Annotated in this window: 43 protein-coding genes (1 of these 43 running past the window's edge); 16 read left to right on the forward strand and 27 right to left on the reverse strand. The window is 33.9% G+C overall.

The genetic code is table 11. The features are described from left to right. Positions 1-352 precede the first annotated feature (352 nt). The 8 genes from AAC024_RS04445 to AAC024_RS04480 all read right to left on the reverse strand — a co-directional run bounded on the left by AAC024_RS04445 (position 353) and on the right by AAC024_RS04480 (position 9835). Positions 353-1054 (reverse strand): sulfite exporter TauE/SafE family protein, encoded by a 702-nt coding sequence (locus AAC024_RS04445; protein ID WP_339894009.1) that lies wholly within the window; start codon positions 1052-1054, stop codon positions 353-355. A gap of 1 nt (position 1055) precedes the next feature. Beyond that, positions 1056-1502 carry a FixH family protein gene (locus tag AAC024_RS04450; protein ID WP_339894010.1) on the reverse strand — a complete coding sequence of 149 codons (447 nt, stop codon included), beginning with the start codon at positions 1500-1502 and terminating at the stop codon, positions 1056-1058. 298 nt (positions 1503-1800) lie between these two features. Further along, positions 1801-3225 (reverse strand): cytochrome c oxidase accessory protein CcoG, encoded by a 1425-nt coding sequence (gene ccoG, locus AAC024_RS04455; protein ID WP_339894011.1) that lies wholly within the window; start codon positions 3223-3225, stop codon positions 1801-1803. Positions 3226-3378: 153 nt separating this feature from the next. Further along, positions 3379-4263 carry a cbb3-type cytochrome c oxidase N-terminal domain-containing protein gene (locus AAC024_RS04460; RefSeq protein WP_339894012.1) on the reverse strand — a complete coding sequence of 295 codons (885 nt, stop codon included), beginning with the start codon at positions 4261-4263 and terminating at the stop codon, positions 3379-3381. A gap of 85 nt (positions 4264-4348) precedes the next feature. Further along, positions 4349-4534, reverse strand: coding sequence for a CcoQ/FixQ family Cbb3-type cytochrome c oxidase assembly chaperone (locus tag AAC024_RS04465; RefSeq protein WP_339894013.1), 186 nt, complete (start codon positions 4532-4534; stop codon positions 4349-4351). Positions 4535-4556: 22 nt separating this feature from the next. Then, a complete protein-coding gene (ccoN, locus tag AAC024_RS04470; protein WP_339894014.1) occupies positions 4557-6740 on the reverse strand; it encodes a cytochrome-c oxidase, cbb3-type subunit I in 2184 nt (727 codons plus the stop codon). Between the two features lie 90 nt (positions 6741-6830). Then, positions 6831-7022 carry a cbb3-type cytochrome oxidase assembly protein CcoS gene (gene ccoS, locus AAC024_RS04475; protein ID WP_339894015.1) on the reverse strand — a complete coding sequence of 64 codons (192 nt, stop codon included), beginning with the start codon at positions 7020-7022 and terminating at the stop codon, positions 6831-6833. A gap of 437 nt (positions 7023-7459) precedes the next feature. Beyond that, the gene (locus tag AAC024_RS04480; protein WP_339894016.1) at positions 7460-9835 is read right to left on the reverse strand and encodes a heavy metal translocating P-type ATPase metal-binding domain-containing protein; all 2376 of its coding nucleotides are present in this window, start codon (positions 9833-9835) and stop codon (positions 7460-7462) included. Between the two features lie 172 nt (positions 9836-10007). On the opposite strand from AAC024_RS04480, the gene AAC024_RS04485 reads away from it, so the two are divergent. From AAC024_RS04485 to AAC024_RS04495, 3 genes are all read left to right on the forward strand, one after another. Continuing rightward, positions 10008-10685, forward strand: coding sequence for a Crp/Fnr family transcriptional regulator (locus tag AAC024_RS04485; protein ID WP_339894065.1), 678 nt, complete (start codon positions 10008-10010; stop codon positions 10683-10685). 88 nt (positions 10686-10773) lie between these two features. Then, entirely contained in the window at positions 10774-11901 is a 1128-nt protein-coding gene (locus AAC024_RS04490) for a VWA domain-containing protein (RefSeq protein WP_339894017.1), read from the forward strand. A 64-nt stretch (positions 11902-11965) separates the two neighbouring features. After that, a complete protein-coding gene (locus AAC024_RS04495; protein WP_339894018.1) occupies positions 11966-13471 on the forward strand; it encodes a magnesium chelatase in 1506 nt (501 codons plus the stop codon). A gap of 110 nt (positions 13472-13581) precedes the next feature. Here AAC024_RS04495 and AAC024_RS04500 read toward each other — a convergent pair whose 3' ends face one another. The 11 genes from AAC024_RS04500 to AAC024_RS04550 form a co-directional block, all read right to left on the reverse strand. Beyond that, positions 13582-14157, reverse strand: coding sequence for a YdeI/OmpD-associated family protein (locus AAC024_RS04500; protein ID WP_339894019.1), 576 nt, complete (start codon positions 14155-14157; stop codon positions 13582-13584). Between the two features lie 3 nt (positions 14158-14160). Then, positions 14161-15807 carry a M1 family metallopeptidase gene (locus tag AAC024_RS04505; RefSeq protein ID WP_339894020.1) on the reverse strand — a complete coding sequence of 549 codons (1647 nt, stop codon included), beginning with the start codon at positions 15805-15807 and terminating at the stop codon, positions 14161-14163. Positions 15808-15860: 53 nt separating this feature from the next. Beyond that, the gene (locus AAC024_RS04510) at positions 15861-17195 is read right to left on the reverse strand and encodes a M28 family peptidase (protein ID WP_339894021.1); all 1335 of its coding nucleotides are present in this window, start codon (positions 17193-17195) and stop codon (positions 15861-15863) included. A 576-nt stretch (positions 17196-17771) separates the two neighbouring features. Further along, entirely contained in the window at positions 17772-19577 is a 1806-nt protein-coding gene (locus AAC024_RS04515; RefSeq protein WP_339894022.1) for an acyl-CoA dehydrogenase family protein, read from the reverse strand. A 41-nt stretch (positions 19578-19618) separates the two neighbouring features. After that, complete coding sequence (locus AAC024_RS04520) at positions 19619-19981, reverse strand: four helix bundle protein (protein ID WP_339894023.1); 363 nt, start codon at positions 19979-19981, stop codon at positions 19619-19621. Between the two features lie 36 nt (positions 19982-20017). After that, a complete protein-coding gene (locus AAC024_RS04525) occupies positions 20018-21214 on the reverse strand; it encodes an acetyl-CoA C-acyltransferase (protein ID WP_339894024.1) in 1197 nt (398 codons plus the stop codon). 28 nt (positions 21215-21242) lie between these two features. Further along, the gene (locus AAC024_RS04530; protein WP_339894025.1) at positions 21243-21599 is read right to left on the reverse strand and encodes a four helix bundle protein; all 357 of its coding nucleotides are present in this window, start codon (positions 21597-21599) and stop codon (positions 21243-21245) included. A gap of 115 nt (positions 21600-21714) precedes the next feature. Beyond that, positions 21715-24123: a 3-hydroxyacyl-CoA dehydrogenase/enoyl-CoA hydratase family protein gene (locus AAC024_RS04535; RefSeq protein WP_339894026.1), complete on the reverse strand. Its 2409-nt coding sequence runs from the start codon at positions 24121-24123 to the stop codon at positions 21715-21717. Further along, positions 24120-24578 (reverse strand): MarR family transcriptional regulator, encoded by a 459-nt coding sequence (locus AAC024_RS04540; protein ID WP_339894027.1) that lies wholly within the window; start codon positions 24576-24578, stop codon positions 24120-24122. Before AAC024_RS04540 ends, AAC024_RS04535 begins: the two co-directional genes overlap by 4 nt. A gap of 131 nt (positions 24579-24709) precedes the next feature. Next, complete coding sequence (locus AAC024_RS04545) at positions 24710-25102, reverse strand: hypothetical protein (RefSeq protein ID WP_339894028.1); 393 nt, start codon at positions 25100-25102, stop codon at positions 24710-24712. Between the two features lie 165 nt (positions 25103-25267). Beyond that, positions 25268-27037, reverse strand: coding sequence for an AMP-dependent synthetase/ligase (locus AAC024_RS04550; protein ID WP_339894029.1), 1770 nt, complete (start codon positions 27035-27037; stop codon positions 25268-25270). A gap of 418 nt (positions 27038-27455) precedes the next feature. Between AAC024_RS04550 and pflB the strand changes: the two genes are divergently transcribed. From pflB to ppdK, 4 genes are all read left to right on the forward strand, one after another. Then, positions 27456-29681, forward strand: a complete 2226-nt coding sequence (gene pflB, locus AAC024_RS04555) for a formate C-acetyltransferase (protein ID WP_339894030.1) — start codon at positions 27456-27458, stop codon at positions 29679-29681. A gap of 54 nt (positions 29682-29735) precedes the next feature. Continuing rightward, positions 29736-30509, forward strand: coding sequence for a pyruvate formate-lyase-activating protein (gene pflA / locus AAC024_RS04560; protein WP_339894031.1), 774 nt, complete (start codon positions 29736-29738; stop codon positions 30507-30509). Positions 30510-30640: 131 nt separating this feature from the next. Next, positions 30641-31909, forward strand: coding sequence for an OFA family MFS transporter (locus AAC024_RS04565; protein WP_339894032.1), 1269 nt, complete (start codon positions 30641-30643; stop codon positions 31907-31909). A gap of 267 nt (positions 31910-32176) precedes the next feature. Then, positions 32177-34906, forward strand: coding sequence for a pyruvate, phosphate dikinase (ppdK, locus tag AAC024_RS04570; RefSeq protein ID WP_339894033.1), 2730 nt, complete (start codon positions 32177-32179; stop codon positions 34904-34906). A gap of 86 nt (positions 34907-34992) precedes the next feature. Here the strand turns inward: ppdK and purL are convergent, their stop codons facing one another. Further along, positions 34993-38709 carry a phosphoribosylformylglycinamidine synthase gene (purL, locus tag AAC024_RS04575; protein ID WP_339894034.1) on the reverse strand — a complete coding sequence of 1239 codons (3717 nt, stop codon included), beginning with the start codon at positions 38707-38709 and terminating at the stop codon, positions 34993-34995. Between the two features lie 963 nt (positions 38710-39672). Next, entirely contained in the window at positions 39673-41301 is a 1629-nt protein-coding gene (gene pruA / locus AAC024_RS04580; RefSeq protein ID WP_339894035.1) for an L-glutamate gamma-semialdehyde dehydrogenase, read from the reverse strand. Between the two features lie 151 nt (positions 41302-41452). On the opposite strand from pruA, the gene AAC024_RS04585 reads away from it, so the two are divergent. Further along, entirely contained in the window at positions 41453-42175 is a 723-nt protein-coding gene (locus AAC024_RS04585) for an NRDE family protein (protein ID WP_339894036.1), read from the forward strand. Continuing rightward, complete coding sequence (locus AAC024_RS04590) at positions 42168-43163, forward strand: DUF6695 family protein (RefSeq protein WP_339894037.1); 996 nt, start codon at positions 42168-42170, stop codon at positions 43161-43163. Before AAC024_RS04585 ends, AAC024_RS04590 begins: the two co-directional genes overlap by 8 nt. 40 nt (positions 43164-43203) lie before the next feature. Here AAC024_RS04590 and AAC024_RS04595 read toward each other — a convergent pair whose 3' ends face one another. From AAC024_RS04595 to AAC024_RS04610, 4 genes are all read right to left on the reverse strand, one after another. Further along, positions 43204-43629: a hypothetical protein gene (locus AAC024_RS04595; RefSeq protein WP_339894038.1), complete on the reverse strand. Its 426-nt coding sequence runs from the start codon at positions 43627-43629 to the stop codon at positions 43204-43206. A gap of 51 nt (positions 43630-43680) precedes the next feature. Then, a complete protein-coding gene (ggt, locus tag AAC024_RS04600; RefSeq protein WP_339894039.1) occupies positions 43681-45303 on the reverse strand; it encodes a gamma-glutamyltransferase in 1623 nt (540 codons plus the stop codon). Positions 45304-46182: 879 nt separating this feature from the next. Next, positions 46183-46569, reverse strand: a complete 387-nt coding sequence (gene apaG / locus AAC024_RS04605) for a Co2+/Mg2+ efflux protein ApaG (protein ID WP_339894040.1) — start codon at positions 46567-46569, stop codon at positions 46183-46185. A gap of 169 nt (positions 46570-46738) precedes the next feature. Next, complete coding sequence (locus tag AAC024_RS04610) at positions 46739-47989, reverse strand: type IX secretion system plug protein domain-containing protein (protein WP_339894041.1); 1251 nt, start codon at positions 47987-47989, stop codon at positions 46739-46741. Between the two features lie 161 nt (positions 47990-48150). Between AAC024_RS04610 and AAC024_RS04615 the strand changes: the two genes are divergently transcribed. From AAC024_RS04615 to nqrF, 6 genes are all read left to right on the forward strand, one after another. Continuing rightward, positions 48151-49506, forward strand: coding sequence for a Na(+)-translocating NADH-quinone reductase subunit A (locus AAC024_RS04615; RefSeq protein WP_339894042.1), 1356 nt, complete (start codon positions 48151-48153; stop codon positions 49504-49506). A gap of 77 nt (positions 49507-49583) precedes the next feature. Further along, on the forward strand, positions 49584-50810 hold the full coding sequence (locus AAC024_RS04620) for an NADH:ubiquinone reductase (Na(+)-transporting) subunit B (protein ID WP_339754487.1): 1227 nt from the start codon (positions 49584-49586) through the stop codon (positions 50808-50810). Between the two features lie 5 nt (positions 50811-50815). Continuing rightward, positions 50816-51565, forward strand: a complete 750-nt coding sequence (locus tag AAC024_RS04625) for a Na(+)-translocating NADH-quinone reductase subunit C (protein WP_339754484.1) — start codon at positions 50816-50818, stop codon at positions 51563-51565. 3 nt (positions 51566-51568) lie between these two features. After that, positions 51569-52237 (forward strand): NADH:ubiquinone reductase (Na(+)-transporting) subunit D, encoded by a 669-nt coding sequence (locus tag AAC024_RS04630; protein WP_339894043.1) that lies wholly within the window; start codon positions 51569-51571, stop codon positions 52235-52237. A gap of 56 nt (positions 52238-52293) precedes the next feature. Further along, positions 52294-53040 (forward strand): NADH:ubiquinone reductase (Na(+)-transporting) subunit E, encoded by a 747-nt coding sequence (nqrE, locus tag AAC024_RS04635; protein ID WP_339894044.1) that lies wholly within the window; start codon positions 52294-52296, stop codon positions 53038-53040. Between the two features lies 1 nt (position 53041). Further along, complete coding sequence (gene nqrF / locus AAC024_RS04640; protein WP_339894045.1) at positions 53042-54349, forward strand: NADH:ubiquinone reductase (Na(+)-transporting) subunit F; 1308 nt, start codon at positions 53042-53044, stop codon at positions 54347-54349. A 153-nt stretch (positions 54350-54502) separates the two neighbouring features. Here the strand turns inward: nqrF and AAC024_RS04645 are convergent, their stop codons facing one another. After that, positions 54503-54955 carry a Na(+)-translocating NADH-quinone reductase subunit F gene (locus AAC024_RS04645; RefSeq protein ID WP_339894046.1) on the reverse strand — a complete coding sequence of 151 codons (453 nt, stop codon included), beginning with the start codon at positions 54953-54955 and terminating at the stop codon, positions 54503-54505. A gap of 111 nt (positions 54956-55066) precedes the next feature. On the opposite strand from AAC024_RS04645, the gene AAC024_RS04650 reads away from it, so the two are divergent. Continuing rightward, the gene (locus tag AAC024_RS04650) at positions 55067-55936 is read left to right on the forward strand and encodes a DUF4846 domain-containing protein (protein WP_339894047.1); all 870 of its coding nucleotides are present in this window, start codon (positions 55067-55069) and stop codon (positions 55934-55936) included. A 9-nt stretch (positions 55937-55945) separates the two neighbouring features. Here the strand turns inward: AAC024_RS04650 and AAC024_RS04655 are convergent, their stop codons facing one another. Further along, on the reverse strand, positions 55946-57671 hold the 3' portion of the coding sequence (locus AAC024_RS04655) for a CHAT domain-containing protein (RefSeq protein WP_339894048.1). It continues 1469 nt past the right edge of the window; the window shows 1726 of its 3195 coding nt (coding positions 1470-3195); its start codon lies off the right edge, out of view — the gene reads right to left on this strand; it ends in the stop codon at positions 55946-55948.

Genomic DNA, 57671 nt, shown 5'->3' on the forward strand with positions numbered 1-57671 from the left:
ACTTTTTTATCCAAAAATAATATTATTCCCCAACTTTTACGTGTGACCCAAAATATCTCCTTGTTGAGGGGATTATAGGGCTGTCTGAGCTGGGGTAAACACCCCTAAAGTCCCCTCAAGGGGACAAAAAAACGGCAAATAAGTACTTAAATTTATGGTTTAAAATTGCCTTGGCGAACAAACGGGTTAGGGATTGAGGCATCTGTTGGAGCTCCTCGCAGAGAGCGACTGCCGAAAGCCCGACCTTTTGCGATCCTACAAGTCCCGATAGTTATCGGGACTTGTAGGTATGAGTAAAAGGGAACCCAAAAAAAACACCCCTAAAGTCCCCTCAATGGGACACAATTTGTAATTAATGACAATCTACCCCATTAGAAACCAAGTCATAAACAGGAGCAGGAGAGAGGTAAGGAATTCCAAGGCCTAAACCACGGAGAATAAATAAAGCGCCAATAAGAATAACAAAAACAGGAATTGCTTTTTGAATACGCTGTCTTGCTTTGCCTTTTAAAAACTGACTAAAATAAATAGCCGTAGTCATTAAAGGAATAGTACCCAAACCAAAAACAGCCATGTATAAACTTCCGTTTATGGCATTTCCGCCAGCAATAGCGGCAAATAGTGCCATATAAACTAAGCCACAAGGTAGAAAACCATTTAAAAATCCAATGGTTAAAAACGTATCCATAGTTTTTTTCTTCATGGCAGAGCCTAAAGCAGTTTTAACTTTAGAAATCAATCTGTAAATAGGTTTCGAGAAATTATATTTATTAAAAGTTTGTTGCGGAATTAATACTACTAAAATCATTAAAACCCCAATTATTATAGAAAGTTGCTGCTGAAATCCAAAAATATAAAGGCTCTTACCTATCAATCCAAAAATGAGCCCTATAATGCTGTAAGCTAATAATCTACCAAAATGGTAAACAGCAATTTGTGTAATTTTTTTAATCGTATTAGAGCGGTCAACCGGCAACATAAACGCTATAGGTCCACACATGCCAACACAGTGAAAACTCCCTAATAGCCCTAATATAAATGCCGAAACAAGCATGCTAATAATTTATAGATTCTTTAAATAAATAAGATTTTCCCTTATATTGCCAATCGATCTTAATGTTCCAACGACCATCTACCAAACGATTGTCAGGTATGAGCAAATTTGAATTAGACAATGAAATATCAGTTTCAAAGTCTAGTTGTTTGTTAGATGGTCTATATAGGAACATATTTCCTGTAATGTCTTTGTAATTAAAAGCCTCTGGGAATTTTATTAGTAACCCGTCAGCTGTTTTTTCGTAATTAATATTGGTGTCTAATGTCTTAGCGTTTTCCAGTTTATCAATATCATTTTGGTATTTTAATTCATCGGCATAATAATCCTCACTCACCAAATCATGATTGTATTTATCGTCCACATTCATGGTAATAATAAAGTACATGATAAACGAGATAAACCCAATAAATGCTAATACAATTCCGGTTCCCCAATTAAATTTCATATCTGTCATTCCTGCGAAGGCAAGAATCTATTTTTAATTAATATTATTTTTTCAATTTATACCTACAAGGTTCTTAATCCCGATAACTATTGGGACTCGCAGGATATTGCCAACGGCGTACTAAAATACTGCTGACTTTTATTTTTTGGCATTCCCCTTACGGGTCGGGCTTTCCGTTATATCTTTTTCTCGTGCCTCAAAAAAGGATGCCACTTCAATCCCTAATGCACCCATCCGCCATAGTCATTTATTACTCGCAAGAGTAAGTACTTCCAACTGAAGACTGATTACGGCCAACTTATTTATAACTCCTAGGTCCTAAAAAATTAGCAGTAGTCGTTTCAATTAACTTGTCGCCTTTATAAACGCCAATTTTTATCTTATTTCTATCACCAGACAATGCCGAATTATTAATTTCAATAAACAACGTTCCTTCAGCAATCCCCTGACTCGGTACTACAAAATCAGTACCAGTAGAAACCAATTTTAATTCCCCTTTATGAGACATGAGTTTAAAACTCACATCATCAATATCTTTACTGGTTTTGTTAACCAATTTATAAGTAAATACATTGCTAATAATGTTATTGTCTTTGTGCTCATATAACTGCCCTGGTAACCTTAACACATTGGCTTCAACATCATTTCGTAAAAACAGCATGCCAATTAAAAGCCCAATCATTATGGCTAAAACCGCAATGTAGCCTTTAATTCTAGGAGTAAATTTAAAAGGTGCTTTCTTTTCAATTTCCTCTTCGCTTGCATAACGTATCAATCCTTTTGGAAGATTAATGCTTTCCATAATATGGTCGCATTCATCAATACAAGCTGTACAATTAACACATTCTAATTGTGTACCATTTCTAATATCAATTCCAGTTGGGCAAACATGAACACACTGTAAACAATCTATACAATCACCATGACCTAAAGCTTCTCTGTCTTCATTTTTTCTAAACTTTTTTCTACCGTTTTCAGCTTCACCACGTTTATGGTCGTAAGCAACAACAATAGATTTGGTATCTAATAAAACCCCTTGTAATCTTCCGTACGGGCAAGCAATAATACAAACCTGTTCTCTAAACCATGCAAAAACAAAGTAAAATACCGCTGTAAAAATTAATAGCGAGATTAAAGTACTAACATTTTTTAGAGGGCCTTCAGTAATATGCTCAATTAGCTTGTCGCTTCCTATTAAATACGCTAAAAATACATTTGCAATAATGAACGAAATAATAAGAAATATGAATTGTTTTAACCCTTTTTTTCTAATTTTTTCGGCATCCCATTTTTGTCTGTCCAGTTTCCGTTGTTTATTTCTATCACCTTCAATCCAGTATTCAATGCGACGAAAAACCATTTCCATAAAAATGGTTTGTGGACATATCCATCCACAAAAAATACGACCAAAAGCCACAGTAAATAGCGTAATAAAAACCACACCAATCAGCATAGAAATCACAAACAGATGAAAATCTTGTGGCCAAAACGGAAAACCGAAAATATTAAATCGGCGCTCCAAAATATTAAACATTAAAAACTGATTCCCGTTAATTTTTATAAAAGGCGATAGTAATAAAAACGCCAATAAAAAATAACTTACATATTTTCTATACTTATAAAACTTACCATTAGGTTTTTTAGGGAACACCCACGCACGTTTTCCTTCTTCGGTAATGGTACCAATAGAGTCTCTAAAATTTTCGTTATCTGGGGTTTCCACTTGTCTTTAACTTGTCCTGCGAGGTTTTTAAAGAACCTTGTAGGTATGATTGAAACTATTTTTAAGACCTACAAGGTGTTTAAACCTTGTAGGTCAAAAGTGTTTAGCTTAGTTTGATATAGTTTCAGTTTAATCCGTAACTGTTTCGGGAGCTTATTCCGCATTTTCATCTACCCAAATATCACCTTCAGGCGCTTTTGGGTTAGCTGCAGTTGTTCCTTCAAACGTTAAGAGATAACTGGAAACCTGTGCCATTTCTAATGGTTTAAGTAGCGCTTTCCATGCAATCATTCCTTTTCCTGAACGACCACCTTCAGATACCGTTTTAAATACGTTTTTAATACCGCCACCTGAAATCCAATTTTTATCAGTTAAGTTTGGTCCAATTCCACCACCACCATCGGCCATATGGCAAGCCACACAATTGGTTTCAAAAATAATTTTACCAGCACTTAAGTCTGCCGCTTCAGTAAGTTGTGTTACTGTATTGATATCTACTAAATCTTTAGCAGTTTTTTTATAGGCGTCAATAGCAATTCTAGCATCGGCTAATTCGGTTTCCAATTCATCAATTTGAGTAGGCCCATTAAATACATGGTATCTTAATAGATAAACAGCAGCAAAAACAATACTAGCGTAAAAACCGTAAATCCACCATGGTGGTAAATTGTTATCAAGCTCTTTAATACCATCATAATTATGGTCTAAGATAATTTCACCTTCTTCCTCCATAGGTTTTTGCCCAAGAAGCTTTTGATAGGTTTCTTTTAACCAAGTAAACTTAAATGATTTTTTATTTTGGGCTAAGAATTTTGCTTTGGCTTCATCATCTAATTTATGAAGCATCACGTTTTCTAAAGCTCCTAATATAGCTTCAATAGCTATGAGAATTAAAAGGACTAACAGTAAAAAGAGCATGACTGCAGGGTATTCTATAAATGCTGGTTTCTCTCCAGAATCAATAAAGAATTCTACGGTTCCGAAAATGATAAAAAATACTATTGGAACACGAATCCAAGATGGAATTAAATTTTTCATTTGATGGTTGTTTTATTGTTTTTTAATTGACAAATGTAACCTCCGATTCTATTCAGATGTAAATTCAATCTTTGAATAGATGGTTTCATAATATATCGTCGTTTTGATTGTCTAATGGAATATTACTAACCCTTTTTATGTGATCTTTTTTAGCGGTAATTACCCACCAAAAGAGCACTACAAAAAAGATAAAAAAGATGAGCAAAGAAATGATTGGGTATATTTCAATCCCCGCAATGCTATCCATATGATTTTTTACAAATTTTAACATAATGTTTTCTTTTGATGATTAATTAATCTTCAACATGAATATCGGTTCCCAATCGCTGTAAGTAAGCAATCATGGCGACAATCTCGCGATTTTTCATTTCAATAAAGTCTTCACTGTTTTCAGCAGCATATTTTTTGTCTGCTTCATAGGTTTTAGCGAAATCTGGATCGTTGTACAAGTTTTGTTCAATTTGAGCACCTTGGTCTAACATATTTTGTTGCGCATTGGCAATATCTTCTTCAGAATAAGGAACACCTAAGGTAACCATAGCTTCCATTTTTGCCTCTGTTTGTGATTTATCAAGTTCACTAGATGAACCTGTAATTAACCAAGGATAACGAGGCATGATAGAACCTGATGATGTACTCTGTGGGTCATACATGTGATTAAAGTGCCAGTTATCTGAATACTTCGCACCAATTCTGTGTAAATCTGGACCAGTACGTTTACTTCCCCACAGGAATGGATGATCGTAAACAAATTCACCAGCTTTTGAGTATTCACCATAACGTTCCACTTCATCCCTAAATGGACGTATCATTTGTGAATGGCAACCCACACAGCCTTCTCGGATATAAATATCTCTACCTTCTAACTCAAGAGGTGTATAAGGTTTAACACTAGCAATTGTTGGGATATTTGATTTTACCATAATTGTTGGTACAATCTGGAGAATCCCTCCAATTAAAATAGCTACAGTGGCTAATATGGTTAATTGTATTGGTCTTCTTTCTAACCATGTATGCCAACCTTCACTAGACGTTCGTTTTTTAGTCACAGTTTCTAAAGCAGGGGCTTCGGCCAATTCATCTTCAACTTTACTTCCTTGTCTTATAGTTGCTATAATGTTAAACACTAAAACAAACATTCCAACAATATAAAGCGTACCACCAATAGCACGCATCCAATATAGAGGCATAAGTTCTGTGACGGTTTCTAAGAAGTTTCCGTAAACTAATGTGCCGTCTGGGTTAAATTGCTTCCACATAGCCCATTGCGTAAAACCAGCAACATACATAGGTAGCGCATATAAAATGATACCCAAAGTGCCTAACCAAAAGTGTAAATTAGCTAACCCTAAAGAGAATAATTTAGTTTTAAATAATCTTGGAATTAAGTAATAAATAATACCAAAAGCCATAAAACCATTCCAAGCTAATGCGCCAACGTGCACGTGCGCTATAATCCAATCGGTATAGTGCGCCATAGCATTTACCGTTTTAAGTGATAACATAGGGCCTTCAAAAGTTGCCATACCATAACCGGTGATAGCTACGACCATAAATTTTAAAACAGGGTCGGTTCGTACTTTATCCCACGCACCACGAAGCGTTAATAAACCGTTTATCATACCACCCCAAGAAGGCATCAATAACATTACTGAGAATGCTACCCCTAAGTTTTGCGCCCATTCTGGTAAAGCGGTATATAATAAGTGATGCGGACCTGCCCAAATATATATAAAGATTAACGACCAGAAATGCACAATAGATAATCTATAAGAATACACAGGTCGGTTTGCAGCCTTAGGAACAAAATAATACATCAAACCTAAAAACGGTGTGGTTAAAAAGAATGCCACCGCATTATGTCCGTACCACCATTGCACAAGTGCATCTTGCACACCTGCATAAACAGAGTAGCTTTTCATAGCACTTACAGGCAATTCTAAACTATTAAAAATATGAAGTACAGCAACAGTTACAAATGTGGCAATGTAAAACCAAATGGCAACGTATAAATGACGTTGGCGACGTTTTAAAATCGTCCATATCATATTCACACCAAAAACCACCCAAATAAGTGCAATAGCAATATCAATGGGCCATTCTAGTTCTGCATATTCTTTTGATGTTGTATATCCTAAAGGCAGTGATATCGCGGCAGCAACAATAATAAGTTGCCAACCCCAAAAGTTAATATTACTTAAAAGGTCGCTCGCCATACGGGCTTTTAGTAAACGCTGAAGCGAATAGTAAATACCAGCAAACATGGCATTACCCACAAAGGCAAAAATTATGGCATTCGTGTGTAAAGGTCTTAAACGACCAAAACTAAGCCACGAAATCCCATCCGTAAGGTTTGGGAATAAAAACATAAAGGCAAGTAGTAAACCTACGGCCATTCCAACAACTCCAAAAATTATTGTAGCATAAAGGAACTTGGTAACGATTTTATTATCGTAATGAAATTGTTGCATTTTCATAAGTAAATATTTATTTTATTGGAAGGTCTTATGCAATCGCTAAAAGCAAATCGGTTTTTATAGAAGTTTTGTGCTAGCGATTTCATAGTACTAATTATTATTCTTTTTGGTTAGTATCGTTTTCTTTGGTTTATCTTTTATCAATTCATCCTCAAAAAGCATGCGTACAGATGGCGTATAACTATCGTCATACTGTCCGCTTTTCACAGCAACAATAAATGCAATAAAAAAGCCAATAGCAACAAATATGCTAATAGCAAGTAAAATATATATAACACTCATACCTAATAGAAGTTACGGTTCAAAAATACTTTCAAACTTTTTTTTAAAAGATGATATTTGTCATGTTTCATTTTCATTTTTATTTTCTTTGGCGTTCCTTTTTGTTCATACCTACAAGGCGCAGTACCAAACTTGGTTTGTGTATCTAAAACCTTGCAGGATCACAAAAAGACGGGCTTTACGTTCCAAGTCCTCGTACCTCCTTCGTGGGGCTGTGGGCTTTTATTCATGCATTTCTATTTTTTATTAAAGAATTCATGAACATAAATGTTTCACTGCAATCCCTACCAGTCTGCTAAATTCATTTCTCATTTTCCTTTCCCTAGTTCTCTCCGAAGGGGAGAGAACAATTATGTATTTACTCATGTTTCTAAATTTTTTTTCAAGAGTTTCATTCGTTCGAGTTTCCTCCCCTTCGGGGAGGTTAGGTGGGGCTTTTATTTCAGTTTTCTACCTACAATATTAGTACAAATTGTTGTAAATACCACAATACTTATTGAACTTAAAGGCATTAATATAGCAGCAACAACAGGGGATAGCTGTCCCGTAACCGCAAAATAAAGCCCAATAATATTGTATATTAAAGACAAAGCAAAACTCCATTTAATGATCTTTATGGCTGATTTTGAAGCTTTTATAAAATGATATAACTGGTTAAACTTTGTAGCATCTAATATAACATCACAAGCCGGGGAGAACACATTCACATTTTCAGAAATAGCAATCCCAACATTACTTTGTGCTAAGGCACCAGCGTCATTTAATCCATCACCAATCATTAATACTTTTGCTCCAGAATTTTGATGATGTTTGATATATTCCAACTTATCTTCAGGTTTCTGATTAAAAAACAACTTTGTTTTTGCTGGAAGTAATTTGGTTAAATTTTCTTTTTCACCAGCATTATCCCCAGATAGAATTACCAAATCATAATGTTTTTTAAGTTGATTAAATAACGTAGAAAGTCCTTGTCTATATTGGTTGTAAAACGTGAATTTTCCTTTGTATTGGTTGTTAGCACTCACATGAACCGCCGTGTTTAAGGTAGCCGTTTCCGAAGTATAACCCACAAAAGGCGCAGATCCAATTTTTATAGAATCTTCGTTGTGTTTAGCGGCAATACCTTCACCAATATGTTCTTGGAAGTTATCTAAAGTTACAATGTCGTTTTCTTCTAAAAGCGAGTATAAGGATCTACTTAAAGGATGATTAGAGTTTCGTAACGTGCTTTTTAATAAAGACTCTTCATCATCTGAAAGTTTCAATCCATCATAAGCAATCGCCGTTTCTTTGTTTGCCGTAATCGTTCCAGTTTTATCAAAAATAATGGTGTCAATGGCCGCTAATTGTTCAATCACAGATGCGTTTTTAGCATAAAATTTAAGTTTGCCAAAAATGCGTAACATATTTCCAAAAGTAAAAGGCGCAGCCAATGCAATAGCACACGGACAAGCAATAATTAGCACTGATGTAAATACATTTAAAGCTTTTGATGAATCGATAAATAGCCAATATAGTGTTGATATCATTGCAATACTAAGAACAGCAATTGTAAACCGCTTACTAATGGCATTGGTTAGCGTAGTAAAACCATCTTCTTTGTTTTTACTAAACACATCATTACTCCAAAGTTGGGTTAAGTAACTTTGTTCAACAGTTTTTAAAACATCAACTTCAATACTGCCATTTAATTGTTTTCCTCCGGCAAATAATTTATCACCAGATTGTTTTGAAACGGCTTCAGATTCACCAGTCACAAAACTGTAATCAATACGCGCATTTCCTTTTATCAAAATACAATCCACAGGAATAAGTTCTTCATTTCTTATCAAAAGTCTATCTCCCTTTTCAATATCATACACTTGAATGGAGGCTTCAGAAGTATCAGAAAAAATTTTAGTAATTCCAATTGGGAAGTAGGATTTGTAATCCCGTTCAAACGATAAAAAAGTATAGGTTTTTTGTTGAAAAAACTTCCCAAGCAATAAAAAGAAAATAAGCCCAGATAAACTATCAAAAAAGCCAGTTCCAATATCTAAAACAATTTCAGTAGTACTTCTTAGAAATAGTACAGCAGCTCCCAACGCAATAGGAACATCCATATTTAAAATTTTGGAGCGTAATCCTTTATAGGCAGAAATAAAATAATCTTGGGCAGAATAAAAAACTACGGGCAATGAAAAAGTGAACATCACCCACCTAAAAACTGGGGCGTATTTTTCAATCCAAAATCCGTTAACCTGAAAATACTCAGGAAACGACAAAAACATAATGTTTCCAAAGGCAAAACCTGCTACGCCTAATTTATAAATTAGCGATCTGTCTATATTTTTTTTACCAACACTATAATCATCTAAGCTTATAAAGGGCTCGTAGCCAACACTGCTCAAAAGTTTAACCAATGCTTTTATTGAAAAATCTTCAATGTTATAGGTGACTCTTACCGTTTTCTTCCCAAAATTGACTATTGATGCGCTTATGGAAGTATGTAATTTATTTAGGTTTTCAAGAATCCAAATACAAGAACTACAATGAATATGGGGGATGTAAAGTGTTACAATCTGGGTTTTTTCATCGTCAAATTCTAAAAGATTTTCAACAATTTTAGCATTGTCTAAAAAATTGTACTTGCCTTCAATTTCTTTTGGAGTTGCACCTGGAGCTTGTTGTAAATCGTAGTAACACGTTAAATCGTTTGCAGAGAATATCTCGTACACTGTTTTACAACCGTTACAACAAAATGATTTGTCATCATATATAATTTCAGAAGATGACGAATCTAACCCGCAGTGGAAACATGTTTTATGTTTCATCTGACGGTTGTATTTCGTTAATAGAATGCTGTAATGGAATCAAAATTATTAATTGATTCATTTCGTAATATTTGCTCATTTATACCTTTTGCAAAATTAAAAAATTAGATGTGGTTAATATATGATATTTATCATGAGTTTTATACTTTTACAAAGCGATAAAGTAATTGGTATGGGAAAGTGTGAACAATGTATAATCAAACAATTTAATTCACTTAAGTCACTGACTAAAGATGAGTTAGTGCGAATTTCCTCTTGTAAGACTTCTAGAATCATTAAAAAGGGTGAGGTTATTTTTGAAGAAGGTGAAATGTTAAATGGTGTGTATTGTGTAAAAGATGGTATTTGTAAACTATCTAAACTTAGTGAAAACGGAAAAGATCAGATTGTAAAAATGGTTGTTAAAGGGCAATTATTAGGCCAGCGTTCTTTGATTAGTGAAGAGGCCTCTAATTTGCAGGCAACCGCTTTAAATGATATGGAGGTTTGTTTCATTCCAAAGTCTGAAATAATTGCTGATCTTCAAAAAAACCCAAAATTTTCGTTTGATGTATTAAAAGATATGGCTCACGATTTAAAAGAAGCTGATGATGTTATTGTAAATATGGCTCAAAAATCAGTGCGCCAGCGTTTAGCAGAAACATTAATTTATATCCATGATAGTTTTGGTGTAAATCCAGATGGTACTTTAAGTGTTCTTTTGTCTCGCGAAGATTATGCCAGCATAGTAGGTACTGCAACAGAATCTGCAATTCGCGTACTTTCTCAATTTAAAAAGGAAGGCTTAATTTCTACCTTAGGTAAGTTTATAAAGATTGAAGACCTTAATGGTTTAAAACGGGTAGAATAACGCTTATTCGAAATTCATGTTAAAGTATAGATAAATCTGATTATAGGGGTTGTCGTTTTCTATAAAATTATAGTATTTTTATGCTGCTATGAAAAACGACAAAACTTTTAAAAAAGGCTTTATTTTTAAAAAATACGAAGCGCCTTATCAATCGCCTTTTGATAAACTCTTCGAGGTTTTTAAGGAATTAATTACACATACTTCAGGAGATTTTGACGAAGCGATAGATTGGTTGCGAGAATTAGATAAAGAATACCAACTTACCACAGCCGAATATACCATTGAAGATTTTATTGAAGACCTAAAAAAGAAAGGGTATTTGCGAGAAGAAATTGATCCTGAGGGAAATGGTTCATTAGCTATAACTGCAAAAACGGAGCGTGCCATTCGTCAACAAGCACTAGACCATATTTTTGGAAAAATTAAACGTAGCGGACAAGGCAATCATAAAAGCAAAAGCCCCGGATTGGGTGATGAACATACAGGTGATTTTAGAAACTATCAATTTGGTGATGCTTTAGATAAAGTGTCTATGACTGAAAGTTTGAAGAATGCACAAATTAATCACGGTATTTCAGATTTTATACTTTCGGAAGACGATTTAGTAGTTGAAGAAACACTTCATAAGTCGCAAATGAGTACGGTGCTTATGATCGACATTAGCCATAGTATGATTTTGTATGGAGAAGATAGAATTACGCCTGCAAAGAAAGTAGCCATGGCACTAGCCGAATTAATTACCACCAGATATCCTAAAGACACCTTGGATATTTTAGTATTTGGTAATGATGCTTGGCAAATTGAAATTAAAGATTTGCCATACTTAAAAGTTGGTCCGTATCACACCAATACCGTTGCTGGTTTGCAATTGGCAATGGACTTATTAAGACGTAAACGAAATACGAATAAGCAAATTTTTATGATTACCGATGGAAAACCAAGTTGTTTGCGTTTACCCGACGGACAGTACTATAAAAACAGTAACGGATTAGATACGCATATTGTAAATAAGTGTTATGCTATGGCACAACAAGCAAGGCGTTTGCATATACCAATCACAACATTTATGATAGCTCAAGACTCCTATTTAATGCAGTTTGTTAGAGAGTTTACTTATGCAAATCAAGGAAAAGCATTTTATACAGGACTTAAAGGTTTGGGCGAAATGATTTTTGAGGATTATGAAACAAATAGAAAGAAGAGGATAAAGGGATAGAAACAAGCCCCTCCTAACCTCCCCAAAGGGAGGGATACTCAAATAGGAAAAATATAAGCATATTATGAAAATTACACAGAAAAGTAAGAACGCAACAGTTCCCTCTCCTTCGAAGAGGCCTATAACACTAGGCGAGCTAAAACTAGCAGGTTATCAATCAAAATCTATAAAAGATGAACTTCGCGATAACCTTATTAATAAAATAAAAAATAAAGAAACCACTTTTGAGGGTGTTCACGGTTATGAAAACACAGTAATTCCGGAATTAGAGCGTGCTATTTTATCAAGGCACAATATCAACTTATTAGGTTTACGTGGGCAAGCAAAAACACGATTAGCACGTTTAATGCTGAATTTATTAGATGAGTATATTCCTGTAGTAGAAGGTTCTGAAATTAACGATGATCCTTTTTATCCAATCTCAAGATTTGCTGTGGAATTGATAAAAGAGAAAGGCGATGATACTCCCATCTCTTGGTTGCATAGAAGTGAACGTTTTGCTGAAAAACTAGCAACCCCAGATGTTACTGTAGCTGATATTATTGGTGATGTAGATCCGATAAAGGCGGCAAATTTAAAATTGAGTTATGCGGATGATAGAGTAATTCATTACGGGATGATACCTCGAGCAAATCGTTGCATTTTTGTAATCAACGAATTACCAGATTTGCAAGCTAGAATTCAAGTCGCATTATTTAATATTTTACAAGAAGGCGATATTCAAATTAGAGGCTTTAAGTTGAGGTTGCCCTTAGATATTCAATTTTTATTTACGGCTAATCCAGAAGATTACACCAATAGAGGAAGTATTGTAACACCCTTAAAAGATAGAATAGGTTCTCAAATTTTGACACATTATCCTACTGATATTGAAACAGCTAGACAAATTACTGAGCAAGAAGCTAAATTAGTAGAAAGTCAAAAAACATCTGTAATTGTGCCAGATTTAGCAAGAGATTTATTAGAACAAATTGTTTTTGAAGCTCGTGAAAGTGAGTTTGTTGATGCTAAAAGTGGCGTAAGTGCACGTTTAAGTATCACTGCATTAGAAAACTTATTTAGCACTGCAGAACGAAGAGCATTGATGAATGGTGACGGTCAAACAACCTTGAGGTTATCAGATTTTGTTGGAATAATCCCAGCTATTACAGGTAAGGTTGAATTGGTTTATGAAGGAGAGCAAGAGGGTGCTGCTGTGGTTGCATATAATCTTATTGGTGAAGCGGTCAAAAGGCTGTTTGCGGAGTTTTTTCCAAAGATTGGTAAACTACAAAAACAAGAAGAAGAAAGTCCTTATGATGACGTAGTGTCTTGGTTTTTCAATCAGAAAGATGGTTTTGAGTTATTAGATGATTTAAGAGATAAAGAATATAAGAACTTACTATATGCTATTTCTCCGTTAGATGATTTATTAGGAAAATATCAACCTAACTTATCAAAACAAGATAGTTATTTTGTAAAAGAGTTTGTGCTTTGGGCTTTGGTTGAAAACAAACAATTAAGTAAACACAGATTTACTGAAGGTATTCAATTTAAAGACCCTTATGGGAGCTTTATAGGCGGAATTTAGTCAAAAAAAACTCCAGGACGAATACGTCCTGGTTTCTTATAAAATTGTCATTCTCGCAAAAGCGGGAATCTAAATAATGATTTTCGATTTTTTATCGAAAATCTAATTATTTACCAATTATCTCTACTTTTAATATTATTAGCGCATAATTCAATAATTTGATTGATGCGCTTTTTTCTTGTTGCTTCACGTTTTGCACTATGCAGCCATGACAAGTAGCTTTTTCTATAGCCTGGTGCAAAATTTCGGTAGTTATCAAAAGCTATTTTGTTCTTATCAAAAGCTTGTTGTAATCCGTTAGGAATAACACCGTTTTCAACATCATCCATGGCAGTCCAAGTTCCTGTGTTTTTTGCAAGCGATATCATTTTATGACCAGATTCATGAATTAAACAAGCTTCTGTTAACTCCTCAACATATTTTTTATTAAGGGCACTCCACGTACTTTTTGGGTTTCTAGGGCAGAAATATTGGCGTCTTTTTCCGTTACCTAAACTTTTAACTGTAGAATCAATCCAGCCGAAACAAATAGCAACCTTAACAGCGTCTTCCCATCTCATAGTAGGGATATTCATTTCTAGTTTATAAAAAATCAGGTATACACTTTTTACTTGGTTATGATTTTGCAATAACCAATCATACCAATCCCTATCGCGCTCAAAATAAAGTTCGGGTAAATCTTCCAAAACTTATTGCTGTTTTGATTCTACATAAAAATCAATGTCAATTTCAAAAGTATCGATTTTTGAATCTAATGAAATTGTGTTCCATTCAGCTTTAGGAAACAACCATTTTTCATCATTATTAATTTTAATTTGAATTGGCATATCGAAGTTCTCGACAATATTAGTCCAGCGGTATTTCAAAGTCTTCTTTTTAAAAGAATATTCTAAAGTTGGAATTTTAATGGTTCTTAAATATTGATTAAAAAACGCTGTTAAGTCAATACCAGTTTCTTTGGATAGAAAACTTTCTATTTGTTGAGTGGTCACCGTTTGATGATAAAATTCTACATTCATTTTACGCAATATCCTTCGCCATTTTTCATCATCTTCAATAAGTTGTCTAAGCGTGTGAAGCATATTAGCACCTTTATAGTACATGTCTGAAGAGCCTTCTTTATTTACGTTGTAAAATCCAATTAGTGGTCTGTCGTTTTGAATGTTTTTTCGAGTTCCTATTACATATTCAGCTGAAGCTTCTTTTCCAAAGTAATAATCTAAATACAAATTTTCAGAATAGGCAGTAAACCCTTCGTGAATCCACATATCGGCAGAATCTTTATAAGTAATATTATTGGCAAACCATTCATGGCCGGACTCATGGATGATTATAAAGTCAAATTTTAATCCCCAACCTGTTCCAGATAAATCATTTCCTAAATATCCATTTTGATAACCATTACCATAAGTCACAGAACTTTGATGTTCCATACCCAAGTATGGGACTTCAACAAGTTTAAAACTATCAACATAAAATGGATATTGCCCAAACCAATGTTCAAAAGCTTTCATCATCATTGGAGCCTGTTTAAACTGTTCTTTGGCTTTTTTAAGATTGTAACTTAAAACATAATAATCCATATCTAAATTACCAGCTTGTCCATCGTATACTTCAGAAAAATTAACATAATCTCCAATATTTATATTAACACCATAGTTATTTATAGGGCTTTTAACTATCCAACTGAATGTTTTTGTATCTCCAATTTGCTCAACACCTCGTAATCTTCCATTGGAAACATTTGTTAATTTACTGGGCACGTTTACACTAATTTGCATACTATCTACTTCGTCGTACATATGGTCTTTGTTTGGCCACCAAACACTAGCTCCTAAACCTTGACAAGATGATGCAATAAAATGATTTCCGTTTTTGTCTTTCTTCCATGAAATACCACCATCCCAAGGTGCTCTAACGGCTTCCTTAGGGTGTCCTTCATAATGGACTACTAAATTATTTATTTCATCAATTTTTTGATTATCAATTAGTGATATGAAATGTGCATTTCCATCATGTCTTATTTTTAATTCTTTACCATTTTGAACAGCTTTTAAAAGTTCCATGGGCGATTGTAAGTCAATTTGCATGACCGAATCTTGCTTTAAAACTTTATATTGAATGGTGTTTTTACCAGATATAAATTTGTTTTCAGGATCAACTTTTATATCCAAGTGATAATAAGTTAAATCCCACCATTCGCGCTCAGGCGTAATACTTCCTCTTAATGTGTCTTGTCTTGTAAAACTGGTTTTTTCTGATAGTAATCCTTGAGCTTCTATGGATACAAATGGAAATATTAAGAAAATTATTAGTATGCGAAAGCTGTAATTCATTAGTTTAAAATTTTGCTTAAAATTAATTAAAAAGATGCTTAAGTATGTGTTAATTAATCTCTAAATATTTTATCTGGAAAAGTGATAAGGCTTTCAAAGTCATTTTCTCCAACGGATGCGATACCAAAAAAGTAATTATCAATAACAATACCATTTAAAGTAAATTCGGAAACATTACCAACATATCTACTGTTATCCCAAGTGGGTGATGTTGTATCTCTCCAATAAATTTTATAACCTTTAGCACCATCAACTTTATCCCATTTAAATTTAACTGATGGTTGTACAATACCACCAATGGCCACATTTTTTGGTTGCGGAGGGGCAGAGGCTAAACTTGCCATATTTATAGTATTTACTGCGGTTAATTTTTTTGCATAATTAAAATTAACATGCTCAATGACATCACCATATTTTATACCATTTTCTTCACGAATATCTTGATGCTGTTGCGTGTAATTTTCATGTGCTTCCATAATTCGGATTCCAGCATAACCTAAATCGTTAAAAGGTCTGTGATGACCACCACGACCAAATCTATCTAATCTATAAACCATCATGGGATTCATTTCTGGCATATATGTTTTAGTAGTTTTATATACATATCTGGCCAATTGACGAGAAATTCCATCAACTTCGCCACCGTAAAACCTGCGTAATGTTCGTTCTCGTTCTGTTTCATTAGGAGGAACGGGTTCAGAAAAAATTCTAAACGTTCTATTGTCAATTACACCATCAACACCTTTAATATTTCCAATCATATCATTGTTAAAAATTCCAATAATATTCCAGCCTTTGTCTTGAGCGTATTTTGCTAGTCCTGCACCACCAAACAATCCTTGTTCTTCGCCAGATAAACCAACGTAAACAATACTGCTTTCAAATTCATATTTTGATAATACACGAGCTGCTTCTATAGTTCCTGCCATACCAGAAGCATTATCATTAGCTCCAGGTGCATCAGTAGTGAAATCCATAGTATCGCTTCCGCGAGAATCAATATCTCCACTCATGATAATATAACGATTTGGATATTTTGTGCCTTTTTGAACGGCTACAACATTAACCACCCAAGCATCATGAGGGACACGATTATTTCCTTCTTTAGAAACAAAATCTTTTTGATAAAAAACCTCTAAACAATTTTTGCAATCTTTTGAAATAATTTCAAATTCAGACTTTATCCAGCGTCTAGCGGCACCTATGCCTTTTGTGTTAGAAATAGTATCGCTAAAAGTATTTCTTGTGCCAAAATCAACTAGGGTTTGTATGTTTTTTTCAATATGTTTTGAAGATACGGCTTCAATAATATCATAAATTTGCTGATTTGTTTGTGCTACTAAAATAGATGAGAATATGAATGGGAATAGAACTAAAAAGTATTTCATGTGATTTGGTTTATTTCTTATAGTTAAATTTTATGGTTTCCATAGAACCATCTTTTTGATGAATATCTACATAAACGTTCATTTCGTTATCATTTACTTTCTAGAATGTCATACCTTCAAAAACCGCTTTAGGAGGTGTGATTTCTTTTAAAGGAAAATCAACTGTTTCATCTTTAGTCCCCCAACCTTTCAATTTATTATTGAAGTGTTTTAATTGAAGTATTAAAGTGTTTTCTACTTCTCTTATAATTTCTATTTCATAAAACGAAACTTTTCCATGGTTAATTAATTTTAAAAGGAACCATTATGAAACCACTAGATGGTTCACTCCAATTTTCTTCTGTTAGTCCACTAAAAGCTTCACCTTTCCAGTTACCAGAAATCCAAGCTATAGTTTTTTAGTTTAGATTCTAATGTTTTCTTTTCTTGAGCAATCAAGATTGAAGTTGTAAATATCAGATAAACAATCGTTAAAGTTTTTATATTTATGATTTTCCTCTAAATTAATAAAAATAAAAAAGCGCCTCGAATTTATTTTCGAGGCGCTTTAAGAATTGAGTTAGTCACTGATTAAATTTAAAAACAATATTTATTTTCTGCTTTTACCTTTTCTGCAATTTCGTTACGTAAATCAACGATATCTGGATAGTTTGTATATTTTGTGAAACGTTTAAGACCCATTAACATCATCCGTTGTTCATCTCCTTCAGCAAAAGAAATAATACTTTCTTTTCCTTTTCCTTCAACAATACTTACGGCATTATATAAGTATAATTTAGACATTGCAATTTGTACAGCTTGTTCTTTTTCACCAAAACGTTTTGCGTTTTTCTCAGTTCTTAAAATTGTAGATTCTGCCATATAGATTTCAATTAAGATATCTGCAGCTGCAATTAATAATTGTTGGTGCTCTTCTAATTCTGGTCCGAATTTTTGAACTGCAGCACCAGCAACCATTAAGAATACTTTTTTAAGTCTACCAATCATGGCTTTTTCTTCAGAAAATAACTCCGAGTAATCTGGTGTTTCAAAAGAAGGAATACCCATTAGTTCATTAGCGACAGCAGTTGCTGGCCCTAATAAATCTACGTGACCTTTCATGGCTTTCTTTACTAACATACCAACAGAAAGCATTCTGTTAATTTCGTTTGTCCCTTCGTAGATACGTGCAATACGCGCATCTCTCCAAGCAGATTCCATAGGTGTTTCTTCAGAGAATCCCATACCACCAAAGATTTGGATTCCTTCATCTGCACAGTTTTGTACATCTTCAGAAACAGCTACTTTTAATATAGAACATTCAATGGCATATTCCTCAACACCTTTAAGCTCTGCTTCTTGGTGTGTGTTTCCTGCTACTTCACGCATTGCAATACGATCTTCAATATTTTTTGAAGCTCTATACGTTGCAGATTCACCAGCATAAGCATTAGTTGTCATTTGAGCAAGCTTAATTTTTATGGCTCCGAAATCTGAAATACGTGTTTTAAATTGTTTTCTTTCGTTAGCATATTGCACACCGTACGTTACAATTCTACGTTGAGAATCTAAACAAGCAGCAGCTAATTTAATACGACCAACGTTAAGTGCGTTCATGGCAATTTTAAAACCTTCGCCACGACCAGCTAACATATTTTCTACCGGTACAACACAATCGCTAAAGAAAACTTGACGCGTAGAAGACGCACGAATACCTAATTTATGTTCTTCTTCGCCCATTGTAATACCATTGGCAGCATCATTTTCAACAATGAAACCTGTAATATTTTTATCATCTTCAATACGAGCAAAAACGATCATTACGCTACAAAAACCAGCGTTTGAGATCCACATTTTTTGACCGTTAATTTTATATGTTTTTCCATCTGCTGATAATTCCGCGGTTGTTTTGCCAGAATTAGCATCAGATCCGGCACCTGGTTCTGTTAAACAGTAAGCACCAAACCATTCACCTGAAGCTAATTTAGGTACGTATTTTTGTTTTTGAGATTCTGTACCGTATAGCGTAATTGGCATAGTGCCAATTCCTGTGTGTGCCCCAAAAGCAGTACTAAAAGAGCCAGTTCCACTAGAAATATAATCACAAGTTAATGCAGTAGATACAAATCCCATTCCTAATCCACCATAAGCTTCAGGAACTGAGACACCTAAGAAACCAAGTTCACCAGCTTTAACCATACACTCTTCGGTCAGAGCAAAATCTTTTGCTTCAAAACGAGGTTTATGAGGAATGATTTCACGATCGTTAAATTCCATAACCGCTTCTTTCATCATATTTTGTTCTTCTGAAAAATCTTCGGGAGTAAATACGTCTTCGCATTTTGTTTCTTTTACTAAGAATTGACCGCCTCTTAATATTTCTTTTTCTTGAGTTGTTTCCATTTTTTTTAGATTAAAGAAGATAGAAAATAGAGAATAGACTCTTAATTGAGACTATTTTGAAATCCCATTGTCATTCTTTGGAATTCCTCTATTTTTTCTTCAAGTATTTTTAAATTGTTTTCGTTTATGTAATTTCTATGTTTTGCAACTAATAGCTGAGTTCCTAATTCAAAGGAAGATCCTAACGCGATATCTAAAAAATGACCAAAAGATTTATCTGTTCTTGACGAGCCTTCAGCAATATTACTCGGCATAGAAACTGAACACCTACTAATTTGAGAACTCAAATCATATCTTTCATGCTTCGGAAACTCTAACAAAACATCTGAAATGTCATTTGTAATCTCTAATCCCAGTTTCCAAATTTTCAAATTCTTATAGTTATGTCTTTGCTTAGCACACATTCTCTTTTATCTCTTCTCTCTATTCTTTTATCTTTTTCAATTCAGAAATTCAAACACACCACAAGCACCTTGTCCAGTACCTACACACATCGTTACTGCACCATATTTGCCTTGCATATCACGTTTACGCATTTCATCAAATAATTGTACTGAAAGTTTTGCTCCAGTACAACCAAGTGGGTGACCAAGTGCAATGGCGCCTCCATTAACGTTTACGATGTCTGGATTTAAATCTAATTCTCTAATAACTGCTAAAGATTGAGAAGCAAACGCTTCATTCAACTCAATAAGAGATAGGTCGTCTTGTTTTAAACCGGCTTGTTTTAATGCTTTAGGAATTGCCTTTACTGGGCCAATTCCCATTATACGAGGTTCGACACCTGCAGCAGCATAATTTACTAGTCGCGCTACGGGTTCAAGATTTAACTCTTTAACCATATCTTCACTCATTACCATAACAAACGCAGCACCATCACTCATCTGGGAAGAATTACCTGCCGTAACACTTCCACCAGCAGCAAATACTGCTCTTAGTTTTGCTAAAGCTTCTTTACTTGTACCAGCACGAGGTCCTTCATCCTTGATTACTGTATAAGATTTTGTTGCTTTTTTTCCGTTGGCATCAACATAAGTTTGTTCTACTTCAATAGGTACAATTTGATCTTGAAAACGGTTTTCAGCTTGCGCTTTTAAAGCTTTCATATGAGAATTGTAAGCAAACTCATCTTGATCTTCACGAGATACTTTGAATTGGTTGGCAACTGCTTCCGCAGTATTTCCCATTCCCCAATAATAATCTTCATGACCAGTTTTTACAATCGCGTCGTAATTTAATTCCGGTTTAAAACCAGTCATTGGTACGCTACTCATACTTTCTGCACCACCTGCAATAATGCAATCAGCCATTCCAGCTTGAATTTTTGCTGTAGCTATACCAATAGTTTCTACTCCCGAAGAACAAAAACGGTTAACAGTTACACCAGGAACATCTATAACTTCTAATCCCATTAAAGAAATTAAACGTGCCATATTTAGTCCTTGCGAACCTTCTGGCATGGCGTTACCAACAATAACATCGTCAATACGTTTTGGATCTAGATTTGGCAATTCCTTCATCATATATTTGATGGTTTCTGCTGCCAATTCATCTGTTCTTTTAAAACGGAACACGCCTTTTGGTGCTTTACCAACTGCTGTTCTATATGCTTTTACAATGTAAGCTTGTTTGCTCATAGTAGTATTAAGATTTTAGTACAAAGAATTAAGACTTTGTTAGTGATTTTTGAAGTGAATAGTTCATTCTAGTAACTTCAAGAATTTCATTAATAATTGGTCTTATTTTTTCTTCTGTTATTAAATTTAATCTTTTAGATAAATATAATTGTGTTAATAATTCGAAGGATGAACCATTAGCAATTCCTAAGAACTGCTTAAATTCTCCATTAGTATTTCTACCAGCTTCTTCAGAGATATTTGAAGGAATTGAAACGGCACTTCTTCTAAGTTGAGATGTTAATCCGTATTTTTCTTCTTTCGGAAAATTTTCGGAAGCTCTATAACAATTTTCTGTTATGTCCATTGCTTTTTGCCATATTTTCAACTCTTCAAATCTGTGCATCTTTTTTTAGTATTAAGTCGTTAGTATTAAGTATTAAGAAATTTAAAATATTATTTAGTCTGTATTTGTATCCTGTCTTTGTACTTAATTCTTTTTACTTTGTACTTTTTCGTAATTAATTACGTAACGGTTTCCCTTTGGTTAACATATGCTGAATTCTTTCCAACGTCTTACGTTCTGTACAAAGCGAAAGGAAAGCTTCACGCTCTAAGTCTAATAAGTATTGCTCACTTACTAAAGTTGGTTCAGATAAATCGCCACCAGCCATAACGTAAGCTAATTTGTTAGCAATTTTCATATCGTGTTCACTAATGTAGTTAGAGTCTTTCATAGCATCTGTTCCAACTAGAAACATGCCTAAAGCCTGTTTACCAAGAACTAGAACATCTTTTCTGTGAACAGGTTGTGTATAACCTGCATCTGCCATTAATTTGGCATGTTGTTTTGCAACGGCTATTTGACGATCTTTATTTACAACTACTACATCTTTTCCTTTTTGTAAAAGACCTAAATCGAAAGCTTCGTAGGCAGAAGTTGATACTTTTGCCATACCAATAGTTAGGAAATATTCTTGAAGCGTATTTAATTGCACGTCTCCTTTTTTAAAGGTGTCTGATGCTCTTAAAGTCATTTCTTTAGAACCTCCACCTCCGGGAATTACACCTACGCCAAACTCTACAAGTCCCATGTAAGTTTCTGCAGCTGCTACAATTTTATCTGCGTGTAATGAAATTTCACAACCACCACCAAGCGCCATGCCGTGAGGCGCAGAAATTGTTGGGATTGAAGAATAACGCATGCGCATCATCGTATCCTGGAAATATTTAATAGCTGCATTCAGCTCGTCATATTCTTGTTCGGCGGCCATCATAAATATCATGCCTATGTTTGCACCAACTGAGAAGTTGGGTCCTTGGTTTCCAACTATTAATCCAGCAAAATCTTTTTCAGCCATATCAATAGCTTTATTTAATCCTGCTAAAACGTCTCCACCAATTGTGTTCATTTTAGATTGGAATTCTACATTAAGAATACCATCTCCTAAATCTTGAACAGAAACACCAGAGTTTTTGAAAACTTCGGTTGTTTTTCTAACATTATCTAAAATGATAAACGAATCTTGACCAGGAATTTTCTCTTGGATTTTCTTCGGAATATCATAACTGTGTGTTGCACCATCTTGAATAGAGTAGAAGCTATCGCTTCCAGATGCAATCATATCGTGAACCCAATCTGCAGGTGTTAAGCCTTCAGATTTCATCATCTCGATACCTTTCTCTACGCCAATAGCGTCCCAGATTTGGAAAGGACCATGTTCCCAACCAAAACCAGCTTTCATAGCGTCGTCAATTTTATATAATTCATCAGTAATTTCTGGAATACGATTTGAAACATAAGCAAATAATGCTGAAAAACTCTTTCTGTAAAATTCTCCTGCTTTATCTTTTCCTTTTACTAATACTTTAAAGCGGTCTGCTACTTTATCAATCGTTTTTGTTAATTCTAAAGTGGCGAATTTTGCGCGTTTAGCAGAACGATATTCTAATGTGTTTAAGTCAAGAGTTAAAATTTCTTTTCGACCTTCAGATGAAACGGTTTTCTTATAAAATCCTTGTCCAGTTTTACTGCCCAACCATTTATTTTCCATCATGGTGTTGATGAAATCTGGCAATTTAAAAAGTTCTAAACGTTCATCATTTAGACAGTTTTCTCTAATGCCGTTTGCAACATGAACTAAAGTATCTAAACCTACAACATCAACAGTTCTAAAAGTTGCTGATTTTGGACGACCAATTACAGGGCCTGATAATTTGTCAACTTCTTCAACCGTTAAATCTAAATCCTTAACTGCATGAAATAAACTTTGAATACTAAATATTCCGATTCGATTTCCAATAAATGCGGGTGTATCTTTGGCAATTACAGAAGTTTTTCCAAGGAATTGTTCACCATAACCATTTAAGAATTCTAAAACTGAAATATCTGTTTTAGGTCCAGGAATGATTTCAAATAATTTTAAGTAACGCGCTGGATTAAAAAAGTGTGTTCCACAGAAATGTTTTTGAAAATCTTCTGAACGACCTTCACTCATAAATTTAATAGGAATACCAGACGTGTTTGATGTTATCAAAGTTCCTGGTGTTCTATATTTTTCTAACTTTTCAAAAACCTGTTGTTTAATGTCAAGTCTTTCTACTACAACTTCCATAATCCAATCTACATCTTCTACTTTAGCAATATCATCATCTAAGTTTCCAGTTGTAATACGATTAACGAAAGAAGCATGATAAAGTGGTGCTGGTTTAGATTTTACTGAAGCCGTTAGTGCATCATTAACTAATCTATTTCTAACAACTTTGTCTTCTAAGGTTAACCCTATTGCTTTTTCTTTGTCGTTAAGTTCTCTAGGAACGATGTCTAATAATAGGACATCTACACCTATATTGGCGAAATGGCAGGCGATACCACTTCCCATAATACCTGAACCTACAATGGCTATTTTTTTAATTCTACGTTTGCTCATTTTATTTTATAACTATCAGATTGATTGTGTATTTTTTTGTTGCTCACCATATCATTAATAACTTCGGCTACTTCATAGAAATGCATTAATTGCTCTTCTGAAACATTATTTTTGATAGCTTCATTGAATAACAACACTTTTTCTCGTGAGTAGGCTCGTTTTTCTATACCAAAATCGGTCAAGCCAATGATAACACCTCTACCATCATTAGGGTTAGGTTTTCTTGTGATTAAACCTTTTTTTTCCATGGTTTTTAAGATTCTAGATAAACTTGTAGCTTCCATTCCCATTTTTGGACCTAAAGAAGTTGAAGGCGTCCCTTTTTCTGGGTCTATACTTAATAATGTAAAACCAGTTGCCATCGTGCTTCCAAACTTTGAAGCTTCTTCATTATACATTTTTTGAACTGTTAACCAAGTAGTTCGGAGCACATAATCTATGGTTTTATCCTTCATATTTTTACATTGGTGAGCTCAAATATAAAAAAAAATACTATGCATGCATAGTATTTTTGTGTTAAATTATATTTGTTTTAATAAATTAAATAGTGGTAGTTAAAAAAACAGTGAATATATTGTTCTTGAGTCTATCCTAACTTTCCGTTTACGGCACCTATAACTGCACCAATAATTGAAGCCATAACAATTGAGATAAGAACATCTAAACCGGCTAATTCCATTGTGGAGTCAGTGTTCATTGCTAAATTAAAAAAGTTAGAAAATAAACCGATAAACAGCCCGATAATGGCGCCAGCTTTCGCTCCAGTAAGAGCAGTTGTAATTTGTGCCCATTTGGTGTAAATGTAAGCCACAAATAACCCGAAAGTTAAGCAACCTAAAAATATGAACAACATGGTGTTGGCACTTTCTTCTGGTTGTGGGAATGTGTCTATAAAAATAATACCATAAAAAAGCCAGCCTAAAAGGAAATCAACAATTCCTCCAACGATCCCGGAAACTACAAAATTTTTTGTTTTCATTTTTTTGTTTTAATTGGTTATCATTTTAAAAGTATTAAAATGATACATAAGTAGCAAAAAATATGACTTAAAATTATGTAATTGTTATTTTTTAAGCAATTTTGTTGTGAATTGTTCAATCCTTTCAGGGAAATTGAATTGTATAAAAACTATGTTTTGATGAAATTAAGGACGATAAATTTTTTCAATTAAGTCTGGATACATCTTTTTTATAGTATCTCTTTTCATTTTTAGAGTAGGAGTGAGATGACCAGCATCAATAGACCAAACTTCGGGTGTCAGTTTAAATACCTTTATTTGTTCCCATTTACCAAATTTTTCATTACATATATTCATTTCTTTTTGAATGCTGTCTTTGATGATATCTGAGTTTGCGATTTCAATTTCAGATTTCCCGATGGCCATTTGCTCTTTATCAATCCAATTTTTTATAAATTCAAAATTGGGCTGGATTAAGGCTGCGGCCATTTTTTCACCTTCACCAATAACCATAACATGTTCAATAAATTGGGATTGTTTTAATTCATTTTCAAGAAGTGTTGGAACAATGTATTTGCCACCAGAGGTCTTAAACATCTCTTTCTTTCTCCCCGTGATTTTTAAAAAACCATCAGCATCAATTTCTCCTTTATCACCTGTATGAAAATAATCACCGGTCATGACTTCAGCAGTCTTTTCGGGGTCTTTGTAATATCCCATCATGATGTTTGGGCCTTTGCAAAGTATTTCGCCATCTTCAGCTATTTTAACTTCTACATCATCTAATATTCTTCCAACAGATCCTATTTTCCATCCATTATTACGTTTATCACTTACCGAAACCCCAGGTGATGTTTCTGTAAGTCCATAACATTCCATAATAGGCATATTTGCAGCACCAAATATATGCCCTAATCTTGGTTGTAGCGCAGCACTTCCAGAGGCCATAAATACAATATTACCACCCAAGGCTTCCTGCCATTTACTGAAAATGAGTTTTCGTGCCAAGGCTAGTTTTAATTCATACCACCAGCCATTTTGCCCGTAGGGTTCAAATTTAGTTCCGAGAGCCACAGCCCAAAAAAATAATTTCTTTTTTATTCCAGATAAATCTTGACCTTTTACTATAATTTTATCAAAAACTTTTTCTATTAATCTAGGAACAACAGTAATCATGTGAGGTTTAACTTCCTTTAAATTATCGCCTATTTTATCAATACTTTCTGCAAAATGAATAGAGAGACAACGATATTGGCATAAATAGATAAAAGTACGTTCAAAGATGTGACATATAGGAAGAAAACTGAGTATTTTTTGATCCCTCTCAAGAGGGAATTTTTTTTCTACGGCAAATACATTTGAAACTATATTTGCATGAGAGAGCATAACGCCTTTGGGCTTTCCAGTGGTACCAGATGTGTAAATAATAGTGGCTAAATCGGATGATTTAACGGCATTTTTTCTAGCTTCAACATCATTCTGATTTGATTTGTCTTTTCCTAGTTCAAATAATTCTGAATAATTTTCACATCCTTTAATGACATCAAATGAATAAACGCCCTTTAATTTTGTTTTGGTTTTAATCTTATTTATTTTTTCTAAAACGTCTTCATCCGAAACAAAACAGTAAATAGATTCACTATGGTTTAATATATACTCATAATCTTCAGAAGAAATGGTTGGGTAAATGGGTATGGTCTGTGCCCCAGTTTGAAGCACGCCAATATCTACAATATGCCATTCGGTTCTATTTGTTGAAGAAATAATAGCAATTTTATCATCTTTCTTAACTCCCAATTTCAGTAAGGCTCTGCTTAAGGTATTGGCTTTATCTAGATATTCTTGGGTGGATGTATTTACCCATTCATTATTGTACTTTGTAACCAAAGCACTCTCTAAAGGATGGTTTTTTAGCTGATAATAAGGGAAATCAAAAAGTCTTGTAATTTCTGTCATTTGCTATTTAATGAGTTTCTAGTATTGCAAAGTATGAAAATAAAAAGGATTTTCAAATTGAGTGTGTAAAATAGTATCATATACACTACACTTAATTTAATGTTGCCTTAATTCTCTCTTTTCACTCAATTAAATCTGATTTTTTAATTATTATGAATGCTTTATGAAACTCGTGTTATTTCAATAGAAATCACATATAATGTATTTAGTTTTTAACTTTTATATTATAAATAAGTTAAAAGCATATATATCTTAATTTCCGAGTTGCTTGTTTCAAACGTTTTCGTAATAACATCGGTGTAAATCCCGCTATTCATCAGTGGTTTACTGATAATTGTCATGTTTGTAATAGGAGTTTAAATTTAATTTTGTTCACTTAAAACAACATGGATTACATAAAATATTAATAAAACAAATAATGGAAGTAAAACAATTTAATTACGGGATTTGGACAAAAACACTTAATGTTAGAGATTTTGTTATTAATAATATGACACCTTATCACGGTACATCTGAATTTTTAGTAGGACCAAGTTTAAGGACTCAAAAATTATGGGATGTCTGTAAAGAAGCTTCAAATGAAGAGAGACAAAATAATGGTGTTCGATCAGTAGATACCGAAACAGTTTCAACGGTTAGTGCTTTTGATGCGGGATATATAGATAGAGAGAATGAAGTTATTGTAGGTTTACAAACCGATGAGTTATTAAAAAGAGCTATGAAACCTTTTGGAGGTTTTAAAGTGGTTCAAAAAGCATTGGCAGAACAAGGTGTTAAGCCTAATGACGCTTTAACAGAGTTATTCTCTAAGTTTGTTAAAACCCATAACGATGGTGTTTTTGATGCTTATAATGCTGAAATAAGAAAATTTAGATCTCTAGGTTTTTTAACAGGTTTACCAGATAATTATGCAAGAGGTAGAATTATTGGTGATTATCGTCGGGTTGCGCTTTACGGAATTAACTTCTTAATCAAAACAAAAAAAGAAGATTTAGCAAACGTAACAGGTCCTATGACGGAGTCTGTTATTCGTTTGAGAGAAGAGGTTTCTGAGCAAATAAGAGCATTAAGTGAAATACTTGAATTAGGTGCTAAATATGATTTAGATTTAAGTCGTCCTGCAGAAAATGCTAAAGAAGCAGTACAATGGACATATATGGCTTACTTAGCTGCTGTAAAAGAGCAAGATGGTGCTGCCATGTCGTTAGGTAATGTATCTACTTTCTTAGATATTTATATTGAAAACGATTTACAAGAAGGACTGATTACAGAAGAGGAAGCTCAAGAATATGTAGATCAATTCGTAATGAAATTGCGTATGGTGCGCCATTTAAGAATGGGAGCTTACGATGAAATATTTGCTGGAGATCCAACTTGGGTAACGGAAGCTATAGGCGGAATGTTTGATGATGGAAGAACTAAAGTAACCAAAACATCTTTCCGTTTCTTAAACACGTTATATAACTTGGGAGCTTCACCAGAACCAAATATGACTATACTTTGGTCTCAAGAGTTACCACAAAACTTTAAAGACTATTGTGCTAAAGTTTCTATCGATACATCGTCAATTCAATTTGAGAATGATGATTTAATGAGAAAAACAAGAGGGTCTGATGATTATGGAATTGCTTGTTGTGTATCTTACCAAGAATTAGGTAAATCTATTCAATTTTTTGGAGCTCGTACAAATCTTGCAAAAACATTATTACTTGCAGTTAATGGTGGTCGATGTGAAAATAGCGGTAAATTAATGGTTGCAGGTATTGAACCATGTGAATGTGAGTATTTAGATTTTGATAAAGTAATGGCTAACTTTAAAGTAGCTATGAAAGAAGTTGCTCGTGTTTATAATGACTCTATGAACATTATTCATTACATGCATGACAAATACTATTACGAAAAAGCTCAAATGGCTTTAATAGATACTAATCCAAGTATAAATATCGCTTATGGTATTGCTGGTCTATCAATTGTAGCAGATTCGCTTTCAGCAATTAAATATGCTAAAGTAAAACCAATTAGAAATGAAGAAGGGTTAACTGTAGATTTCAAAATAGAAGGAGAATTTCCTAAATATGGAAATGATGATGATAGAGTAGATTTCTTAGCAGCAAAGGCTGTAGCAGATTTTAATAATGAACTAAAAAAATTACCAGTTTATAAAGATGCAGAACCAACGATGTCTGTATTAACTATCACCTCAAACGTTTCTTATGGTAAGAAAACAGGAGCTACACCAGATGGTAGAGCAGGCGGAATTCCTTTTGCACCAGGAGCAAACCCAATGCATGGGCGCGATTCTAACGGCGCGATAGCTTCTTTAAATTCGGTAGCTAAGATTGATTATAAAGATTCATTAGATGGTATATCAAACACCTTCTCAATTGTACCAAAATCTTTAGGGGCTGATGATTCTGACAGAATTGAAAACCTAGGAACTATTATAGATGGCTATTTCCTCAGAAATGCTCAGCATTTAAATGTAAATGTATTTAATAAGGAAACTTTAATGGATGCCATGGAACATCCAGAAGAGTATCCTCAATTAACAATTCGTGTTTCTGGTTACGCTGTTAATTTTGTAAGATTAACAAAAGAACAGCAATTAGAAGTTATTACACGTTCTTTTCACGAATCCATGTAGTTTTTATTAATATTTTGAAGCATCTGAAAAAGGAGTTTAAATCTTCTTTTTTGGATGCTTATTTTAAAACCTATTCTTATCAAAACCGCTGATAACATATTAAATGTACATTCTATAGAATCTTTTGGAACACATGATGGACCAGGAGTTCGAATGGTTATATTCTTGCAAGGGTGCAAATTAAAGTGCTTGTATTGTCATAATCCAGATACCATTCAAACATCTGGAGGGAAAGAATATGATATTGAAGAATTGGTAAAAATGGCCATTAACTTAAAGTCTTATTTTGGAAGAAAGGGTGGCGTTACTGTTTCAGGAGGAGAGCCTTTATTGCAATCTAAAGCACTGGTTCCTTTTTTTAAGAGGCTAAAAGAAGAAGGCATTAATACCAATATTGATACAAACGGTAGAGTTTTGAATCATTTTACTGAAGCGTTGTTAGATGATTATACCGACTTAGTAATGCTTGATATCAAGCACATGACTGAAGAAGGTTATGAAGCGTTAACAGGACAACGTAACAAAGAAACTACTTTCACGTTTGCCAAACATAGGGAAGCTTCAGGAAAAAAAATGTGGTTACGTTATGTGCTCATTCCAGAAATGACAAATAAGCCAGAATTATTACATCAAATGGGCGAGTATTTTAAAGATTATAAAACCATAGAAAAGATTGAAATTCAGCCTTATCACAAGCTAGGAATCCATAAATGGGAAGCTTTAGGGTGGGAGTATCAATTAAAAAATGCTCGTGAGAACACAAAAGAAGAAATAAATGCCGCTGTAGAAATATTGCAAAATTATTTCAAAGAAGTAAAAGTAAATTAAAAGGGTATTGTATGCACGATATTCAAACGATAATTATCATGAAATGAGCTATAACAAATAAGTTGATACCAACTGAAAATGTTTAATGGCGAATTACATCTGACTATTAAAAAACAATTAAAAAACTACAGATGAAAACACAAAAACTAAAAAACCGTTGGTTAATTGCTGCTTCAGCCGTAGGAATACATATTTCTATTGGGTCTGTTTATGCATATTCAGTGATGACCAACCCAGTAAAAGATATTTTTGATGTAGATGGAAGTGTTATAAAATGGGCGTTTAAAATTGCCATTCTGTTATTGGGTTTATCAGCAGCATTTTTAGGGAGATGGGTAGAAAAAGTTGGTCCGAAAGTAAGTGGAACAACTGCAGGCTTATTTTACGGTGTTGGTATTTTAGGATCCGGATTGGCAGTACAATTAGAATCGTTATGGCTCTTCTATTTATGCTATGGTGTTATTGGTGGTATTGGTCTTGGTTTAGGGTATATCACACCAGTTAGTACATTGGTAAAATGGTTTCCAGACAGACGTGGATTAGCAACAGGAATGGCAATTATGGGCTTTGGTTTTGCAGCTCTAATTTTTGGACCTGTAATGCAATCGCTTTTTGATTCGGTTGGTGTTTCAAATGCGTTTTACATCTTAGGAGTAATCTATATGGTATTGATTTTATCTTCTGCAAGATATATTGAAAGACCGCCAGAAGGCTATATGCCAGCAGGTTACAAACCAGGAGAAGGAAAGACGATTAAAAAAGATATGGCTAACATTGATGCCAATGCAGCATTAAAAACACCACGCTTTTATTACATCTGGATTATGATGTTTATTAATATTGCTTGCGGTATCGCAATTATATCTGCGGCAAGTCCAATGATGCAAGAAAAACTCAATTACACTCCAATGGAAGCTGCTGCAATAGTTGGTTTAATTGGCGTGTTTAATGGTTTGGGCAGAATAATTTGGTCTACGCTATCCGATTATTTAGGAAGAGCAAATACCTATATCATTTTCTTTGCATTCCAGATTTTAGCATTTTACTTCTTGCCAAAAATGACCATGGAACTAAGTTTCTTAATCGTTTTATTTACTGTAATAACCATGTATGGCGGAGGTTTTGCAACTCTACCAGCATTTTTAGGAGATTTATTCGGAACAAAACAATTAGGAGCTATCCACGGTATGGTATTAGCCGCATGGGGTTTAGCTGGTGTTGTAGGGCCAACTATTTACGATATGGTTAAGAATGCCACAGGTTCATTAGATACCACCTTAGAAGTTTTTGCAGGATTATTCATCGTCGCTTTAATTGTGTCTTTAATAATGAAACGCACAGTGACAAGGGCTTATCGAAAAATGGATGAAAAAATAGACAAAGATTTGAAGTTTGTATAGACTTTAATATTTGGATTAGTTAGAAGGCACTTTCATTTTTTTGGAAGTGCTTTTGTTGTTGTGTGCCTATTTGTTTTCATTTAAAATTTTTATTTTAAAAAAATCAGTTAAGCTACAAAAACATTTTTTTTGTAAGTTTTATTTAATATGAAACAAACTATTTCTTCAAGCTTAAATGCTTCCAACATGACTTTTGTCATGATAATTCATTCATTTATAACTTACTTTTATTGAACTTTTTATACAAGGATAATTAAAATAAATATTATGGAAATACTTGAAAAAACAAAGGCTCGAGTTTTCAAATTTGGAGACAAAACAGCTGATGGAAACAGTACAATGAAAAACCTTTTAGGGGGTAAAGGTGCAAATTTAGCCGAAATGAGCTCAATAGGAATTCCTGTTCCTCCTGGGTTTACAATTACTACTGAAGTTTGTACTGAATATAATCTTTTAGGGCAAGAGGCCGTTGTAGAAATGATAAAGGATGAGGTGGAAGCATCAATTGCCAAAATAGAGTCTCAAATGGGAACAATTTTTGGTGATAAAGATAATCCGTTATTAGTGTCAGTGCGCTCGGGAGCAAGGGTTTCCATGCCAGGTATGATGGATACCGTACTTAATTTAGGAATGAATGATGAAGTGGTTCTCGGTTTAGCTAAAAAAACAAATAATGAGGTTTTTGCTTGGGATTCATACCGTCGTTTTATTCAAATGTATGGAGGTGTTGTTTTAGGAATGAAACCGGCTTCAAAAGAGGATATCGATCCATTTGAAGAAATTATGGAGCATCTTAAAGATAAGCGAGGAATTGAATTAGATACTGATTTTACGGTACAAGATTTACAAGATTTGGTATACGATTTTAAAGACGCTGTTAAGAAAAGAACAGGGCATGATTTTCCAACCAATCCATGGGATCAGTTATGGGGTGCTGTTATTGCAGTATTCAATAGCTGGAATGGAAGTAGAGCAATTTATTATCGAAATATGAATGGATATCCAGCAGATTGGGGAACAGCGGTAAACGTACAAGCAATGGTTTACGGTAATATGGGAGAAAATTCTGGAACAGGGGTTTGTTTTACAAGAGATGCTGGTACAGGAGAAAATATTTTTAATGGTGAATATTTAATTAATGCACAAGGAGAAGATGTAGTTGCAGGAGTAAGAACTCCACAACAAATTACAAAAACTGGATCAGAGCGTTGGGCAGAATTAGCGAAAGTTGAGGAGGAAGATAGAGCAGAAAATTATCCTTCTTTAGAAGAATTAATGCCAGAAATGTTTAAAGAACTTAATGCCTATCAAGACAATCTAGAGAAACATTATCGAGATATGCAAGATATGGAGTTCACCATTCAAGATGGAAAAATGTGGATTCTGCAAACTCGTAATGGTAAACGCACCGGTGCAGCCATGGTTAAAATTGCAATGGATTTACTAAAAGAAGGCATGATTGATGAAAAAGAAGCTTTATTGATTATAGAGCCAAATAAATTAGATGAGTTATTGCATCCAATTTTTGATCCTAAAGCACTTAAAAGAGCCCATGTAATCGCACAAGGTTTACCAGCTTCACCCGGAGCCGCAACAGGTAAAATTGTATTTTTTGCAGATGAAGCCAATAAGTATAAAAACAGTATTCTAGTTCGTATTGAAACCTCTCCAGAAGATTTAGAAGGCATGAATATAGCTAAAGGAATCTTAACTGCTCGCGGCGGAATGACATCGCATGCCGCGGTTGTAGCTCGTGGTATGGGTAAATGTTGTATATCTGGAGCAGGTGCTTTAAAAATTAATTATAAAAATAGAACACTTACCGTTGGAGACCATGAGTATCATGAAGGTGATTGGATTTCATTAAATGGTTCTACTGGTAATATTATTGAAGGTAAAGTAGCAACGATGGAGCCAGAATTAAGTGGTGAATTCGCTGAAGTTATGGAGCTTTCGGATAAGTACGGGATTATGAAAGTAAGAACTAATGCCGATAGTCCAAAAGATGCTAAAGTAGCTCGTGGTTTTGGTGCTCAAGGTATTGGTTTAACAAGAACTGAGCACATGTTTTTTGAAGTGGACAGAATTAAAGCCATGCGCGAAATGATTTTGGCCGATACTGTAAAAGGAAGAAAACAAGCATTGGAAGACTTACTTCCTATGCAACGGGCCGATTTTGAAGGTATTTTTGAAGCTATGGAAGGGTTACCTGTAACTATTCGTTTGCTTGATCCTCCTTTGCATGAATTTGTGCCTCATCAATTAGCCACTCAAAAAGAATTAGCAGAAGAGATGCATATATCATTACAAGCGGTTAAAAATAAAGTTTCTGAATTGGAAGAGTTTAATCCAATGTTGGGGCATCGTGGTTGTAGATTAGGAAATACATATCCAGAAATCACCGAAATGCAAACACGTGCTATTATTGAAGCAGCATTAAATTTAAAGGAAAGAGGTGTTATTTGTAAACCAGAAATAATGGTGCCACTAATTGGAACTGTTCAAGAATTTGTGATGCAAGAACAAATTATAAGAAGTACCGCTAATAAAATATTTGAAGAAAGCAATGATACTATCGAATATTTAGTAGGAACTATGATTGAAATTCCTAGAGCAGCTTTAATGGCCGATCGAATTGCAGAACATGCAGATTTCTTTTCGTTTGGAACGAATGATTTAACGCAAATGACTTTTGGTTATTCTCGTGATGATGCAGGTAAATTTTTACCAATCTATATAGAAAAAGGTATTTTAAAAGTAGACCCTTTTGAAGTATTAGATCAAGAAGGTGTTGGGCAATTAGTGAAAATTGCAACAGAGCGTGGTAGAAGCACAAAACCTAACTTAAAAATTGGTATTTGTGGTGAACATGGCGGAGAGCCAAGTTCAGTAGAATTCTGCTACAAAACAGGAATGGATTATGTAAGTTGTTCTCCTTATAGAGTGCCAATTGCAAGATTAGTATCTGCACAGGCGGCTATAAAAGGAACCTTATAATATTTTTCTTTTTTTTATTTTTTTGACATGAAAAGCCCCGAAATGAAGTATTCATTTCGGGGCTTTTTTTATTCTGTTTCTTAAAATTATCTATTTTCAATCCAAAGGCGAGCATTCACAAAAGCCTCTAACCAAGGTGAAACTTCATCTTTACGTCCAACAGGATAATTAGCCCAATTCCATTGAAATGTAGAACGCTCAATGTGTGGCATAGTTACTAAATGACGACCTGTTTTATCACACATCATTGCCGTATTAAAGTCAGAACCATTAGGATTATGCGGATAATCTTCATAACCATATTTAGCTACAATATGATATTTGTCTTCAGAAAATGGTAAGCTAAATTTACCTTCACCATGCGAAATCCAAACCCCTAAAGTAGTTCCTACAAGCGTTGAAAGCATCACCGAATTATTCTCTTGAATTTTTACAGAAGTGAATGCGCTTTCATGCTTATGAGAATCATTATGAAGCATTTTACCATGAATCTCATGTTCAGGGTTGATGAGGTCTAATTCCATCCAAAGTTGACATCCATTACAAATCCCAACAGAAAGTGTGTCTTCCCTTGCAAAGAAATCTTTGATGACTTTGTTAGCTTTCTCGTTGTATTTAATAGCACCAGCCCAACCTTTTGCAGAACCTAAAACATCAGAATTAGAGAATCCACCAACAGCACCTAGAAACTGGATGTCTTCTAAAGTTTCTCGACCAGAAATTAAATCGGTCATGTGTACATCTTTCACATCAAAACCAGCTAAATACATAGCGTTTGCCATTTCGCGCTCAGAATTACTTCCTTTTTCACGTAAAATAGCTGCTTTTAGTCTTTTTCCTTTTAACACTGGTAATTTTCCAGTAAAATGTTTTGGGAATGTATATTCTAAAGGTTGATTTTTATAATTGTCGAATCTATCTTTTGCTAACTCGTTAGCTGTTTGTTTTTGGTCTAATAAATAAGAAGTCTTATACCAAACATCTCTCATTTTAGCAACATCAAAAGAGAAATTATCTTCGTTATTTTTAATGTTTACTATCCCTGTATTATTTGCAGTTCCAATAGTGAAGAATTCAATATTATTTTCTGATAACACAGTTTCTATTGAAGCATCATCACCTTGAAAAACTAGTCCTGAATTTTCAGAGAATAAAACTTTTATAGAATCTTTTTCATTTAAGGCAGAGATATCAAAATCTGCACCTAAATTTATATCAGCCAAACACATTTCTAACAACGTGGTAATTAATCCACCAGAAGCCACATCGTGTCCAGCAGAAATTTTATCAGCTTTAATTAAGTTTTGAATGCTATTAAAAGTATCTTTTAAAAAGCTTGAGTTTTTTACATCCGGAGCTTCATTACCAATAGTATTTAAAACTTGGTTAAAAGAACTTCCTCCTAATTTAAAATCATCTTGAGAGATATTAATATAGTAGATGTTTTCTCCATTTTGTTGCAAAACAGGTTCCACAACTTTAGAAATTTCATTACAATTAGCGACCGCAGAAATAATAACGGTTCCTGGAGAAATGACGTCTCCATCTTTATATTTCTGTTTCATAGAAAGCGAATCTTTTCCTGTTGGAACATTGATTCCCAAATCGATCGAAAATTCTGAAATCGCTTGAACAGCTTTATATAAACGTGCATCTTCACCTTCATTTTTACAAGGCCACATCCAGTTTGCAGAAAGTGAAATTGAAGCTAGATTATCTTTTAAAGGTGCCCAAATGATGTTAGTTAAGGCTTCTGTAATTGAATTTCTACTACCTGCTTCTGGGTGAATTAATCCAGAAATAGGCGAGTGGCCAATAGACGTCGCAACACCTTCTTTTCCGTTATAATCTAATGCCATAACACCAACATTATTTAACGGAATTTGTAAAGGACCAACACACTGTTGTTTGGCTACTTTGCCGCCAACACATCTATCTACTTTATTAGTTAACCAATCTTTACAAGCTACAGCTTCCAATTGTAAAACTTGCTCTAAATAGATTTGTAAATTTTTGGTTTTATATCTTGAGTTTTTATAATTTCTGTTAACTGTTTTATCAGTTAAAACCGTTTTAGGAGAACTACCAAACATGTCTTCTAAAGCTAAATCCATAGGTTTGTCTCCTTTAGTTTTAGATTCGAAAGTAAAACGATAGTTTGTTGTAACATCACCAACGGTATACATTGGCGAACGTTCACGATCCGCAATATTGAGGAGTATTTCTAAATGTTCTTCACCAATAACCAATCCCATACGTTCTTGAGATTCGTTTCCTATAATTTCTTTTGCAGATAAGGTAGGATCTCCAATTGGTAAAGCATCTAAATCTATTTTTCCACCAGTATCTTCAACCAATTCAGAAAGACAGTTTAAATGTCCGCCAGCACCATGATCGTGTATAGAAACTATAAAATTTTCTTCACTTTCTACCATACCACGAACGGCGTTAGCAGCACGTTTTTGCATTTCTGGATTAGAACGTTGTACGGCATTTAATTCTATTCCTGAAGCAAGTGCCCCTGTGTCTGCGGAAGATACCGCAGCGCCACCCATACCAATTCGATAATTATCACCACCAAGAATTACAATTTTATCTCCTTCTTTAGGTATGTCTTTTAAAGCCTGATCTGCTTTTCCGTATCCAATTCCACCAGCTTGCATAATAACTTTATCGAAACCAAGTTTTCTTGGAGCTGATGCACTTGAAGCTGAATTTTCTTGGTGTTCAAAAGTTAATACTGAACCACATATTAGAGGTTGTCCAAATTTATTACCAAAATCTGATGCACCATTAGAAGCTTTAATCAAAATATCCATTGGTGTTTGGTATAACCAATCTCTGGCTTCAAATTTTTGTTCCCAATGTCTCTTGCCCTGAGCGGAGTCGAATGGGTCTTCCAAACGAGAATAGGATGTCATGTACACCGCAGTTCCAGCTAAAGGAAGCGACCCCTTTCCACCCGCAAGTCTATCTCTTATTTCTCCACCAGCACCGGTTGCAGCACCATTAAAAGGCTCTACCGTAGTAGGGAAGTTATGTGTTTCCGCTTTAAGCGAAATAACAGATTCAAATTCTTGTGTGGTATAGTAATCAGGAATATCAGCACGTTTTGGCGCAAATTGTTCCACTTTCGGACCTTTTATAAAGGCTACATTGTCTTTATAAGCTGAAACAATATCGTTAGGATGTTGTCTCGCTGTTTCTTTAATTAATTTGAATAATGAGGTCGGTTTTTCTTCTCCATCAATAACAAAAGTGCCGTTGAAAATTTTATGGCGACAATGCTCAGAATTTACTTGCGAAAACCCGAACACTTCAGAGTCGGTTAATGGGCGACCAATTTTCTTAGCAACACCATCCAAATACGCTACCTCTTCATCGCTTAATGATAAACCTTCTTGTTGATTGTAAGCTGAAATATCTTCAATATTTAGGATAGGTTCTGGTTGAATATCAATAGTAAATGAGTCTTGATTTAAACCGTTGAATTTTTCAGAAATCATCGGGTCAAAATCATTGAAATCTTCTGAAACAGCTTGAAATTCTTCAATTCTGATGATGTCTGAAACTCCCATGTTTTGAGTAATTTCAACAGCATTAGTACTCCAAGGCGTTATCATTGCAGCACGCGGCCCAATAAAAAAAGCACCTAAAGATGCTTGTTCTATTTTTGGAGCTCCTGAAACAAGTTCAGGACTAGCAAAAAGCCATGTTAATTTTGAAGTCGTTTCAGTTGATAATTCTTTTGTTGTTTGAACAGCAAATATGTTGCTGGTTACGTTTCCAAAGAAATGAATCATTAGGTCTTAATTTGTGTGTGTTTAAAGAAAGGGCAAATTTACTTCTTTTTAGTGGAATTTTAAGTAAAAATATAATACCAAAAATTGGGAGTTATTAAGGAGTTTTTAACATGTATTCTTGTTTTTGGGAGTTGCCTAAAAGGTCGGGCTTGGAATTTATCCTGAGCGAAGTCGAAGGGCCATTTCTTTTTAAAACATGATTGTGTCAATACCGATGGTCTGTTTAATTTTCATAATTTTGTTTTGTGTTAGTAAAATGATTACGTTGACTAAAACCTTTGTAAGGTCGAAACTGAAATTCTATTTGGTTCTTTGTCATCGGAATAAAAAAAATGGAGATTAATACACAATATTGATCTATTAAATTTAGAGGAAGATAAGTTCACTCCATTCTTTTTTAAGCTAAAATATACTTTTGCTAATCTAAAGGAGGGCGAAGGAGGTGGCAATCTGCACAATTTTAGTTCTTATCAAACCCATTTTTAAAAAGGATGATGCTTCAATTCTTAACGCGGAAAAAGAAACGGATTTAAAATTTTTAACTGATTTTTTCAGGTATATGATAAAAACTAATTTTGAGAAATAAACTACTCGCAATTTTCGGGAAAACAAAGACCTAACAGGTTTTCAAAACCTGTCAGGTCTAAGTAACGAAAAAGCCGTAATATGCTATATGTGTGTAGGTTATAGTTCTGTTCTAAATTTTTGTCATGTACTAACTAATTTTTTCAGGAAGTGCGTTTAATGCAAAGATAAAGTCCGGTTTCAATACTGAAACAAGTTCAGTACAGGTCAACTTTATCGGTCGCTAAACAACTTAAGCTAGTTAGTTTTTCTGACAAAGGCAGGTATGCTAGGTTTGTGTTTAATAAAAAAAGAGACCACCTTATTTTTTAAGATAATCTCTTTGTAATAGTATAATTTAGGTTTCTCGATTATGAGATTCCTACTTCCAGAGGAATTCTACTCCTCTAAAAACGGGTAACGATAATCCGTAGGGGTAACAAACGTTTCTTTAATCATTCTTGGAGATATCCAACGTAATAAGTTTTGTGCACTACCGGCCTTATCATTGGTTCCTGATGCTCTGGCACCACCAAATGGTTGTTGTCCAACAACTGCTCCAGTTGGTTTATCGTTAATATAGAAGTTTCCAGCGGCGTTTTGTAACGCTTCAGTGGCTTGGGTAACCGCGTATCGGTCTTTAGATATAATGGCACCTGTTAATGCATATTCGCTAGTTTCATCTACTAATTTTAAAGTTTCCGCGTAAGCATCATCTTCATAAACATAAATAGTAATTACAGGTCCGAAAAGCTCCGTACACATGGTGGTATATTTTGGGTCTTTGGCAAGAATAACAGTAGGTTCAATAAAGTAACCTTTGCTTTTATCATAATTACCACCAACAATGATTTCTGCATCAGCATCAGCTTTTGCGCCATCAATATATTTTGCTAGTTTATCAAAAGAACCTTCATGAATAACAGCAGTAACAAAATTGCTCATATCTTCAGGTGAACCCATTTTAAAAGATTTTACATCTTCAATAACATATTTTTTAACATCTGCCCAAAGACTTTTTGGAATGTAAGCTCTTGATGCTGCACTACATTTTTGTCCTTGAAACTCGAATGCACCACGAACAATAGCCGTAGCAACTTGTTTTGCATTAGCTGATTTATGAGCGACGATAAAATCTTTTCCGCCTGTTTCTCCAACAATTCTTGGGTAGGTTTTATAGTTGTGAATATTGTTTCCTATTTGTTTCCAAAGTTCTTTAAATATATATGTAGAACCTGTAAAATGCAATCCTGAAAAATCTGGACTTGCCATAACAGTGTTAGTAATCATCACTGGATCTCCAAAAACCACGTTTATAACGCCTGGAGGCACACCAGCTTCTTCAAACACATCCATAATTACTTTAGCAGAATACACTTGACTATCACTAGGTTTCCAAACTACAACATTACCCATTAATGCCATACATGCTGGTAAGTTCCCTGCAATTGCTGTAAAGTTAAATGGTGTAACTGCATAGGTAAAGCCTTCTAGCGGACGGTATTCAATTCTATTCCAAGCATCACTTGTGCTTTCTGGTTGCTCCATATAAATGTCCGTCATAAACTGAACATTAAAACGCAAGAAATCTATAAACTCACAAGCCGCATCAATCTCTGCTTGGTGTACAGTTTTAGATTGGGCAATCATAGTTGCTGCATTTATTTTTGCACGGTAAGGACCAGCAATTAACTCAGCAGCTTTTAAAAAGATACCTGCACGTTGTTCCCATGGCATTAAAGACCATGTTTTTCTAGCTTCTAACGCCGTAGAAATAGCATCATCAATATGTTTTTGTTCAGCAACATGATAGGTTCCCACTATATGTTTGTGATCGTGTGGTGGTGACATGGTTCTGGTATTTCCAGTTTTCACATCTTTACCATTTATATATAAAGGCACGTCAATTTTACTATTAAACATCGCTTTGTAGGTCTTAGCAACGGCAGCACGTTCTGGTGATCCAGGAGCGTAAGATTTTACAGGTTCGTTAACAGCAATTGGTACACTAAAAAAGCCTTTTCCCATGATTTTTGATTTTTCGTTATTGAATTTTCAGTAAATGTGATGCAAATTTACGAATATTTAAATGATTATTTTAAAGCACGACTTCATAAAACCAAGTTAATTTTTATTTATTTTTTGTAAGTTGCCAACCCGTTTTAAGACTACAAGTTTTATGTGTACAGTTACAATTATTCCAACGAAAAATAACGATTTTGTATTAACTACAAATCGAGATGAAGCTCCTGATAGAGTATCTTTGATTCCGGATTTTTATACTATTGATGATACTAAATTGTTGTTTCCAAAAGATAAAATGGGTGGTACTTGGATTGGTATAAGTGAAAAAAATCGAGTAGTTTGTGTGCTTAATGGCGGTTTTGTTAATCACGAACGACAATCAAGTTACAGAAAAAGTAGAGGTATTGTGGCTAATGATTTCATGATTTCTGATGATATTGCTGCGACTATAGAAGGTTATAATCTTCAAGATATTGAGCCATTTACCGTGGTGATTGCAGATTGGAATACGAATTTAAAATTCTATGAATTAGTTTGGGATGGCAAATACAAGCATTTTATAGAATTGCCATTGGAATCAAGAATTTGGTCGTCTTCAACCTTGTATTCTGACGGGATGCAAAGAGAGCGTCAACAATGGTTTGAAAATCTTGAAGCGCTTAGTGACTTAAATGCTGATGCTTTATTAGAATTCCATAGTACCACGGATACTAACAATATGGATTATGGTATAGTCATGAATCGTGGTTTTGTGAAAACAATGAGTATTACGCAAGTTGAAAAGCGAGGGAATGCAATTGGTATGCGCTATGAGAACCTTGATAGTAAACTAGTTACTATTAAAACTTTCAATCTTCCGCAAGTAGTTAATGGATAATACAGGTGTTATTTTATCGTTGGCGTATCCAGATACTATTGTTATGGTTTCTGAAGAATGGTTTTCTCCTTATTTAAAATTTATTGGTGTTGGTAAGAAGGATTATTTACGGGCAGGTCATGCCGCTTTAGTTTTAATTGATAAAGAAACTGGCGTTTTAGAATATCATGATTTTGGACGATATATTACGCCAGAACCTAATGGACGCGTGCGAGGAAGCGACACCGATAACGAATTACATTTTCCAATAAAAGCTGAAATAGAAAACGATAAAATTAAAAATTTAGATACTATTTTAGAATTTTTAGGAACACATCCTAAATTGACACATGGTGATGGTAAATTAATAGCTTCGGTTTGTAATGCTATTAATTACCAAAAAGCGCGAACGCATATTACCAAAATGCAAAACAAACATTTTATTAGGTATGCAGCATTTATTAAAGATGCTTGTAATTGTGCACGTTTTGTAACAGATACTTTAATTGCTTCGTTAACAGATTTTGAAATAAAAAAGAATCTTGAAAACTCTAAATGGTTTACACCAAGTACGGTTGGTAATGTGTTGCTTGCTGATACTGAAAATCATACTTATGAGGTATCTGAAACTGGTGAGATTTCAAAATTCAAAGGCTCACAGAAAAGTGAAAATATCCGTTGCTTTTTAGATAAGTTGAAAGACCATGAAGTTGATTTTGTTGGAACACAAGAGCCAAAACCCGTTGATGGTTTACATGAAAAAGCGCAATGGCTTTCTGGTATTGCGGCTGGTGCTTGGTTTGAGTTGCATAAAACAGGACATGATGTGGAGTATCATTTTAGGCGTATTTCACCATACGGGAATATTGATATACATGATACGTTTATGGTTGAAGACGATTCGTTTGATTATGATTTAGAATTTGAATTTATACATTATTCAAATTGCAAATTCTTTCATGTGAAGCAGAGTGGGAGGGTTTTTAGGTTTGAGAAGGTTGAGAAATAATATTTTAAAATCAGTTCTTCTTAAGTTTGTAATACCTGTTTTATTCCGTTGTTAATATCAACCATTTATTTTTCCAGACCGTCATTATTCCGAGTACAAATGCTATAAGTACAAGAAATAGACTTATCCCTACGTTTTTAATCATTGGATTTTCTCGACCATATCCAAACATTAATACACCTGTTAGTGGTAATAAAGCAATAATATACATTGATTTTTTATTCAGAAATTTATTTCCGCTAACTTTTAATATTTCATTTTTACTAAAATTATTCAGTTCTATTTTTTCACTTCCACACCATTGAATTTTAGCTTTTATTTCACCATTTTCTAGTTCATTTGGAATTTCAACAACTTTTTCTTCTCCGTTCTTTAATTCAGTCAGCTTTCTTTTTCCAACTAAAATTTCATACGAACAGTTTCTATTAAAACTTTCTTTCGGTCTTTTTAACGTGATTTTTTTCATATACATTATAACGTTTAGTATAACCTGCGTTTCAATACAGATTATACTATATTAATATCCAATTGCAGCACCATCTGAACTTGAAGAATCTGAGGCACCAATTAGAATTTTTTGTTTGTGGTCAATTAAAATCCCCATTAAGACACCTAAATTTGGTACAGGCTTTAACTGATGCCCCATGAGTTCAAGATTTCTCTTTGTGTCAGGAGAAAGTAGATATTCCTCGTATGAAATTATATCAGGTAACCACTGTTGATGAATTTTCATGGCTTCTATTGCCTTATCTATTCTCATATCGTATTCCAACACATTTAATACCGTTTGAAAAACCGTGTTAATAATGGTTCTTCCCCCAGGACTTCCTATCACAAGGTACGGTTGACCATCTTTAGCTACTATCGTGGGGGTCATACTTGATAGCATTCTTTTTTCTGGTTGAATGATGTTTGGATTTGTTCCAATCATTCCAGTACTAGTAGTTTGATTTGGTATTGGGTTGAAATCTCCCATTTCATTATTGAATATAAAACCAAGTTTTGAAGACCCTATTCCCGAGCCATAACTATGCTCTAGCGTATAAGTTAAAGAAACAGCGTTGCCATCTTTGTCTACTACAGAAAAATGGGTTGTATTAGCGCCATCATAAATTTGTCCAAACTTAGAAGAGTCACTAGGAGAAGCATGAGCCATGTCAATATTTTCAAAACGGGTTTTTGCAAATTCTTTTGAAATCAACCTATCTAATGGAATATTCGGGTTAAAATCAGGATCACCAAGATGCTCCGCTCTATCAGCGAAAGCTCTTCGCATTACCTCGGCAATTAAATGAACATATTCAGTAGAGTTGAATTGGATAGAATCCAAATTTGCCATTTCCATCATGTTCATCATTTCAATAAGTGCCACTCCACCTGAACTGGGTGGTGGCATCGAATAAATTTCATACGCCTTATATGTGCCTTTTATAGGTTTTCTTTCTACTGCTTCATATATCTCAAGATCCTTTTTGGTTATTATGCCGCCATTCTCTTGCATGAAAGTGACAATTTCTTTGCCAACTTCTCCTTTGTAAAAACCATCCTTACCCTTGTCCCTTATTGCTTTTAAAGTGTTCGCCAATTCGGGTTGTTTCCATATTTGACCAAACTTTGCTACCTTACCATTGTCAAGTTTAAAATAATCTTTCAAGAACTGAATTTCGGAGTTGTTATTAAAGAAAGTTGCTGCTCGAGAAAGTGACCAAGTCAATTTGAATCCGTCTTCTGCTAAATCAATTGATGGCTGCACCAACGTTGCCCATGATAATTTGCCGTAATTTTTATGAGCTAAATATAAGCCAGCCACTGTACCTGGTACACCAACAGACTTTAGTCCAATATGATTTATTGATGATTTTCGGCCATATAAATTTTGATCATTTAATAACGTCCCTTCATCATTAAGGAACATGTTGGGAGTCGCCTTTAACGGTGCTTTTTCTCGAAAGTCAATGGTAGTAGTATGACTTGAGGAATCCATATATACCAAAAAACCACCACCTCCAATATTACCTGCGGTTGGATGAGTTACCGCTAATGCAAAAGAAGTTGCCACAGATGCGTCTATAGCATTTCCACCTTTCTTTAGTATTTCGACTCCAACGGCGGAAGCTAACTCATTACTTGACACCACCATACCATGCTGTGCATAAGTCTGCGCAGTTATGCAATGGCATCCGACGGTAATAAAAAAGATAATAAAAGTTGCTATTTTTTTCATATTAATTATTTCTAATTTCCATTATCTATCTATAATCAAATATATGGAATTACTTAAAAGATAGTTGAATTTTTATAAATGATATTATTTGCGTGACATGAGGTGTTTCCATTATTATAATAGTATAAAAATAATTTTAAAGCTAGTGACTAATATAAGGTTAGGGGTTTCTATGATTTAAACAAGTTAATAATCCTGCTTTTTTTATACATCTATTATTATATAACAATTATCACTTAAGTTAACTGGTATTACCCAACTACACATCTTAATAGCGATTTAGTTAATTAGTGTCTGGACGGAAACAGACGATTTTTATAATTTGAATTATTTTTGATGTCATTTTTGTTTAGTTTTTATGAGTTGATACCTTAGTATCAAGCGATTAAAAATAAACTGAAAGGGCGCAAAAAGAAACAAATTTAATTTTGCTGTGTTTCCGTCCAGATACTAATTACTTGACTTTTTAAAATTTTTTAGCTAAGTCGTTTAACAATCGATAAAGTTCATTGAAACGGAACTTTATCTTTGCAGTTAAACGACCCTCCCCAAAAACAAAATAACGTTCAATTTAAAAAATTAAGATAGCAAATAAATGCGTTAGGGATTGAACGGCATGTTTGAGCTCGCCGACGTAGGAGGAAGCGAGTAGTGAAAGCCCGACTTTTTGTGATCCTGCGAGGTTTTAAAAACCTTGTAGGTATGAGCAAAAAGTAACGCCCAAACAATATTATAATTTAGATATGATTTTGCAGATTGCCACATCACACAAAAAATGTGATTCGCAATGACGTGCTAGTTTATTGCAAAAGGGGCACTCAACTTAAATGTAGGGATGGTAACTTGAAACTTTTTTGTAGTGGTAAAGTTTACCATACTGTAATGCCCTTGCATAGCACCAAATGGTGAGGTTAGTAAGCATCCAGAGGTATAGGTGTGTGATTCACCTGGTTTAAGCACAGGTTTTTTGCCAATAACGCCTTCGCCAGAAACGGTTTCTACGTTGTTTAGTGCATCTAAAATTTCCCAGTGGCGTGCGTTAAGTTGCACAGAATCTTTACTTTGATTTTCAATAGTTACCGTATATCCAAAGGCGTACTGTATTTTATAGTTTTTATAAAACGAGCCTTCGAAGGTAGTTTCTACCGAAATTTTTATGCCTTTTGTTACCTGTTGAACCATTGATGTGCAAAGTATTAGCGCGTGCTAAAATAATAAATATTAAGTGGTTAACGTAAATTTTAACGTCTTTGATAGAAAAATTAGATGAAATGCATTTTTAGCCTCCAATTTTTGTTAAATATCCGTTCTAATGAAGTATTGTAACGGCTTTTTTGATGTTTTATGCGGTTTAATTTGAGATATTGGTAGATGAAACCTGGTTAAACCCAATAATTCTGTCGTAACGAGCGCCTAAATCTCTGTAATACACTAAAACTTTGTAGTTGTTTTCGGTTTGCCAAAAATCACCGCTTATGGCGCCTTCGTTTAAATCTCCGTTTTTGTTTACAATAACATATTTGTAGTTATAGAACCCTTGTTTTAGTTTAAAATTGGTTTCGTATAGTCCGCTTTGTTCATTGAAAGTCATTTTATTATAATCGTCTAGTGCATAATTATTGTAATTGCCATAAATGTAAATGCTTTCTCCGTTGTTTAATTCTGGATATTGCAATGAAAAGTGGATTTGCACGTAATCTGCTTCAATAGTTACATCGTCTCTATCTATAGCTACAATTTTGAATTGCCCATTAATATCAGGGTTGTAGGTGTATGGCAAATTTTTTCTCGCAACATCTGTAAACAAATACGATTGGTAAATATCTTCAAGTGCAATGGATTGTACGCGAGAGGTTGCAGCTCTAACATCTTTAGTTTCAAAAAATAAATACTCGTTTCCACCAGGAAAAGCAGTTTCTTTTACATATCTGTAGATGAGTTTGTTGCCAATAGTATATTGCGGTTTTAGATTAGAAATGGTTGTATTTAAATTACTGTTTTGAATAATTAACGTTTTTACGGTTTGAAGCGGATTGTTAATTTGAGGACCAGAAGCAATTTCAATATCAACGGTTTGTGTAGTTTCTATGTTACTTACATCTCGCGATCTTTTAATTTCTATGCCAGGTGTAACGAGGTTTTCGTAAATCATGAATTTTCTTGAGAACACCAATTCATTATCCGTATCATAAATTGAAATAATATAATTACCTGATACCTTTAATTGTTTAGTTTGCGGATTGGGTATCGACATTTTATAGTGCGAATACATTTGAAAGGTGTTGAAAGAATTTGTGTAGTCTTGAATTCTAAAATTATCAATACCTAAAAGAAATTCAGATTTTATAAGAACAGATGCTTTCCAATCATAATCATAATATTCAATTTTATAATAAAAATCTGGTTCGTTTGAAACTAGAGCGTCAAACTCTAAATAAAATGTTTCGCCTAATTTGATAATAGGTAGTTCTCCTAAATCACTACTACTACTTTTAAATGTAATTGATTTTATATAATCTGGAGGATTTATTTCTTCTACTTGACCAAAAATAATACCAGTGGCAATAAAACAAAGCCATTTTAGAGAAAATTTGAAAGACATTCTACGCTTTTTTGTAAAGATAAGCAAATTCTATGCCTAAGGTTATTCTTTTATTTAGAATAAATATAAATAACAAACAGAGTGTAATTTGGCTGTCACATTAGCTATTTATTCGTATTTTTGCACCGATTTTTAGACAACTAATTTCAATAAAAATAAATATGTCAAACGACATTCATATTAAAAAAGGTCTGGACATTAAACTTTTTGGTGAAGCTGAAAAAACTGTTGAACAAGCAATTATCAGTAACTACTGCACCATAAGACCAGAAGATTTTCACGGCGTAATACCAAAACTTGTTGCAAAAGAAGGAACTTCAGTTAAAGCTGGAAGCACTTTGTTTTTCAATAAATCTCAAGAAGCGGTTAAGTTTTCATCACCAGTTTCAGGGAAAGTAGTTGAGGTAGTTAGAGGGCCAAAAAGACGTATAGACGCTATTAAAATTGAAGCAGATAAAACTCAAATTTTTGAAGACTTTGGAAAGTTTGATATTGATGCTTCAAAACCAGAAGACATTAAGGCGCATTTATTAGCTTCTGGGTGTTGGCCATTTGTAAAACAACGTCCGTATGATGTGATTGCGAATCCAGAAAAATCGCCCAAAGCGATATTCATTTCAGGATATGCCAGCGCACCACTAGCAGCCGATTTAGATTTTACCTTACAAGGAAAAGAAGCAGAATTGCAAGCGGCAGTTTCAGCCCTACTAAAATTAACTGAAGGTAACGTACATGTTTCTGTAGGTAAGAATGGGAATTCGCCACTAGCTGGTTTAGACGGTGTTACTTTGCATAAAGTTTCAGGGCCACATCCATCAGGAAATGTTGGAACTCAAATTAATAAAATTGATCCCGTTAATAAAGGTGAAGTAGTTTGGACGGTTAGCCCTCAAGACTTAGTTATTATTGGTGAGTTACTTTTAACAGGGAAATTTAATGCGGAGCGTATTGTTGCTTTAGTTGGGTCTTCAGTTGAAAAACCAAGATATTTTAAAACACTTGCTGGTAGTGAAATTGCTACTATTGTTTATGATAAGGGTGTTGCTAAAGACGGTAATGATCGTATCATTTCTGGAAATGTTTTATCAGGAAAGCAAATCGAACCAGACGGTAATTTAGATTATTACAGCAATGTGGTTTCTGTAATTCCGGAAGGCGATGATTATGAGTTCTTTGGATGGACAAAACCTGTATTTAATAAAGTATCTACATCAAGAGCATTAACCTTTTCGTGGTTAAACCCTAAAAAAAAATACGATTTAAATACCAATACAAACGGAGAACATAGAGCATTTGTAACTACTGGAACTTACGAAGAAGTTTTTCCTTTAGATATATACCCAATGCAAATCTTAAAGGCTTGTATGTATCAAGATTTAGATGAAATGGAAGCTTTAGGAATGTATGAAGTTGCTCCTGAAGATTTCGCATTAACAGAATTTGTGTGTGTGTCTAAGCAACCACATCAAAAAATAATAAGAGCAGGATTAGACTTAATGCTTAAAGAAATTGGATAAATGATTTATTTCGTTTAATCGAAATGAAAAATATTTAAGATTATTCATTTTTAAAAGTAAAATGAAAAATAAAACAGATGGGTTTAAAAAATAAATTACATAATTTTAAAGAAAAGAATAAGAATAAAAAGTGGATACCAGCATTTAGTGCAATCCATACGTTCTTATACTTGCCAAATGAGACCACACATAATGGAACTCATATAAAAGTTGCTGACGATTTAAAACGCACCATGAATACCGTTATTTTGGCTCTGGTACCGTGTTTAATTTTCGGAATGTTTAATGCAGGTTACCAACATAATTTAGCCGTTGGAGAAATTCAAGCAGCTGCAAGTGGTTTCTTTAGTTCAGAATTTTGGTCTATGGCCAACTTTACTATTGGCTTTTGGAAAATTTTGCCACTTATATTAGTGTCTTATGGTGTTGGTTTAGGAATTGAATTTATTTTCGCCATAATAAAGGGACACGAAGTTGAAGAAGGATACTTAGTAACAGGAATGCTAGTTCCATTAATTGTCCCAATAGATATTCCACTTTGGATGCTAGCAGTTGCAGTGGTTTTTGGTGTTATCATTGGTAAAGAAGTGTTTGGAGGCACCGGAATGAATATTTTAAATCCCGCTTTAACCATTAGAGCCTTTTTGTTTTTCTCTTACCCAACTTGGATGAGTGGCGATAAAGTTTGGGTTGAAGGCGCAGTTAAAAGAGGACAGGAGATTGCAGAAGGAGCCAACTTAGATGCCATTTCTGGTGAAACTATACTTGGAGGTATTGCCCAAAATAACCCAGTGACGCATACCGTTGCAGATATGTTCTTTGGTTTTATTCCTGGTTCTATTGGTGAAACTTCAACCCTACTGATTTTATTGGGAGGATTGTTTTTAATCTTTACCAAAATAGGAAGCTGGCGTATCATGCTTTCTGCTGTCATTGGAGCCGTAGTAATGGGGCTTATTTTCAACAGTGTTGTTGACGCTGGTTGGATTACACAAAGCAGTAAGTTCTATGGCTTAATGAGTACACATTATTGGCATCACTTATTAATAGGTGGACTTGCCTTTGGTATTGTATTTATGGCTACAGATCCAGTAACTGCATCACAAACCAATAGAGGGAAATGGATTTACGGATTTTTAATTGGGTTTATTTCAATATTAATCCGCGTGTTTAACCCTGCATATCCAGAAGGCGTCATGCTTGCCATTTTATTAATGAATGTGTTTGCCCCAACAATTGACCATTATGTGGTTCAAGGAAATATAAAACGCCGTCTAAGACGTCTTAAAGTAAAAAAAGTATAGCAATAATGGAAAAGACAACTGATAAAAATTCTTATACCCTACTTTTTGCCATTGGAATGGTTGTAGTGGTTGGCTCAATATTGGCTTTTGCTGCATCAGGATTTAAAGATAAAATAGATGAAAACAAGCGTATAGAAAAACAACTTAATATTTTGTATGCGATGGGTGTAAACGAGAATGAAGAGAGTAGCATGAGCTTTGTTTCAAAAGATATTGTTGAAGATGAGTTCAAAAAATATATTACCAAACAGTTTATAATCCAAGGAGATAAAATTAGCGAAGATAATAACGCTTATTTGCTAGACCTTAAAAAAGAACATGCTTTGGCTAAAGGTCCAAGCCATGTAAGACGCTTGCCTTTACTTATAGGAGAAAAAGACGGTATAAAATATTATATCGCACCAATAAGAGGAAAAGGTTTATGGGATGCCATTTGGGGTTATGTGGCATTAGATGAAAACATGGTGGTTCTAGGTGCGTTTTTTGACCATAAAGGTGAGACGCCTGGTCTGGGAGCCAATATTAATCAACGTTTTTTTATGGATGATTTTATTGGTGAATATTTATTTGACGAGTCTAATAACTTCAAAGGTATTAATGTTTCAAAAAGTAATGCAGACCCAAAAAACATGGATAAAAAAGACAATGAGGTAGATGCCATTGCAGGAGCAACTATAACAGGAGATGGTGTATCGGCAATGATTAAATCTGAATTGAGACTATACCTACCTTATTTCGAAAATTTAAAAAACTAATTTATGGGACTTTTATCAAAAAAAGATGCAAGATTAATACTAGACCCTTTAGCAGATAATAATCCAATAACCATTCAAGTATTGGGTATTTGTTCGGCATTGGCAATTACAGCAGAGTTGGAAGCTTCTATTGTTATGTCAATTTCTGTACTATTTGTGTTAGGTGTAGGGAATGTGATTATTTCATTGATGCGAAATATTATTCCATCAAAAATTAGGATTATAGTGCAGTTAATAGTTGTTGCAACACTGGTAATTATAGTAGATCAGGTACTAAAAGCCTACGCTTATGAGTTGAGTAAAACACTATCGGTATTTGTTGGATTAATTATCACGAACTGTATCATTATGGGACGCTTTGAAGCATTTGCTTTAGCTAACAAGCCTTGGCCATCTTTTCTTGATGGCATTGGAAATGCCTTAGGATATGGTCTCATTTTGGTAATTATTGGGTTCTTTAGGGAATTATTAGGATCTGGAACCTTACTTGGGTTTAAAGTTTTAGGAGATCCTATCGAAAAAACTGGAGTCTATGCTTTAGGTTATGAAAACAACGGATTTATGCTACTATCACCTATGGCACTTATAGTGGTTGGGATTATTATTTGGATACAACGCTCAAGGAATAAAGATTTATTGGAAGACGAACTTGTAGGACATTGTGATATATAATAAACAATGATACTAGAAGTCAATAAATAAGTTTTAAGATTACAATACATAAAAAAATGGAACACATAGAGTTATTTTTTAAATCAATTTTTATAGACAACTTAATATTTGCCACATTCCTTGGGATGTGCTCATACCTTGCAGTCTCTAAAAAAGTTACTACAGCGATTGGTTTAGGTTCAGCTGTAATATTTGTGTTGGCAGTAACCGTACCCTTAAACTGGTTATTGGATCAATATATTTTACAAGAAGGTGCATTGGCTTGGTTAGGACCTGAATTTGCAGAATACGACCTTAGTTTTCTGTCTTTTATATTATTTATTGCAACCATAGCTACTATGGTGCAATTAGTAGAAATAGTTGTAGAAAAATTTTCGCCAGCATTATATAATTCATTAGGGATTTTCTTGCCATTGATTGCAGTAAACTGCGCCATTTTAGGAGGGTCTTTATTTATGCAATCTCGTGAGATTGAAACCTTAGGATTAGCTTTTAATTATGGAGTGAGTTCTGGTATTGGTTGGTTTTTAGCAATTTTAGCTATTGCAGCCATTCGCGAAAAAATCAAATATTCAAATGTGCCACCAGCATTAAGAGGATTGGGGATTACATTTATTATCACTGGTTTAATGGCAATTGGGTTTATGAGTTTTGGAGGGATGTTGACTGGAGGAGATGAAGAAGCAAAAGAAGTGAAAACGGCAGTAATTGAAAGTAACCCAAGTGAAGATGAAATTAAGATGGCCAAACAAGTTAAAAAAACAAAATCAATAGCCGATAATAATATTAAAGTAATAAAGTAACATGATCTTAACCGTAGGTACATTAGGAACAGTCGTAGCCACAATAGTAGCTTTTTTAGTAGTGACATTGTTATTGGTAACATTGTTATTGTTTGTAAAACAAAAATTAGCACCTTCAGGCCCTGTAATGATTACAATTAATGATGAAAAGGAAATTGAAGTGGCTTCTGGCGATACACTGCTTACAACCTTAGGCAACCAAAAAATATTCTTACCATCAGCTTGTGGTGGAGGTGGTACCTGTCTTCAATGCGAATGTCATGTATTATCAGGCGGAGGTGAAGCTTTACCTACTGAAACGCCTCATTTCACAAGAAAAGAACTGCAAGAAGGGATACGTTTAGCATGTCAAGTTAAAGTAAAACAAGACATGGTAATTACTATTCCAGAAGAGGTATTTGGTATTAAAAAATGGGAAGCAACTGTAGTAAGAAATTATAATGTAGCTTCTTTTATTAAGGAGTTTGTTGTTGAAATTCCTGAAGATATGGGTTATAAAGCAGGAGGATATATTCAAATAGAGATTCCTCCTTGTGAAGTCAAGTTCGAGGATATGGACATTACTGCCCATCCTGAAGAGCACGAAACACCAGATAAATTTCAAGATGAATGGGACAAGTTTAAATTGTGGCCATTAGTAATGAAAAATACAGATACAGTTGAAAGAGCTTACTCAATGGCGTCTTATCCTGCTGAAGGTAAAGAGGTTATGTTAAATGTGCGTATTGCCACACCTCCCTTTGATAGAGTCAAAGGAGGTTGGATGGATGTTAATCCAGGCATAGCTTCTTCTTATATATTTAATCAAAAACCAGGAGATAAAGTTACAATTTCAGGACCTTATGGAGAATTCTTCATTAACGAATCTGAATCTGAGATGCTTTATGTAGGTGGTGGTGCAGGAATGGCACCAATGCGTTCGCATTTATACCACTTATTCAGAACTTTAAAGACAGGTAGAAAAGTATCGTATTGGTATGGTGGACGTTCTAAGCGCGAATTATTTTACTTAGATCATTTTCATCAATTGGAAAAAGATTTCCCGAATTTTAAATTCTATTTAGCATTATCTGAACCTATGGAAGAAGATAATTGGAAAGTAAAAGAAAATATTGATGCTCCTGGAGATGGTTTTGTTGGATTTATTCACAACTGTGTAATTGATAACTACTTAAATCATCATGAGTCTCCAGAAGATATCGAATTATATTTCTGTGGACCTCCATTAATGAACAAAGCAGTTCAAAAAATGGGAGAAGATTTTGGTATCCCAGATGAGCATATTAGATTTGATGACTTTGGAGGATAGATTGCTAAGCGATATTTGATTAAGCTTGTTATATCGTACTTGACGCGGAATCCACTTAAAATAGGAATCTCATAAAAATTTTTCTCAGACCTGTCAGGTTTTTAAAACCTGACAGGTCTTTTTTTGTTTTTGAGCGTAAATGGTTTATTTTGATTAAGAAGATAATTCATATTTAGGTCTTTCATCTTCAAATTCAAACAACCTTTTGTAATCCATCACATTTTTAATGTTATCCAATTCGCATAAAAAACTGATAACAGCACATAAACCATTAAATAAAACCGCTTTATCCGTCGGATTCTGTGGCTTTTCATTTTTATAATGTAACGGTAATTGGTAGCCACAAGTATTTAGGAATATGTTTTCAATTTTTAATAACTCTAATGGCGAATAGCCATTAAATTTTCGACCTAAAGCTTGATGCACTTTACCAACATAATTAAGTTCCAAAGCACCATGAGAATCTGATAGATGTTTCCAACTATCAGTATGATTCAAAATATTGCCGACGGCACATTGCTTACAACATTCTGGGTTTAATGTGTTATTATGAAACGCTGTGTAGAGTTTTCTTAAAGCCGATTCTAAACGAGGAGTCGTTTTCATAAGGTATTGTTTTTACCTGAAATTACTAAAAAGATTTATTTTAACTGTGAAATTATTCTTAAATTTTTCAAAAGCAAGTACGAATGAAGCTTTTACAACCGTTAGTTTATCATGAAGAATATTTTAAGAATTGTTGTTGTTTTAGTTTTGTTGGTAGTAATATTTCTGCAGTTTAAACCTGATGAAAAAGCAATCAAAACTATTGCTGCTGTTATTGAAACGCCTAGTTTAATAAACAAAGATAGTCTCACTATAAAATCTAGAATAAATACCCCTAATGGTTATAAACGTGTTGCATATACAAAAGGAAGTTTCCAAGACTATCTTCGTAATTATAAGCTAAAACCTTTTGGTGCTAAAATTATAAATTATGATGATACTGAATATTTCTGGCAAGGTGGCCATATTGGAATCTTAAATATCCCCGTACCAAAAAATGGCTTGCAACAATGTGCAGATGCTCTCATTAGAATTAGAAGCGAATACTTTTGGAAGATTAATCAAAAAGATAAAATTGGCTTCAACTTTACTAGCGGACATTATTGTTCTTGGAAACAATATGCTGAAGGTTATAGACCAATAATAAAAGGTAATAAGGTGTCGTTTAATAAAACTGCTTCAATAAATCACTCAAAAGAAAATTTCTATAAGTATTTAAACTTGATTTATATGTATTCTGGGACGTTGTCGCTTTATAATGAACTGCCTAAAATTAATGATGCCAAAAATTTAAAATTGGGTGATATGCTAATTAAAGGTGGTTCCCTTGGGCATATTGTTATGATTTGTGATGAGGTTGTAAATCAGAAAGGGGAGAAGTTGTATTTATTGTTTCAGGGCAATACACCCGCCCAAAGTGTTCATTTAGTTAAGAATTTAGAGGATGCTGTAATTTCACCTTGGTATAGCTTAAAAAAGGATGCTGTAATACCTGTTTCTAATTATACATTTATGAATTCTAAGTTTGTAAGATTTAAATAATTTCTTCTTTTATTTTCTACGCGTTTTAATAATAAAAATTGTAGCAAGAATAACTAATAAGGCACTCAATAGGTACCATAAAATATTTGTTGAAGTTTGTAACTCAATTGGTGAAGTATCACCAATTAACACCAATCCTGCCCAATATTGTGGCGAAACTGTTCTGCCTTCTGCTAAAGAAATATAGTCAAGCTTAGCTTTTTTAAGTGCTTTATCTTTGGCTAATCCATTAGAAATATTTTTATAAAACAAATCAATAATTTTAGCACTAGATTGTTCATCAATTTTCCAAAGGCTAGTTAAAATGCTTTCGCTCCCAGCATAGTTAAAAGCATGTGCTAAAGAAATCATGCCTTCTCCTGCCTGATAGGTTGGTTTTCCTGTTTCGCATGCTGTAAGTATTGCTAAATTTGAATTTAGATTTTGATTATAAATTTCATAAGTATAAAGAGAATTATCTTCGTCAGAACTGTTTTTAGCAAAAATTAAACGCGATAATTCTGGGGTTATATTATTTGATTCAGCATGGGTTCCTATATGAATTATTTTATGCTCATTAGCTTCGTTTGTAAATATTTGTTTGGAAGCTCTTTCATTTATAAAAAAGTCGCCATTAAATAATCTGGAATACTCTTTTGCCAAATCTACACTAAACGGTTGTGGTAGTAAACTAAGGTAAGTCTTGTCTATGGAAAGAGAATCAGTAATTGCCAAACTATACTCTTCCTTCATTTTAGTATTAAACTCAGGAGCAAAGGCCACAAAATCATTTTTATAGTCAATAATTTTTTTGGCTTTATCCAGTAATAATAAACTATAATTATAAGAAATAGTATGTTTTGCAAGAAGGCTATTGGTGGCTATCTCTTTAAATGAACTTATTCGTTTTGGTGTTAAACTTTCAAAACTTAAATTGAATAATTCACCATCAGGAATTATGATAATATTTTCAGTATTGATTTTGTTTTCTATGGGTTTCCATAACTGTTTATATAATTCATAAAGTTTTAAACTAGTGGTTTCAATATTTGATTGGTCTATGGATAATTGCGAAATATAAGCTAGTACATTTTTGGCGTCAAGTTTTAAAATATACTTGTCATTTGCAGTTATAACTACGCCATATAAACTTTCTTTAATAAACAAATAACGAATGGCGGTAGTGTTTTTAGGTATCTTTTTATATATACTATCTAATGGTTTTTCAATAGTGGCATAACGCATTTTATAATATTTTGGGTAAGCTGTTTTTAGTGTGTCTAAAAAGTTATGCCATGTATCATTATTTAACATTAATAATTCAAAATTTGCTTCCTTGTTGTTTTGCAATGCTCTTAGCTCATTTTCTCTATCGGCTATATGTTTTGGTATGTTGGAAAATGAAATATTAGGCTTTGTATTTAATCTAGCCCTTATTCTATTGTATAGCGCAGATTCATGAAGACTTATTGTTTTATCTAAATATGAAGTGTTATTGGTTAGATCGTACAATTCTAAATTTATTTTTTTTGCAAAATCAAAAACTGTTGTATTGTCTTCTATTAATGTGCTTATATCTTTAAACGAATTGATGGAAATTTTTTTTTCTTCAATGGCTTTAATAGCATTATCAACATCAGATAATATGTCTTTTAAAAATATACTATCTTTTGTTTCGGACAGGTGAAATTTAGATTGTGCATTTATAATATAAATTTCTGCTTTATCTTCCTCAAAATAAACCTTATCAATAGTT

It is taken from the genome of uncultured Algibacter sp. (genome assembly GCF_963976535.1).
In the GTDB taxonomy this organism is placed as follows: domain Bacteria; phylum Bacteroidota; class Bacteroidia; order Flavobacteriales; family Flavobacteriaceae; genus Algibacter_B.

What these genes read in the sequence shown, in the direction of transcription:
- AAC024_RS04645 (WP_339894046.1), bottom strand. Translation starts at nt 54,955, where the DNA reads ATGAAAACGACTCCTCGTTTAGAATCGGCTTTAAGAAAACTCTACACA.
- AAC024_RS04620 (WP_339754487.1), top strand. Translation starts at nt 49,584, where the DNA reads ATGGGTTTAAAAAATAAATTACATAATTTTAAAGAAAAGAATAAGAAT.
- ccoN (WP_339894014.1), bottom strand. Translation starts at nt 6,740, where the DNA reads ATGAAAATGCAACAATTTCATTACGATAATAAAATCGTTACCAAGTTC.
- AAC024_RS04610 (WP_339894041.1), bottom strand. Translation starts at nt 47,989, where the DNA reads ATGTCTTTCAAATTTTCTCTAAAATGGCTTTGTTTTATTGCCACTGGT.
- AAC024_RS04505 (WP_339894020.1), bottom strand. Translation starts at nt 15,807, where the DNA reads ATGAATTACAGCTTTCGCATACTAATAATTTTCTTAATATTTCCATTT.
- AAC024_RS04480 (WP_339894016.1), bottom strand. Translation starts at nt 9,835, where the DNA reads ATGAAACATAAAACATGTTTCCACTGCGGGTTAGATTCGTCATCTTCT.
- AAC024_RS04515 (WP_339894022.1), bottom strand. Translation starts at nt 19,577, where the DNA reads ATGGAAACAACTCAAGAAAAAGAAATATTAAGAGGCGGTCAATTCTTA.
- AAC024_RS04540 (WP_339894027.1), bottom strand. Translation starts at nt 24,578, where the DNA reads ATGAAGGATAAAACCATAGATTATGTGCTCCGAACTACTTGGTTAACA.
- AAC024_RS04630 (WP_339894043.1), top strand. Translation starts at nt 51,569, where the DNA reads ATGGGACTTTTATCAAAAAAAGATGCAAGATTAATACTAGACCCTTTA.
- AAC024_RS04465 (WP_339894013.1), bottom strand. Translation starts at nt 4,534, where the DNA reads ATGTTAAAATTTGTAAAAAATCATATGGATAGCATTGCGGGGATTGAA.
- AAC024_RS04490 (WP_339894017.1), top strand. Translation starts at nt 10,774, where the DNA reads ATGAAAAACGACAAAACTTTTAAAAAAGGCTTTATTTTTAAAAAATAC.
- AAC024_RS04590 (WP_339894037.1), top strand. Translation starts at nt 42,168, where the DNA reads ATGGATAATACAGGTGTTATTTTATCGTTGGCGTATCCAGATACTATT.
- pflB (WP_339894030.1), top strand. Translation starts at nt 27,456, where the DNA reads ATGGAAGTAAAACAATTTAATTACGGGATTTGGACAAAAACACTTAAT.
- AAC024_RS04530 (WP_339894025.1), bottom strand. Translation starts at nt 21,599, where the DNA reads ATGCACAGATTTGAAGAGTTGAAAATATGGCAAAAAGCAATGGACATA.
- pflA (WP_339894031.1), top strand. Translation starts at nt 29,736, where the DNA reads ATGCTTATTTTAAAACCTATTCTTATCAAAACCGCTGATAACATATTA.
- AAC024_RS04460 (WP_339894012.1), bottom strand. Translation starts at nt 4,263, where the DNA reads ATGAAAAATTTAATTCCATCTTGGATTCGTGTTCCAATAGTATTTTTT.
- AAC024_RS04625 (WP_339754484.1), top strand. Translation starts at nt 50,816, where the DNA reads ATGGAAAAGACAACTGATAAAAATTCTTATACCCTACTTTTTGCCATT.
- ppdK (WP_339894033.1), top strand. Translation starts at nt 32,177, where the DNA reads ATGGAAATACTTGAAAAAACAAAGGCTCGAGTTTTCAAATTTGGAGAC.
- nqrE (WP_339894044.1), top strand. Translation starts at nt 52,294, where the DNA reads ATGGAACACATAGAGTTATTTTTTAAATCAATTTTTATAGACAACTTA.
- AAC024_RS04585 (WP_339894036.1), top strand. Translation starts at nt 41,453, where the DNA reads ATGTGTACAGTTACAATTATTCCAACGAAAAATAACGATTTTGTATTA.
- AAC024_RS04450 (WP_339894010.1), bottom strand. Translation starts at nt 1,502, where the DNA reads ATGAAATTTAATTGGGGAACCGGAATTGTATTAGCATTTATTGGGTTT.
- AAC024_RS04445 (WP_339894009.1), bottom strand. Translation starts at nt 1,054, where the DNA reads ATGCTTGTTTCGGCATTTATATTAGGGCTATTAGGGAGTTTTCACTGT.
- apaG (WP_339894040.1), bottom strand. Translation starts at nt 46,569, where the DNA reads ATGGTTCAACAGGTAACAAAAGGCATAAAAATTTCGGTAGAAACTACC.
- AAC024_RS04650 (WP_339894047.1), top strand. Translation starts at nt 55,067, where the DNA reads ATGAAGAATATTTTAAGAATTGTTGTTGTTTTAGTTTTGTTGGTAGTA.
- AAC024_RS04595 (WP_339894038.1), bottom strand. Translation starts at nt 43,629, where the DNA reads ATGAAAAAAATCACGTTAAAAAGACCGAAAGAAAGTTTTAATAGAAAC.
- nqrF (WP_339894045.1), top strand. Translation starts at nt 53,042, where the DNA reads ATGATCTTAACCGTAGGTACATTAGGAACAGTCGTAGCCACAATAGTA.
- AAC024_RS04535 (WP_339894026.1), bottom strand. Translation starts at nt 24,123, where the DNA reads ATGAGCAAACGTAGAATTAAAAAAATAGCCATTGTAGGTTCAGGTATT.
- purL (WP_339894034.1), bottom strand. Translation starts at nt 38,709, where the DNA reads ATGATTCATTTCTTTGGAAACGTAACCAGCAACATATTTGCTGTTCAA.
- ggt (WP_339894039.1), bottom strand. Translation starts at nt 45,303, where the DNA reads ATGGTGGTGTCAAGTAATGAGTTAGCTTCCGCCGTTGGAGTCGAAATA.
- ccoS (WP_339894015.1), bottom strand. Translation starts at nt 7,022, where the DNA reads ATGAGTGTTATATATATTTTACTTGCTATTAGCATATTTGTTGCTATT.
- AAC024_RS04550 (WP_339894029.1), bottom strand. Translation starts at nt 27,037, where the DNA reads ATGACAGAAATTACAAGACTTTTTGATTTCCCTTATTATCAGCTAAAA.
- AAC024_RS04615 (WP_339894042.1), top strand. Translation starts at nt 48,151, where the DNA reads ATGTCAAACGACATTCATATTAAAAAAGGTCTGGACATTAAACTTTTT.
- AAC024_RS04525 (WP_339894024.1), bottom strand. Translation starts at nt 21,214, where the DNA reads ATGAGCAAACAAGCTTACATTGTAAAAGCATATAGAACAGCAGTTGGT.
- AAC024_RS04495 (WP_339894018.1), top strand. Translation starts at nt 11,966, where the DNA reads ATGAAAATTACACAGAAAAGTAAGAACGCAACAGTTCCCTCTCCTTCG.
- AAC024_RS04545 (WP_339894028.1), bottom strand. Translation starts at nt 25,102, where the DNA reads ATGAAAACAAAAAATTTTGTAGTTTCCGGGATCGTTGGAGGAATTGTT.
- AAC024_RS04565 (WP_339894032.1), top strand. Translation starts at nt 30,641, where the DNA reads ATGAAAACACAAAAACTAAAAAACCGTTGGTTAATTGCTGCTTCAGCC.
- AAC024_RS04485 (WP_339894065.1), top strand. Translation starts at nt 10,008, where the DNA reads ATGGGAAAGTGTGAACAATGTATAATCAAACAATTTAATTCACTTAAG.
- AAC024_RS04510 (WP_339894021.1), bottom strand. Translation starts at nt 17,195, where the DNA reads ATGAAATACTTTTTAGTTCTATTCCCATTCATATTCTCATCTATTTTA.
- pruA (WP_339894035.1), bottom strand. Translation starts at nt 41,301, where the DNA reads ATGGGAAAAGGCTTTTTTAGTGTACCAATTGCTGTTAACGAACCTGTA.
- AAC024_RS04520 (WP_339894023.1), bottom strand. Translation starts at nt 19,981, where the DNA reads ATGTGTGCTAAGCAAAGACATAACTATAAGAATTTGAAAATTTGGAAA.